Below are 57,166 nucleotides of genomic sequence, written 5' to 3'. Positions count from 1 at the left end.
GGTCCCCACCGCGGCGAGCTTCTCGCTCTGGCGCACGCGCGCGGCGAGCGCGTTCTCGTCGGTCGTGTCCTGCCCGATCGCGAACAGCACCACCTCGTCGTCGGCCGCGGAAGGGGCGTACGCGAGCTGCCAGCGCAGATCGCGGATCTTGCCGGCGCGCGTGCGCACGATGCTCTCCAGCAGATCGACGCTGGGGCGGCGGCCAGCGGCGACGTCCTCCACGAGCGCGCCGTGATCCGCGCGGATCTCCTCGGGGAGGAGCGCCTCGACGAACGGCACCCCGAGCACGTCCTCGCGCGCGAGCCCCGTGATCCGCTCCGCTTCCCGGTTGAAGAGCCGCACGATCGCGTGCGCGTCGAGGCCCACGACGAGGACGCGGGCCAGCTCGACCGCGCTCTTGTACCGGTGCTCCGTGCGCGCGAGCGTGCGGCCGACCTCCTCGCGGTCCAGGCGCTCGGCGCGCTGCGCGCGCGCGAGGAAGTCGTCGCGGTACGTCTCGAGCATGATGGCGAGCTCGAGATCGAGCACCTTGCTCACCGCCGCCCTGACCGGGATCACCTCCGCGCCGAGCGCGCCCTGGGCGATCTCGTGGAACGCGAGCCGGATGAGCGTCATCGCCGTGAACATGTACCGCTGGGGGAGGCCCACCCGGACGTGGATCCGCCCGATCTTCGCGCTCTCCTCGAAGTACGCGCCGTCGTAGGGCCCCGTGCAGATGCGCGTCATCCAGCGGACGAGCGAGCGCTTGAGCCGCTCCACCTGCTCCTCGCCGGTGAAGACGTCGTGCGCGCCCTCGTGCTCGCGGATGCGATCGTAGAACTCGTCGGCGATGCGGGGGAAGTGCGGCTCCGCGTGCGCGCGGAGCACGGCGAGCCAGCGCTCGTCCTGCTCGCTGAAGCGGACGTACCGCTTGATCTCGTCGAAGAGCGTCTCCTGCGCGGGCACGGTGACCGTGTTTATCACGGCCCCGCCCCCGCCGAGGCGGACCAGGATCTCGCGCGCTCGAGCAGCGCCGCGAGCGCCGCCTCGTCCTCGCCGCCGCGCGCGACGAGCTCCGGCGCGAGCGGCGCCTCGTAGTCGGCGCCCGCGCCCGGGAGCGCGCCGATCTCCCCGGCGCCTGCCGCGTGGTAGAGCCCCTTCGGGTCGCGCTCCCTGCAGGTCGCCGGCGCGACGTCCACGTAGACCTCGATGAGCCGCGGCGCGAGCGCGCGGGCGCGCTCCCGGTAGGCGCGGCGGTGCGCCGTCGCCGCGACGATCACGATCGGCCCCTGGCGCGCGAGCAGCGCCGCGAGGCGCGCGAGCGTCTCGTAGAAATCGTCGCGAGCGCGCGGGTCGTAGCCGGGCCGCGGGACCAGGGCGTCGCGCACCTCGTCCCCGTCGAGGAGGCAGCTCGCCCGCCCCTCGCCGAGCAGCGCCCGGTGCGCCCGCGCGGCCAGCGTCGATTTACCCGACGACGGGAGCCCCGTGATCCAGACGACCCCGCCGCTCACGCGAAGAGCCTCTCGGCGTCGTCCGGATCGAAGCGCGGCGCGTCGAGGGCGCGCTCCACGAAGGAGAGCAGCGCGTCCCTCGCCCGCGCCGTGACCGCGGGGTACCACCCGGGGTTGGCCAGCACGAGCGCGCGCCACGCGAGGAACGGCGCCGCCACGTCGAGCAGCCCCGCGGCGCCGCCCGAGCCGAGGTAGACCTCCCAGAGCCGCCGCCACAGCGCGCGGAAGCCGCCCTCCCACGCACCAGGCGCGTCCAGCGCGAAGAAGACGTAATTGATGGCGAGGCAGGTGACGTCGTCCGCGGGATCGCCCTGGGACCCGCGGCTCGTGTCGAGCAGCGTGAGCCGCGACGCCTCGTCGAACACGATGTTGAACGGGTGGAAATCGCCGTGCGTGCGGGCCAGCCGATGATCCCGGCCGCGGAGCTTCCATCGCCACGCCACGCAGCGCCGCTCGATGGCCTGGAGCCGCTCGGGCGGCGCGCCGGGCACGTCGTCCGGATAGCCGTCGATGATGCCGAAGATGCCTTCACCGTGGCCCACGAGATCGCGCGCCGCGCGGCGGTAGCTGCCCGGCTGCGCGCCCTTCGCGCCGTGGAGGGCGATGAGGTACCTGGCGAGCGCCTCGCAGCGCGCGAAATCCTCGGGGCCCGCGCGCCGCTCCCTCGCGATCCGGCGCAGATCCGCGGCGTAGACGTCTCCCTCCGCGTACGTGGTCAGGAGATAGAACTCGCCCGCGTCCCGCAGGGACAGGAAGTGACCGTCGCGCGTCAGCGAGCCGACGTCCACGACCTCGACGTGCGCCGGGATCGACCCGAAGGTGTCGAAGGCGAGCAGCGCCTCCGCCGCGCGATCCGCCCGCCTGTCGTGGCCGAACGCGTCCGCCGTCGACGTGTGCAGGACCAGCTTCTGCCTGGAGCCATCGGGCCTCGCCACCGTGATCCGGCGGGGTACGCCGTAGCCGGCGGCCTTCTCGGTCTGGTCGTGGCCCGAGGGGTTGTCGGGTCCGAGGAGGGTGATCTCCTCGACGCGCGCCTCAGGAAACGCTGCATCGATGAGCTCGCGGACCGGGCGTACGGGATCGGATTCAGGCAGGACCGACGGGGCGCTCATGGTCTCCTCGGATGTGGCGACGTGCTCGAGTGAGCATGCGCGCAGCAAGAAGCAGGCCGCATAGCTGACGAGCCTGCTCCAGATGCACCTCGGGGAGCGGGTCGGATCCTGGAGCGCGCGGGGCCTTCGGCGGGCTGATGAGCGCGGGCACGCACCGGGACCGGGCCGGGCGCTCGCAGGACCTGCGCTGCCGCGCGAGGCGTGCGCGGGGCCGCGCGACGTCGCGCGGCGTCAGGCGGGGCGGGATCAGCGGGTCGGGATCCCGGGCGGCGTGGGACCGATCTGGTAAGGCCGCATCATCTCGTTGTCTTCGTGCTCGAGGATGTGGCAGTGCCACACGAACCGGCCGGGGCTCTCGAACACCATCTTGATGCGCGTGATCTCGAACGGCAGCGCGACGACGGTGTCCTTGCGGCCCTCCTCCCCGGCCTCCGGCGGGCGCGGGGCGCCGTCGAACGGCTGGCGATCGACGATCGCGAAGTGGACCTCGTGGACGTGGATCGGGTGCGCGTCCACGGTGAAGTTGTAGATCTCCCACACCTCGGTCGATCCCAGGGCCGGGTTCTCGGTGATGGGATCGTGCCAGAAGAGCGGCCTCGCCGCGCGGGAGCCCGGAGGAGGCTCCAGCGTGCCCAGCGCGGCCACGCTCAGGCCGGCGTCGGGCCGGAGCGCGGAGCTCAGGTCGCTCAGGGACACCTGGCGCACGAGCGCCGCATCTCCGAGGGGGGCGAGCCGCGGCAGCGCGAGCCGGTGCGGTGGCGTGCTCGAGTCCGCGCCGGTCGCCGGCACGACGCGGAGCTGCATCACCTGCCCTGTCGTCGCCGGATCGGCGGCGGCCTGCGGGCCGCCGGTGAACGGCGCGTCCGGACCGAGGTTGAGGAGGACGGGCTCGGCGCCGGCGCGGACGCCGCTGAAATCCACGATCACGTCCGCGCGCTCGGCCGGAGCGAGCAGGAGGGTCCCGCGCTCCACGGGGGAAGGGAGGAATCCGCCGTCCGAGCCGATCTGCCAGAACGGGAGGCCGTTATCCATCTTCAGGATCAAGAACCGCGAGGCGCTGCCGTTCAGGATGCGGAAGCGGTACCGCCGCTGCTCGACCTCCAGATAGGGCCATGCCTGGCCGTTGACGACGAGGACGTCGCCGAAGAACTCCGGGACCCAGATCGGCGAGATATCGCCCTTCGGGATGTAGATGTCCGCGAGCTCGGGGGCGAGCCCGCGCGACGCTGGATAGAAGAGCGACCCGTCGTCGTTGAAGGAGCGGTCCTGGATCAAGAGCGGGATCTCGTACACCCTCGCTCCTGGGCGGTCTCCCGGTCGCGGGGCTGGTCCGGGCAGGACGCCCTGCGGCAGATCGTCCGGCCCGCCGCGGATCAGGTAGAAGCCGGCCGGCCCCGCGTAGACGTTGAGCCGGGTGATGCCGAGCGTGTGGTCGTGGTACCAGAGCGTCGCGGCCCGCTGGTCGTTCGGGTACTGGAACACGGCCGCGCCCGGCTCCCACAGGCCCCCGAGCGGCGACGTGCGCTGGTAGTAGTCGTAGAAGGTGCCCGTCGCCGCGTACCCCTCGGGGATGTCGGTCGCCGCGGGGAGATACCAGGCCTCGGGATAACCGTCGTTCTCTTGCCCCATCCTGGCCATCCCGTGGAGGTGCGTGACGATCGGCACCGGGCCCCGGTACGGTCCTGGCGGGCAATCGCCAGGGAACGCGGGCCGGCTGTCGCGGCCCTGCGCCCCGCCGGGCGGGTTGGCCCAGTGCAGGGTCGGGTCGACAGGGAGCAAATGAGGGAGGAAGCGGCCGGTCTCAGGGTCCCTGAGATCGTTGATCCACTTCACCCGCACCGGCCTGCGGTACCTCGCCTCGACGGTGAACGCCGGATAGGCGAACGTCTCCGGGTGATGGACGGAGCCGTAGCTCCAGACGGTCGTCGGGGGCAAACCCAGCTCGGGTGGAAGGATGTGCTGCTCGATCTGCCGGACGGCGATCTCGTAGGCGTCGCTGCCCGCGCTGCCCGCGCCGAGCCCCGTGGCCAGGGGCATGACCTCCGGGATGAGCAACGGGCGCGTGTACCTGGGGATGGCGGCGCCGGAGAGGGTCGGGGCCGAGCCCGGGACGTCCGGACACATGGACACGGCCGCCCTCATCACGCCACCTCGCCGGAGCGCCGTGACCCCGTCGCGGTCGGACCGTGCTTCCGTGGCTCTCGTCGCTTCATGGAGGACATCGCGTCTCCTTGCCTCGCGCGGCGCTGCGAGGGCGCAGCATCATGACCAGCGCACGGCTCCGGTCCACGCAGGAAGCACCGGATTCGAGGAGCCCCTGGATCACGGACGATCGCCATGATCGCAAGGCCCCCGGCGACGCGCCGCGTTCCGCCGTTCGGAGCGGGGTTGCCTCGGACGATGCGCCGCCCACGGACCGCGGGTGAGAGGGGATGTTGCGTGCCGGTGGCTCTCCGGGCGAAGAGCCTCATCGAGGATCGCGGCCGTCGAGACGGGCGCAGAGGGGGAGGGGCGGACCTGACCCGGCGGCTGGTCGCCTCGCGGCGGCCGGGGCGCTCGCCGGGCCCTGGATGTCCAGCTAGGGGCCTACTTGGCCGGCCACTGGTCCTTGGGGAGGTCCTTGTAGACGTCCTCGACCTTGTGGAAGCCGTCCGCGATCACCGTCGCGGCGAGGTTGTCCTTGTCCACGGCGACCGGCGTGATGAGCACGCTCTGGACGTCCTTCTTGCCGTTGTTGACCGTCTGCGTCTTCTCGCCGACGGGCTCCTTCTTCGCCAGCTTGACGGCGAGCTCGGCGGCCTTCTCGGCGAGCAGCTTGAGCGGCTTGTAGACGGTCATGCTCTGGGTGCCGGCCGCGATCCGCTGGCAGGCGGCGAGCTCGGCGTCCTGGCCCGAGACGCCGACCTTGCCGGCGAGCTTCTGCTCGCCGAGGGCCTGGACGGCCGCGCCCGCGAGCCCGTCGTTCGACGCGACGACCGCCGTGACGTTGTTGTTGTTCTTGGTGAGGGCGTTCTCGGTGATCTTGAGCCCCTCGACCGGCTGCCAGTCCTTGGCCCACTGGTCCGCCACCGTCTTGATGTCGCCCTTGTCGATGAGCGGCTTCAGGATGTTCATCTGCCCTTCGCGGAAGAGCTTCGCGTTGTTGTCGGTCGGGGAGCCGCCGATGAGGATGTAGTTCCCCTTCGGGAACTTCTTCACGAGGGCCTCGGCCTGGAGCTCGCCCACCTTGACGTTGTCGAAGGACACGTAGAGGTCCACGTCGGAGTCGAGGATCAGCCGGTCGTACGCGATGACGGGCACGCCCTGCTTGTGCGCCGACTCGACGATGGTGGCCGTCGTCTTGGCGTTGTGGGGCACGACAACGAGCACGTCGACGCCCTGCGTGAGCAGGTTCTCCGCCTGCGAGTTCTGGAGGGCGTCGTCGCTGTTCGCGGACTGCACGAGCACCTGGGCGCCGAGCGTCTCGGCCTTCGCCTTGAACAGGTCGCGGTCGCGCTGCCACCGCTCCTCCTTGAGGGTGTCCATGGAGAAGCCGATCGTGATCTTGTCTTTCTTCTTCTCCGGGCCCTTGGCTTCCGCACCCTTGGCGGCTGCTGTTGCCTCGGGCTTGTTCGCGCTCGCGCCGCCTTCATCCGGCTTCGAGCAGCCGGCCGAGAACGCGAGCGAGAACAACGCCATGAGAAAGGTGGAGCGACGAATCAAGGTGACCTCCGCGTGAGATGAATGGGATAGGGGCTCTGTTATGGCCGCCGGCGCTACTGCGTCGAGTTGAGCTGGTCGGCGTAGCTCATGATAAGATTCAAGGTTTCCGTGTCGTCATCGTACACCGAGTACCACCCCTGGAGCTCATGGGGCGGATCGCCGATGTAGTCGTTGCCGAGGAGCCAGTAGTCGTTGCCGTCGTCCGACGGCCTCCCGATCCCGGCCCAGGCCCAGAAGTTGACGCCGGCGAGCTCCGGGTTCTCGACGACGGCGTCGAACATGGAAGCGTAATACTCGTTCCGCTTGGCGACGGGCGACGAGACCGGCTCGGACTTGTCGTCCCGGGCGAGCCCGAACTCCTCCACGACGATCGGCTTGCCGAGCGCCCTCGCGTGCGCGAGCTGCGCGTCGATGTACCCGTTGCTCTTGGTGATGGCGGCCAGGAGCCCCTTGTCGGCGGCGCTGTCCATCGGCAGCGACGGGTCGTACCACTCCCAGTTCTCGGGCCACACGTGGAAGGTGAGGTAATCGACGCCGGGCACGTCGTGGAACGCCCTGTAATCGCTGTTGGCGTAGTCGCCCCAGTTATAGGACAGGTCGCCCTCCGAGCCGATGGAGACGAGGTGGTTCGGGTCGATGTCCTTGATGAACTTCGCGTTCCTCTCGACCCAGAGCTTGAAGAGCGGGCCCCAGCCCTTGAACGATCGCGGCTCGTTCCCGAGCTGCCACGCCATGATCCCCGGATGGTCCTTGAGCTTCTCGATCAGGACCTTGGCCCGGCTGAAGTAGAACTCCTGGGCCTTCTCGTTGCAGAAGAACAGCGACGAGAGATCCATCTGGTCGGGCCACGGGTTCGTGTTCGGATCGAGCGTGCCCGAGTGAGGGATGGCCCACTCGCCGATGGCCACGGCCTGGCAGTCCTGGCCTGTGCCCTGCTGGAACCGGATCGAGCCGGTGAACGGCACGTGGTGGTCCGCCGCGAGCAGGGCAGCGCCCGTCGTGGGGTGCGTCAGGCCGACCTGGTACGCGCTGAAGTCCTCTCCGCAGGAGAGGGTCGGCTGCTCGTGAGCCCACTTCATGTACTGGGGCATACCGCCGGACCAGTGCCAGAAGTCGTTCAGCGTCATCACCGCCTTCATCCCGCGGCTGTGCATCTCGTCGAGCACCGTCACGAGGTTGTCGGCGAACGCCTCGAGCTGCGCATCGGCGCACGGCTTGTCGGATGATGCCGGAAAGATCCGTTGCGGGCCGTACTTCTGATCGTTCTGCTGCGCCGCGGGGATGTCGCCCTCGCTGAGCGCCATGATCCTGAGGTTCAGGGCGCCGTGGGCCTCGAGGATGTCGAGCTCGGTGCGCAGGCGCTCGCGGCTGATGTAGGGAGCCGACCAGAAGTTCGTGCCCATATACCTGTACGGTTTCCCGTCGAGCGTGAGCTTACTACCTTCGGCGCGGACGTAGCACTTTTCCGGTTGCTGGGCGCAGTCGAGCGCCTGGCCGCCGCCGGTTCCGTCCCCGCCGCCGCCGGTGGCGTCGCTTCCGCCGGTCGCGCCGCTTCCGCCGCCGCCGGTGGCGTCGCTTCCGCCGGTGGCGTCGCTTCCGCCGGTCGCGCCGCTCCCGCCGCCGCCGGTGTTGCCGGACCCGCCCGTGCCGCCGGAGGGCGCGGGGTCCGCCGGGTCGGAGGAGGAGCACGCGGCGAGGGAGAGCAAACCCAAAGCGAGCAAGACGGTCTTCTTCATGGTCGGTTCCTCATGGGGTTCGAGTGTCGTTCCTCACGGATCGCTGAGCCCTGCCGCCCGGAGCGCGCGTCCGGTTCGCAGGGATCTGCCGAGCTGCTGCGCCACCGTCGCGGGGTGGCATCGCCGGCGGCGGCGGCGAGCTCCCCCTGATCCGCGACGATACAAATCTCCGCTCCCGGTGGTCGCTCACGCGCCGGCGTGGCTCGTGGCAGACCACTTAAACGGTTCAGCGTCAACAGGGAAGAGGCCGGCTGGCGTGGCGCCTCTCGCGTGGTGCGTCTCCGGGCGCGCCGGCGGGGTTCCAGGCTAGACTGGGCGGACGCGAGCCGATCCGCCGCGCGGCGGCTCCATCTCCATGGAGGACGGCAGATGTCGCCGAGCTTGATCCTGTTCGCGGTGCCGGCCTTCTTCGCGCTCATCGGCGTCGAGCTCTGGCTCTGTCGCCGCCGCGGGCGCCGCGACTACCGCTTCTCCGACGCGCTCGCCAACCTCTCGTGCGGGGTCGGGCAGCAGGTCATCGTCTCCGTCGTGAGCGGCGGAGTCCTCGTCTATCTCTTCCTCTTCGAGCGCGCCGCGCTCGCGCGGCTGCCGGAGGGCGCGTTGTGGAGCTGGGCGGCCTGCTTCGTCGCTGTCGACTTCTGCTACTACTGGGCGCACCGCGCGAGCCATCGGGTGAACTTCATGTGGGCCGCGCACGCGGTCCACCACCAGAGCGAGGACTACAACCTCTCGGTCGCGCTGCGCCAGAGCTGGCTCCAGCGGGCCTTGTACTGGCCGTTCTTCTGGCCGCTCGCCGTGCTCGGCTTCCCCACGGGGATGGTCGTCACGACGTATACGCTGAACGTCCTCTATCAGTTCTGGATTCACACGCGGCTCGTCGGCCGCCTCGGTCCGCTGGAGTGGGTGCTGAACACGCCATCTCATCACCGCGTGCACCACGGCGTCGACGCCGCGTATCTCGACAGGAACCACGGCGGCGTGCTCATCGTCTGGGATCGGCTGTTCGGCACCTTCCGCGCCGAGGGGGCGCCCCCTCGGTATGGCGTCGTCCAGCCGCTGGCCAGCTTCAGCGCGCTGCGCGCCAACGTCGACCCGTGGCGGAGGCTCGCGCGCATGGCGGCGGCGGAGCCGCGCCTCTCCGGCAAGCTGCTTGTCTGGTTCCGGCCGCCGGAGTGGCGGTCCACCGCGACTTCGCCCGACGAGGGCCCGCTGCGCACCGACCCGGATTACGTCCTTCACGACGTGGCGCGCCCCCGCCGGGCGCGCGCGCTCGCCGCGGCGCTCTTCCTCGCGGCGCTGCTCGGCGCGATCGCGTTCCTCTACGCGTCGCCGAACATGGCCGCGGGCCCGCTGTGGGCGGGGGCGGCCGTCCTCCTCGCGGCGCTCGCTGCGGTCGGAGCGCTGCTCGACGGGCCGACCCTGCCGGCGCCGGCGCAGGGCGCGGCGGCCGCGAGCTCTCCGAAGGAACTGCCGATCTCGCCGGCGTGAGCCGCCCGTGTATCTCCGTCGTGAAGAGCGATAGACGCTAGACCCCTCGTCGTTCCGTGGAGCCCCCCTCGTCGATCCACGCGCGCGCCAGCTCGAGCGTGCGTGCGTTCTCCTCGACGCGCTGGAGGAACTGCTCGCGCCGCGCAGCATCGTCGAGCTGGGCGGCGGCATCGAGGAGCCTCGTCCGGGCGTGCGCGATGGCGGCCCGGGCCGCCGGGAGGTCGCCCGCCGCGAACAGCGCCTCGGCGTAGACCAGGCGGGCGAACGCCTCGCCCTCCTCGACCATGCCCAGCCGGTCGAGCAACGCGACCGCCGCGCGCGCCTCGGCGAGCGCCTCGGGGGTCTCGCCGCGCGCGAGCAGGACGGCCGAGAGCGTCGCCCGCGCCAGCACGACGAGCGGACCTATCCTCTCCAGCTGCGCCACGGCGCGCCGGGCCTCGGCCTCGGCGCCGGCGAGATCGCCCGCGCGCATCAGGCACCCGGCGAGGTAGGTGCGCGACGCGCCCGCGAGCCGGCGATCCCCCTGCGCCTCCAGGAACGCGATGGCCTTCATCAGGGCCTCGCGCGCCTCGTCCATCGCGCCCAGGCGGCAGAGGGGCGCGCCGAGGGTGCTCCACGCGACCGCCATGCAGCCGTCGAGGCCCATGCGCTCGGCGTCCGCGAGCGCGCCGCGCAGGATGGTCTCCGCCTCGGCGTACGCGCCGAGCTGGTGCTCCTGGAAGCCGAGATCGAGCCGGCAGAAGCACGCCAGGCGCAGGTTCCCCGCGCGCTCGTGGGAGGCGACCGAGCGCGCGAGCAGCGCCCGGCCCGAGCCGTGCCGGCCCGCGTACAGCTCGCGCCAGGCGCGCTCGCGGAGGACGACCCCGCTCACGGCCGGGTCGTCGCAGAAGCGCTCGGCCGCGGTGTCGATGAGCGCCTGGAGCGGCGTGGCGTGCGCGTAGAGGCCGCTGATCGTCAGGTAGAGCGCCGTCCCCGCGGACGCCGCCAGGAGCGGGCCCGTCGCGCCCTCTCCCGTCCAGGCGTCCGCGAGATCGCCGCTGAGGCTGGCGAGGCGGTCGTGCTGCCCCAGCCGGGCCAGCACGACCGCGGCCTCGCGCACGGCGGCGAACCAGGGCGCGCTGCGCCGGGGCAGCTCCTCCACCGCCATGGTCGCCCAGCGCGCGGCCTCGACGAGCTCGCCGCGCCAGTGGTGCGCCTCGGCCCGGTGCAGGAGGACCTCGCCGCGCGCCTCGCCGCTGATGCCGAGCTCGATGGCGCGCCCGGTCCACGAGAGCACCACGACGAGGTCGTTCGCGGCGAGCGCCTGCGCCGCGGCCTGATGATAAAACGCGGCGGCGCGCAGCGGCTCGCCGCCCCGATCGAAGTGCTCCGCGATCACCGCGGCCGAGGGCTCGGCCGCGCGCTGGAGCCACTCGCCGGCGAGCCGGTGGCCGAGCGCGCGATCCTGGTCGGTGAGCATCCCGTACGCCGCCTCGCGCACGAGCGCGTGGCGGAAGACGAGCTCCCGCTCTCCCTCGAACCTCGCCTCGTCGCGCGCGCCGATCCATTCCAGCCGCTCGAGGCGATCGAGGTGATCCGCGAGCCCGGAGAGGCCGCCGGGACCGCCGAGCAGCGCCTCCACCGCGCCCCGCCAGAACACCCGCCCGAAGATGCTCGCCGCGCGCAGCACCTGCCGCGCCGCGCTGTCGAGGCGCTCCAGCCGGGATTGCACCATCGCCAGCACGGTCTCCGGGAGCGCGCCCTGGCTCCCCTCGGACGTCGCCCGGATGAGCTCCTCCAGGTAAAACGCGTTGCCGTCGGCCTGCGCCACGAGCTGCGCCACGGTCTCGGCGCTCACCCCGTCGCCGAGGACGTGCCGCACGAGCCGCGCGCCCGCCCTGGAGCTCAGCTCCTTGAGCCGGAGCTCCTGGAGATCCCTGTGGGCCCAGAGCCCTGGGAACAGCGTGTACACCTCGGGGCGCGCCAGGGCGAGCACCAGGAGGGGCTGGTCCACGAGCCGGCGCAGGGCGTCGTTGATGAACTGGACGGTGGGCAGGTCGCCCCAGTGCAGGTCCTCCAGCACGAGGAGGAGCGGCTGCGCGGCGCACGCGGCCGAGGCGAAATCGAGCCAGGCCCTGCGCATCTGATCGCCCATCAGCGGGGCGTCCTTGCGGGCGGCGCGGAGGGGCGCGCTGTCCTCGTCGGGGAACGGCGCGCCCAGGAGCTCGCCGAGGAACTCCGCCACGCGCCGCGCGTCGGCCGCGCGGACGCGCTCGGTCACCCGCGCGAGCAGCTTCTCCCGGCGCGCCTCGATCGGCTCTCGGTCGCGGATCCCGCACGCGCCCTGGAGGGCCTGCCGCAGCATCCCGAACGGGGCGCCCTTGCGGAGCGGGTCGCCGCGGCCGATCCAGACCGCGACAGGCTCGTCGCGCTGCCGGACGCGGCGGATGATCTCGTAGGCGAGGCGCGACTTGCCGAGCCCCGCCGGCGCGGTGACGAGCACGGCGCGCGCCCGCGACTCCTCGATGCACCCGGCGAGGAGGGCCTCGAGGGTGGCCACCTCCCAGTCGCGCCCGACGCAGGCCGTGGGCTTGCCGAGGAGCAGGCGCGCGCCGCGGGCGAGCGGCTCCTCTCCCCGGAGCCACAGGCCCGCCTCGGTCTCGACGACCTCGAAGCGGGCGTCGAGGAGCGCGGCGGTCACCTCGTCGATGGCGATGGGCGTCCCGCGTCCTGCCGCCGGCGCGCCCGGGAGCGCCGCCGTGGGCTGCGCCAGCATCCGGACGGCGCGGTCGATCACGTCGCCGACGGGCCGGCCGCCCGTGACCTCCACGCGGCCGGTCGTGAGGACCACCGGCCGGTCCCCGCCGGCGGCGCGGAGCAGGAGCGCGCAGCGGGCCGCCTGCGCGGCCTGATCCGTCGCCACGCCCGCTCCCAGGAGGATCACCAGGATCGACCCGTCCGCCAGGAGCTCCAGGCACGCGCCGAGCGCCTCGATCTCCCGGCGCAGCTCCGGCGACACGACGGCGACCACCGTCTCGGAGTCGGCCTGCCCCGGGGAAGCGGCGAGCCGCGGCCCGGGTCCCATCAGCGCCACCGAGAGCACCCGCCGCTCCTTGTGGGTCAGCGAGGACTGGCGGCGCAGGTTCGAAGGCGGCGGCTCCGACGGCGCGCGCGACAGCGGGGAGACGCCCATGGCCTCGAGCGCCGCGGCGATCTCCGCGCCGTCGCGGGGGCGGTCGTCCGGGTTCTTGGCGAGCATCCGGGCGCAGAGCGCGTCGAGGGCGGGGGGGACGCCGGGGCAGAGGGAGCTTACCCGCGGCACCTCGTCGAGGAGGATCTTCGCGAGGACGGCCATCAGGTGAGCCCCGCAGAAGGCCGGCTGGCCGGTGAGGCACTCGAACAGCACGCAGCCGAGCGCGAAGACGTCGGCGCGCGTGTCGACGTCCTGCCCGCTCCGGGCCTGCTCTGGCGCCATGTACGCCGGGGTCCCAACGAAGGCGCCCGTCCGCGTGAGCCGCGTGGCGTCGGGGATCCCTGCGATGCCGAAGTCGAGCAGCTTCACGCGCGCGGCGTCGCCGTTCACCAGGAACAGGTTGCTCGGCTTGAGATCGCGGTGAACGACGCCGCGCGCGTGGACCGCCGCGAGCGCGGCGGCGGCGCCCACCATGAGCGCGATCGCCTCGTCCACGGTGAGCACCCGGCGCTGGAGCCGCTGCTCGAGATCCTCGCCATCGAGCCACTCCATGGCGAGCCACGGCGCGCCCGAGGCGCCGAGCCCGTGCGCGACGTAGCGCACGATACCTGGGCAGGAGAGCTCTGCGAGCACCCTGGACTCGCGAGAGAGGCGCGATTCGTCGCCGGATTTCTGGTCGTCGAGGCACACCTTGACGGCAACGACCTCGCCCGAGCGCCGATCGACCGCCTGGAAGACCGCCCCCATGCCGCCGGCGCACGCCCGGCCCACGATCTCGAAGCGGCCTCCGAGCACTTCCCCTGGTTGCATCCCCTCGAGTATCGGCGTCCTGGGCCGTGAAAGTCCACGGCGAGCGCCGGGGCTGGCCGTCGAGGTCGACGTGCGGGGAGGCGCGGAGCGTCGCCCCCGTGTCCGTGGCCAGCCGCACCGCCGTCCGTCCAGCAGGGGCGAGGAGCCATGGGGCGATTTCTTGTGACGGATTCTGAGTCCTGTCTCCCCTCGAGGCCTGTCTCTGTTCCCCGAGACCGGTGTTCTGATCCTCCGTAAGCAGCTCAGATCAAGTGACGACTTCTCTGACATGGGAGGACGACGTGTGACGTGTGCCGGCGCGCCGCGCGGCGCTTGGCTCTGCAGCATCGCCCGCCGGGGGCGAAGCCGGGCCGACGTGGACGAGCGTCCGCAGGCTTTGGAGTATGTATAAGGAGGCCCCCTTCGATGGGTGCGTGAGCTGTTGATTGGGTGGTGTTTTCCAGGGGGAGCGGAACCCATGGTTCCAAAGAATGCTCTCCCACCCCGGGGCAGGCCTCCGCTGACCGTCGGCTGGCCGCCATGACGACGATGACAGCCGGTCACAAGGCTGCTCCGTCGCTGCCGGCGATGCGCCGCCCCGTCGGGGGCACGGTGCACGGTGCGTGCCAGCAAGCCGCGCTTCAGGGGCCAGCGCGGCCAGCGCCAGACATGGAGCACGAGGGAGGCAGCGACAATCCCAAGCTATTCAAAAAATTCGAACATCAACTTGCCACCGAACCCCGACTTGCTATATCTTACATGAAGTATGATGCGCCTAGCTCTCGCATATTCTTCATCTTTGTAGGAGAGCAACCGCGTTCAAGGCGCGCATCTTCTGTCTCTGTGTCACCTGCTTGGCTGGTAAAAAGCCACGAAGAATCTTCTGCTCAAGGCCGCTGTACATCCTAGCTAAATTGGCTCTCGACGAACCGTCGAGATGGTGCGAGCCAGTTGGTTCGCTGGACGGGTTGGTATTGTCATTGTCACGGGTTGGCGATTCGTCCTCGGCGACGGGCGCCATCACATGGCCTTGATCGAACGGAGCGCGACGATTCCATGCCTCGTCGAGCTCTGGTCCGCTGTGCTCGTGTGATTCGAGCTCGAGGTTCCGAATCGGCACCCGACGGCGGAGGTCCATCCGGCATAGGGTCGATGTCCTGAAGTGAGAGGGAGCAGTCCATCGTGAACAAGAACATTCTGTCTGGCGCTGCCTTGGCAGCAGCCATGTTCGTTGGTATTGCCGCAGGGGCTCCCAGCACCACCTATGGTGCGACCGCCTCCGTTGGCGCCCCCGCTATCGACGTATCTGAGCTCACGATCTCGAAGGTGCAGTGGGCGTACCTGATGCGCCGTTACACGGCGGAGGCGCTGACGAACGCCTATCTCTCGAGGATCGCGCAGTACGAGTCGTCTTACAACGCGTTCACCTCGTTCAACCCGAACGCCGTCGCGCAGGCGCGCGAGATCGACAGGAAGCGCAGGAACGGCGTGGCCCTCGGCCCCCTGGCCGGGATCCCCGTTGTCATCAAGGAGTCGATGGATCACGTCGGCTTGCCGTCGACGGCGGGCTGGGCTCCGCTCAGCTCGCAGGTCGCCGGCGGTGTCGATCTGCTCCCCATCAAGAACTCCGTCGTCGTCGATCGGTTGATCGCCGCCGGGGCCATCATCCTCGGGAAGACGAACATCCCGGCCTTCAGCGACGACGGCACCCGAGCGAACAGCAGCTGGGCGGGGCCCACCTACAACGCCGTGGACCCGACCCTGGTGCCCGGGGCGAGCAGCAGCGGCACAGCCACGGCGGTGGCCGGCAACTTCGCCGTGCTTGGCCTCGCGGAGGAGACGGGGGGATCCATCCAGAACCCTGCGGCCGCGCAGAGCCTCGTCGGCATCAAGCCGACGTTCGCCCTCGTCCCCACGGCCGGCGTCGTGCCCCTGGCCGGCAGCACGAGGGACGTGGTGGGCCCCATCGCGCGGACTGTCCGCGACGCCGCCATGGTGATGGATATCCTCGCGGGCTACTCCCCGGAGGACCCCAAGACGAGCCTGTCCAATGGACACCTGCCCGTGGGGGGCTACACGAGCCAGCTGAGCAAGACCGCCCTCTGCGGAAAGCGAATCGGCCTGTACGGCTCAGGGTGGCGCAACGGCGGCCTGTCTCCCGAGACGCAAGCGCTGTACGAGCAAACGATCGAGGAGCTGGAGGACGAAGGCGCGATCGTCGTCGAAGATCCCTTCGCCGGGAGCGGCTTCGCCGCTCTGGCCTTGCCCAATGAGCCCTATGACATGCGAGGGACCGAGTCTGTGGCCTACGACTTCCAGCGCTACCTCAAGGGGGTCAAGATCGGCGGGACCGTCGTCGGCTCGATCGACGGACTGGCGGCCTTCACGGGGATATCTCCGTTCGATCCCGTCGGAGGGCCGCTGTCCTGGTACGTCGACGAGCTCCCCGTGCTGGCCGCCTCGCTGCTCTTCCCCGAGGACGCGCCCGATCTGTCGGGCTTCTGGGCGCTGCGGGACCAGTACGTGAACGTCTTCAATTCCGTGATGGCGACGCACGATCTGGACGGCCTCGCGTTTCCGCAGACCTATGACACGGTGCCGGAGCTGGCTGGCTCGGACACCTATCCCGCGACGACGGAGTCCGCGATCAACATCGCGGGCTTGCCCGGGGTGGTCGTGCCCGCTGGTCAATACAGCGACGGAGCTCCCTTCAGCCTGATCTTCGTCGGCCCTCACTGGAGCGAGGCTGAGCTGCTGGGGTTCGCCTACGATTACGAGCAGGCGACTCAGCACAGGATCGAAGCTCAGCTGACCTCGTGGTGAGCTCGCGCCTCGCACCCCCGGCGCTGCCGGGGGTGCGACGGACGAGCGCGCGCGCGGTCGCTCATCCCTCATCGTGGTGACGATGCCCCCCAGGGACGCCAGGGGTCTGGCGGCACAACCGGAGGACGGTGCCAGGGCGTCCAGGCGCACGCTGGCACACCCGCGGCACAGGTTGCGTGTTGCACCGTCGTTTGGCCGTGGTTTTCGTCTGCCATGAGGTTGGCGCTGGTCGTGCAATGGTGGACGCCATGACGACGAAGAACGCTTCCATGCTGTGGATCCTGGCGCCCCTCCTGCTGGCCGCCTGTGACGTGAGCTTCATCGAGGGCGCGATGGACGACGGCGGGGCGAACGACCCCGCCGATCCGTCGGGCGAGAGCGGTTCGAACGACCCCGCCAATCCGCCGGTCGAGAGCGGCCCGATCGACACTGCGGGCAGCGGCAGCTCCGGGGGCGACGGTGAGCCAGGTGATGCGTTGCCGGCTGTCGCCTTGACGCGGGCTCAGATGGAGGTGCTCTGGGACCGGTACTGGGAGAGCCAGGGTGACGTCGGAGGCAGCAGCGGGTCGGGCGGCGGCGGCCCGGCGCTCGATCCCAATGACCTCTTCCTTCGTGCATCGGATCTCGGTGTCTCGTGCGGCTCCCCGACCACGCATCTCACCTGCGGCGGGCACTGGGCGCTGAGCATCGTGCTGCCCAGCGCCTACCAGCAGGTCGGCGTCTACGATCTCGAGGATCCAGCGCTCGTCAGCTATAGCCACATGAGCGAGACGGGCGAGCCCTACTCTCCGCAGCCGGACGACTGCCCGTGGGGTGGTGGGTCGTTTGGACCGGGCACGCTCGAGATCCTCTCCATCGACGAGGCCGAGGTGCGCTTCCGTCTCAGGGTGGGCTCGCTCTGGGAAACCGATCCCAGCGGCGAGTACACAGCTCCGCGCTGCCCCTGAGGCGCAGGCGTCCTGGGGGGCGGGCTCGGCGGTGGCCGCTTCGCTGAGCTCGTCGTCGGTGCTCGGAGCACATGGGAGCTGGCAGGCTCGAGCGCTCGAGTGACCGGGGTGCGCTGGCCCAGGAGCACGTCGCGGCCACCGGTGACATCTATTACGCCGCGGCGGCGCCGGCGGGCGTAGCCAGCCACGCGCGCGGAGGGCCGAAGACGCCGAGAAGGGCCTGGTTCCGGAGCGGATTACCGCGGCTCTCGCGACACGGTGTCGATCCGCCTGTCGAGGGACTGCCATCCTGGCAAGCCGCCGCCCTGGCGAGGGGGGTGAAAGCTCGGATCTCCGCTGCTCTCTCCGGGCACGGAACGTGAAGCGCGCGGTCGCATGGCCATCGAGACGACTCCCATCGATCGCGAGGACCGCCTCGCTGGCGTCCTCCTGGGGACGGCGGTCGGCGACGCGCTCGGCCTGCCCAGAGAGGGCCTGTCGCGCCGCCGCGCCGCGCGCCTCTTCGGCGCGTCGCCGATCGAGCACCGCTTCGTGCTCGGCCGCGGGATGATCAGCGACGACGCCGAGCACGCGTGCATGACGGCCCAGGCGCTCCTGGCCGCGCCGGGGGACGCGGCGCGGTTCGCGCGCGCGCTCGCGTGGCAGCTCCGCGGCTGGCTCGCCTCGCTGCCGGCGGGCGTCGGTTACGCCACCTTGCGGGCGATCCTCAAGCTGTGGCTCGGGTTCTCTCCGGAGCGGAGCGGCGTCTTCTCCGCGGGCAACGGCGCCGCGATGCGCGCGCCGATCCTGGGCGCGGCCCTCGCGCTCACGCCTTCGCGCATCGATTCCATGGTGCGCGCGTCCACGCGACTCACGCACACCGATCCGCGCGCAGAGGAGGGCGCGCGGATCATCGCCCTCGCGGCCGCGTATGCCGCGGTGCGCGCGCCCGAGCAGGTGAACCCGGCCGAGCTGCTCGCGCTGCTCCGCGAGCGCGTCGCGGACGAGGAGCTCCGCCGCAGGCTCGACCGCGCGGCGGAGCTGCTCGGCCGGCGCGCCTCGGCGGAGGACTTCGCTGCGGCGATAGGCCTCCATCAGGGCGTGAGCGGCTTCATCGTGGACACCGTTCCAGCGGCCCTGTTCTGCTGGCTCGCGCACCCGGGCGATTTCCGCCGCGCGGTGGAGGACGTGATCCTGCTCGGCGGCGACGCCGACAGCACGGGCGCGATCGTCGGCGGCCTCGCGGGCGCGACGCTGGGGGCGCGCGGGATCCCTGGCGCGTGGCTCGACGGGATCGCCGATTTCCCGCGGTCGATCGCGTGGATGCGGCGGCTCGGCGCGCGGCTCGCGCGGGTGTTCCGGGGCGAACACGGGGAGGGCGCCGCGGCGGGGGAGGAGCGAACCGCCCGAGCGGAAGGGCCTCTCGGCCTCTTCTGGCCGGTATTGCCGTTGCGCAACCTGGTCGTCCTGGTGCTGGCGCTGGGGCACGGATTCCGGAGGATGCTGCCGCCTTATTGAAGCGGGAGGAAGGTCGTGCCGGTATTGCACGCTCGACGAGCCTTCGCCGAGATGCGCCGCTGAGCTGGTGCTCTGGCGTACCGAAGCTGCGCCGGGAAGCGCGCTCTCTGCGATGCTTCTGGCTATAGTCGGCGGGTGACGACGCGTCGCAAGCAGGCCAAGTCGCCGCCCGTGCCCCCGGATGGGGCGGGCACCGCCGGTGGAGCACGGCTCGTCCTCGAGAACGTCCGCTGCTTCGTGCGCAGCGAGGTGCCGCTCGGGGCGCGGGTCACGGTCATCATCGGGCAGAACGGCTCTGGCAAGACGAGCATCGTCGAGGCGCTCGCCTCGCTCGCGCCCGGCGACGGCGAGGGGCTCGACAAGTTTCCGCTGCGCCACGGCGGGTCGGCCGGGTCGATCGCGCTCTACGGTGCTGGCCCCGAGCCGATCGCGCGCTGGACCGATGGTGCAGGGCGCTCCGTGCGTGCGCGGCTCCCGCGTGGGCACCACATCTTCGCCTATGGTCAGTACCGCGCTCTGCGTCCTCCGGCCAGGCCGCGTTCGGCGATCGGTCCCACGCTTCTCGGTTCGGGGTGGAAGCAGGCGCTGGACCGGGCACCTCCCATTCACTTGGAGGACGCGCTGCGCCGGCCGGCCACGCGCACGCTGCTCGACTTCGACGAGTACCTCTTCCGTGATCTAGCGGCTTACGTTGTACTCCTGGAAGAGCGGGGTGACTACGATCCTGCTGCGCGGGTGGTCTGGAAGCGGCTCCACGAGTGGCTCGTGGGGCTCGACAGACGCATCGAAGATGTAGAGATCGTCGAACAGGAAGGGCGCCGGGTGGCGGCATTCCGTCGCTCGGGCGTCTCGCTCTCGATCATCGAGCTCTCCGACGGATACCGCGCCATGCTCTCCGTCGTGCTGGATCTCGCGATCCGCTATGCGCAGACGTTCTCTGCGCTCGACGATCCGCTCGCTGGCGAGGCCTTGGTGGCCATCGACGAGGTCGATCTCAACCTCCACCCTCGCTGGCAGCGGCGGATCATCGACCGGCTCACGAGCTTGTTTCCGGGCACGCGCTTTGTGCTGACCACGCACTCGCCCGCGGTGGTGCAGGCCGCCATCGACGACAAGGAGCGCGCGACCGCGGTCCTCGTGCTGGATGAGAAGCCGGGCCAGGGCACGACGGTGCGGCAGTTGACCGAGGGGGACCTGGAGAGGCTCGACGGCGCCGAGGTCGATTCGGTGATGGTCGACGGCGCCGTCTTCGATGTGCCCTCGCGCCTCTCACCGACGTACGAGTCGCTGGAAGTGGAGGCTGCCGAGCTCCGGCAGAAGATCGAAGACGGCACGGCGACGGCTCGCGACCGGCAAAGATTGCTGAAGGTGCTGGACGAGCTACAAGGCGTGCTCGCGCGCGAGGAGGAGCGGGAAGGCAAGGGCCCGCTGCTGTCCGAGATCGCGCGGACGCAGATCGCGCTGCTCAGGGTGCTGGATTCACAGCTCACCGGGAAGGGAGGGGGACGGCGTGATCCGGCTCCGGCGAAAGGGCGTCGCAGCGCCCGCTGACTGGCAAGAGACCGTGGACGCGGCGTTCCCGGATGCGGCGTCGTTCTGGAGCAAGGCGAGGGCCTTCGAGAAGCTCGCCGAGCACGGTGCGAAGCGGAGGGAGGGGTTCGCCCGCTACGCGCCGGAGGTGTTGCCGGCCGACGAGGACGGGAAGCCGGATTTCCCGCCGGTCTGGCGCATCGATGCGCGGGTCCGACAGGCGATCGCCGGGATGTCGCACGGCTTCTGCGCGTACTGCCAGTCTCCCGTCAGCTCGACGCATCCTGGGAAGGGAGGAGAGGACAGGCCGCCAGGGCAGATCGAGCACTTCCGGCCTAAAGCGCGCTTTCCTGCGCAGGCTTACGCGTGGGACAACTACTTCCTGGGGTGCATGGGGTGCAACGGCGCAAAGCACGATAAGTGGCCGGCTGGAGGGTATGTTCGGCCGGACGAGGGCAAGCCGGGCCGCCGCTTCGTCTTCGCGGAGAACGGCGAGATCAAGGCTCGTGAAGGCGATGAACAGGCGAGGTTCACGGTCGAGGACTTCGGTCTGGATCGCCACTGGCTCACGCAGCACCGGGGCCACGCGATCCTGAGCCATCTCGACTTTGTGCGGAAGCTGGTGGGACGTCCTGGCATTCGGCTCCAGGACATGTTGATCACGCGGCCGGTTGCGTTTTCCGAGGCGATCAACCAGAACGTGCGGCGCGCTTGGGCGAACGGGCGACAGAAGAAGAAGCCCTCGCGTGCGCGGCCTCGGCGCGCGTGATGAGCGTCTCGATTCTGTTTTCCTCCCGGGGATCTTTCCCGATTTCATTCCATATCTTTAGCATCCGAATGGCGCTTGGATCAGCCGAGGCGATGGCGTCGAGAAAGATGGAGTACGCCGTCTCTGAGGCATTGATTAGATGTACCACGAAAACAGCGGCACACTCGGCGAGGGTGTAGGGCCGATTTTCCATTTTAGCGAAGCTGGCAAACGGATGCTTCGTCTGACTTGGGTCTTTTAGGAATTTGAGGATTGCCCTTGTCGCGGGCTCATAGCGGATGAATGCAAGCACCCTGATGATCGAAGCCTTTTCTTCCGTGCTCGCCTTGTCGAGCGAGCGGAGGAGCACAGGTCCAGCCACTTCGCCGAGAAGGTAAAGCGTCCGGAACTCCTTTGGGCTTGCCGGCGGAACCAGCCGTGCGACGCGTTTCTCGATCTCCTTCCGGAGCGCCTGCCTGACCTCGATGGCGGTCTCTGCACATTGGGCCGCGAGCATCGTCCCTTCAGCCACGCCCTCGCCGTCTTTGTCGAGCAGCCCGCGGATGATCCGGTCCGCGTGCGCCCCCGGGAACCCGGCGGAAAGGACGATGACCTCGTGCCACCACTTGTTCTTGTAATTGCGCAGCAGCTGGTCGTAGGCGTGCGCATTCACCAGCTCCATCGCGGCGAGGTACTCCTGGAACGTCAGGTGCGAGAATGCGAACGACCCCGGTGCCCGCTCCACGAGCACGCCGTTTCGGTCGCGGATGTCGGCCACGATCGCCTCCGCCTCCTCCTCTGGGCGGCCGAGATCCGGCAGGTGCGCCGCGAGCCTCTTGACGACCTCCTCCGCGGGCAGCTCCGCCACGCGCGCTCTGTGCATCGAGAGCGCGAGCCGGGCGAGCAGGGCACGCTTCGCGTGGGCGTCGAGCTTGCCGATGGCGGCGCCGTCCGCGAACTTGGCCCGGTCCCATTCATAGAGCAGCACGTTGGTGATCGCCTCGTACAGGGCGACCCGTCGCTCCGGGATCCGCTGACCCAGGAAGCGGTGGACGACGCAGATGACGGAGCAGAGGAGGGGAGTCTGCGCGAGCTTCTCGATCGCCCGGCTCGCTCGCACCCGCTCTTTCAGGTCGTCCGCGGCGGCGCGCGCGTCGATCTCGGCCTGTCCGCGCGGCTTGTTGAGGCTCAGCTCGGCGGCCAGGCACCAGCGATCGATGAATACGGCGACCTCGTCGCGCGTCATCGGCACGAGCCGCGCGCGCGCAAAGCCCCTGGGCGCGGCCTCGTCCTTCCCGGGCGTGGCGGCGGGCCTCGTCGTGACGACGACCGGGATCCCCGGATAGGCATCCAGCATCGCCGTGAGGGCCGGGAGCACCTTCCCCGCCACGTGCGTCCGGGCTTCATCCAGGCCATCGACGAGGAGCAGCGCACGGCCGCGCTGCAGTGCTGCTTCCACGAACCAGGTCTCGGCGCCGGCAGCGCGAGCGATCTCCTGCGGGGTCGCCGCGGCTTCTTGAAGTGCCCGCACCGGCACGACGAACGGAATCGATGCCCGATCGCGTCCTTGGGTCGAGGTGGTCAGCTCGCCCCGAGCGGCGCGCGTGGCCAGGTAGGCGAGGAGCGTCGACTTGCCGCTCCCCGGCTCACCGACGATCAGAAGCCGTGGGTGGCTCACGAGCGCGTCCGTGGCGAGCACCCGTGGCCGTTCGAGGGCGTGCAGCATGGCGCTCGCTGCCTCCGCTTCGGCGGCCGTCGCTCCGCCCTTGGGTCTCTTGCCCGCCGCTTTCCTGGGTTTCGTCGCGCGCGGCTCCTCGGACGGCTCCTCGACGTGCAGCGGCACATAGGCGATCTCGAGATCCTGCCGGACGCGCGCGCTGAGCTGGAGTCCGCGGATCTCGATCTGCCCGTACCTCGCCTCGATCTCTCGCCGGTAGGCCCGCTCCGCGGCAGCGAAGCGCGCCTCTTCGTCGCCCCTGGCAGCCGCCTCGAGCACCGCGCGCTCTTCAGCGCACCGGATCTCGAACGCGTCTGCATCCGGAAAGGCATCCTCGAAGCCCTTTTGCCCCCACCGCTCCACCAGCGCGCGCAGCTCGCGGCGCAGCCCTTCCGGAACGGGATAAGGCCCTCGCGCCTCGAGCGCATCGAGCAGCCGCCGCCTTGCCCGCTCACGCCGGTTCTTGCGGACCATCTCGGGCAGGTCGCCGCTCGCCCGAGGGGGCTCCGGCGCGTCGGCGAAGACCGTGTCGAGCACCGCTTCCCTGGACTCCGTCGCCGTGTGTTCCATCTTGGAGCGGCGCTTCGCCCCGACGGTCTTGCCTCGCCCCGCCCGGGTCTTCGCCTCTCGTACGGCCGTCGTCACGAGCCGGCATCCTAGAGATCGCCCACCTCACCGTCCAGCCGCCGAGCGCCGCGCTCCTTCCGGCCCGCGCCTCCCAGGCTACGCCACGCGTCTGGAACGGCTTCCTCACGCCTCTGCCCATGGCATGCTGCCTCTCCCGGGCCGTCCCATGCGCTTCGTTACCTACACCCCGCCTCCCCCGCTCGGCCGCTTCGTCCGCCTGCTCTGGTACTACGCCGCCCCCGAGCTGCCGGACCTGCTCGAGCGCGTGCTCCCCAGCGGCGCCATGAGCCTCCTCATCAACCTCGCCGAGGACGAGCTGCGCTGGTACGACAGCGCTGCCGACGGCGGCGCCGCCCGTTGCCACCGCCTCTCCGGCATCGCCGTGTGCGGCGCCCACGCCGAGCACTTCGCGATCGACACGGCGGAGCAGCGCGCGATCGTGGGCGCGGAGCTCTCCCCGGGCGGCGCGGCCCCGTTCTTCGGCCCGGACGCCGCGGCGCTCGGCGGCGCCCACGTCTCGCTCGACGCGCTGTGGGGGCGCGAGGCCGCCCTCGTCCGCGAGCGCGTGCTCGAGGCGAAGACCCCCGAGGAGAGGCTCCGCGCGCTCGAGTCCGCCCTCGCGTCGCGGCTCCTCCGCCCGCGCGCGTCGCTCGAGCGCGATCCCTCGGTCGACTTCGCGCTCGCCGCGTTCGCGGACCCGTCCCGCGCGTGGACCGTGGCTGACGTGACAGGGCAGCTCGGGATGAGCTCGAAGCGGTTCATCCGGAGCTTCACCGAGCGGGTCGGCCTCACCCCGAAGCGTTATTGCCGTGTGCAGCGCTTCCAGCAGGCGGTCTCCGCGATCGAGCGCGGCGAGCGCGTCTCCTGGGCGGGCGTCGCGGCCGCGTGTGGCTATTACGACCAGGCGCACTTCATCCACGACTTCCGCGCGTTCGCCGGCCTCACGCCCACCGAGTACGTGACCAGGCGCCGCGAGCGGAACCATGTCCCGCTCGACGGCTGACCACCGGCGATGGCTGAGCCGGCGCTGTCGGCTCGAACGGATCGGCAGGCCGGCATGTTTTTACAATACCCGCTCCGGCCGCGTGGGCATCCTTCGCTCATGACCCAGAGACCCCACCCGATCGCCCCGCCCCCGTACCACGCCGTCGTGCCGCACCTCGTCGTCGCCGGCGCGCCCGACGCCATCGCGTTCTACAAGAAGGTGTTCGGCGCGACCGAGAAGCTGCGCCTCGCCGACCCGAAGCTCGGCGGCGCCATCGTCTGCGCCGAGCTCGTGATCGGCGACTCCATCGTCAGCATCGCCGACGAGGCCCCCCAGTGGAACGCGCGCGGCCCGAAGGCGCTCGGCGGCTCACCGATCGTCCTCACGCTGAACGTGGAGGACCCCGACGCGGTCGCCGCGCGCGCCGTCGAGGCGGGGGCCAAGATCATCTACCCGATCGCGGACCAGTTCTACGGCCGGCGAGAGGGCAGGATCGAGGACCCGTTCGGGCACCAGTGGATCCTGTCGGCCGTCATCGAGGACGTCTCGGTCGAGGAGATGCAGGTGCGCATGGCGAGGTGGTGGGAGGAGCAGGGCCCGAGCGGCGCCTGACCCGCGCCGCGACGGCCGCGCCGCCGCCCCGCCGCGCCGCCGCCCGCGACGCGGCGGCGCGGCCGCAGGCTCACCGGGCCCATCGCTTCCGGGCGCGGAGCGCGGACGCGGCGGCCCTCGCCGGCTCCGGCTCGTGCGGCAGATCGTGCGGGGTGGCGCCGCACGTCACGCAGGCCTCCAGCCTCGTGGATCTCGGCGCGTGCGACGACTCCGGCGCCATCCCGGCGTCGGGCCAGCCGCACGACACGAGCTCGCTCCCGGCGTCCGTCGGCGTGAGCGAGTCCGCCATCGAGTGGACCGAGCGCTTCATCTCGGTGAGGCGCGCCAGCTGAAGGACGAGCGCCGTGAGCCGGGCCGGATTGAACGGCTTGAGCAGGACGTGGTGATACACGGCCTCCTTCGAGCGCGTGTACTCCTCGGCGCCGGTGATGAGGAGACAGCTCGTGTACACGGGCATGTTCGCCACCCTCCGGAGCAGCTCGTCCCCTTTCATCCCAGGCATCACCACGTCGGAGCAGACCAGGTGAAACTCCCTGATTTCGAGCAATGCGAGCGCCTGCTCAGCCGACGTACATTCCACGACGTCGACGTCCCCGGAGAGGACTGCAGAAATGGACCTCAGGGCCCTTTCGTCGTCGTCGACGACGAGGACGCAATACTTTCGTCGGGAAGACGAGATCGTGGCGTCCCTGTGCTGACCCTGCGAAGAGGTGCGATGGGCTCTTACGATCGATGACACAGTGCTGCCTCCCTGCGACGATCGCGGGCCCGCATCTCCTGCCGCTGTGCCGCGGAAGTGCGCGAGCGCGCTTGCGTGGTGTCGATGGCCTGCACGGCGGCACCCCCCGGCGCCGACGGCCTCTTCCATCGAGGTGTACACGACGATGTTTCTTCGAGTCAACCGCGCAACATGCTCTCTCGACAGGCCAGCACGAAGATCCCGAGTTCCGTTCGACCTGCTTGGATGGTGTCGTGCAGGCACTTGGGACGTCGAGGTGCAACGCGAACGGCCCAGTTCAGTGCGGCTGCGGGCGCGCGCCTCGGGTCACGATCGCGATGCACGGCGGAAACAACTGCAACTTGTTCGAACCTTCACATGGCTGTTGTGTGAGCTTCGGTACTTGCGATGCCCTTCTTCTCTTCTGCGCACGGCCGGCACTTACGAGCTGATCGGGGCTTCCCTGTTCCTGTCGGGACTTCCCCTGTCCCAGCTGCCATGTTCGTGTGGATCTGGCGATTTCGTGCTTTGCAGCTTGCGTCGGTCCGTGCGAGCGCCCGCGTCGGGCCGCCGGGCGAACTGCGGCAGCGACGGGCAGGTGCCTCCAACGCTACTGTTGAGCCCGCCGAGCGCGGGCTCGTGAGACGGCTCCTGCGCGAGGAGGGTGAGGGCCGCGGCGATTAACGCTGTGCTGGCGCCTTCCCGCTCCTTGGCCCAGGGGAGCGCCGACTACGACCCTTTCTCCCGCGCCCTCCACGCGCGGCCGCGAACACCGCGGCGGCGCGTGGCTCCGGGACGCGCGGGTCTTCGCGCTTTGCGCGGCCATCGCCGGCGAGATCGTCTCCGCGCGGGCGACGCGCGCCTCGCGGTCGAGCGTGCCCCCGCACGCGGTCGAGCGTGCCCCCGCACGCGGTCGAGCGTGCCCCCGCGGACAGCGCCCTGGCGCCGGCGCCGAGCGCCCGCGTGGCTGGCGGCGCGGCGCTCGGAGGGCCCAGCCTCCACGGGATCTCGCGCCGCCGGCCGTCGCGCTCCGTCGCGCCGCCGCGGCCGCGCCGTGATCCCGCCACGCAGCCCGATCCCGTGCGCGCTCTCGCGCACCTCTGGCCCGCGTGAGGGTAGACTCGGCGCAATGTTCTGGTTCGATGCCGTCCTGCTCGGGGTCCTCGAGGGTCTGACCGAGTTCCTTCCCGTCTCGTCCACCGGTCATCTCATCCTGCTCGGCGCGTGGCTCGGTCACCAGAGCGAGGCGGCGAAGACCCTCGATATCGTGATCCAGCTCGGCGCGGTGCTCGCCGTCGTCGTCTATTTCCGCGAGCGCCTCTCGACCACCATGCGCGGCATGGTCCGGCGGGATCCGGACAGCCTCCGCCTCGCGCTCGCCCTCGCGTTCGCGTTTCTCCCGGCCGCCGTGGTCGGCCTGCTCTTCCACAAGGCCATCAAGGCGCACCTGTTCGGCCCGGGGCCCGTCGCGGCCGCGCTCATCGTCGGCGGCTTCCTCATGATCGGCGTCGAGTCGGTCCGCCGCCGCCGGCCGGATCAGGGCGCTCCGCGCGTCGAGGACGTCACGCTCCAGCGCGCGCTCGCGATCGGCTTCGCGCAGTGCTTCTCGCTCTGGCCCGGCGCGTCGCGCTCGATGACCACCATCGTCGGCGGCCAGCTCTCCGGCCTCAGCACCGCCGCGGCCGCCGAGTTCTCGTTCCTCCTCGCCATCCCCACGCTCGGCGCCGCGACCGTCTTCGATCTCGTCAAGAACGGCCGCGCCTTGCTCGACGCCCCCGGCGGGATCGTGGCGCTCGTGGTCGGGCTCGCCGTCTCGTTCGCCGTCGCCCTGCTCGTGATCGCGGTCTTCCTGCGTTACCTGAAGCGTTATGGCCTCGCGCCGTTCGGCTGGTACCGCGTCGCGCTCGGCGCCGTCGTCCTCTGGCTCTGGATCGCGAGCCGCTCCGCCCCCGCCGAGGCCGGCGCCGCTTCGGCCTCACCCGTGCCGCGGGGGGACGTCGCGGCCGCAGTAGACGGCCTCGCCCGTACCGGCGATCGCCCGAGCCGCCCGTGAGCGCACAGCCAGCTGGCGCGGCGAGGCGAGCAGGAGGCCGCGTGGAGCTGGCGCGCCCGCGCGAGGCGCGCGGTGGCGACGCGCGGTGGCCTCGACCACGGACGGTCCGCTTGCGAACGACGGCGCATCGGGCTAGGATGCTTCTCCTCACGAACGTCCCTGGCCCTCGATACGACGCTTTCCTGTTTCCCTCTCGTGAGGGAGCCTGCAGCTCGCTCGGACGACTGGACGACGCACCGTGTGACCGCGCGGGAGTTCCGCGCGGCACGTCTCCGTTCGATCCGTACGGCTTCGTCGGATGGCAGGCCGAGAGCGCCGCAGTGGCGCACCAGAAAGCCGTAAAAAAAGCAGGATGGCATGGGAAATCGTCTCTACGTAGGAAACCTTTCGTTCAGCACCACCCGCGAGACCCTCGAGTCCGCGTTCGCAGCAGCCGGCGAGGTCCGTGAGATCGCGATGCCGACCGACCGCGAGACGGGGCAGCCGCGCGGCTTCGCGTTCGTGACCATGGGCTCGGCCCAGGCCGCGAACAGCGCGATCTCGCAGCTGAACGGCGCGGTCCTCGATGGCCGCGCGCTCAAGGTCAACGAAGCGCAGGAGCGCCCGGCGCGCGGCTTCGGTGGCGGCGGCGGTGGCGGCTTCGGCGGCGGCGGTGGTGGTGGCGGCTTCGGTGGCGGCGGTGGCGGCTTCGGTGGCGGCGGCTACGGCGGCGGTGGCGGTGGCGGTGGCCGCGGCGGTCGCGGCGGCTCCGGCGGCCGCGGCGGTCGCGGCGACCGGTACTGATCACGGGCGCGGCGCGGCGCCGCTCGTGCGCCGCGCCTGCGCCTTCAGGACGCACCGCGAGGTGCTGAAGAACGCGCCGCCCGGAGGCGCTGAAAGGCCTGGCTCCCTATGCAGCAGAAACAGGCAGCAATGAAGCGGCAAAAAGAACGCGCTCGGCAGGAGAAGCAGCGCGAGAAAGACGCGAACCGTCTCGCGCGCCGCAAGGAAAAGGGCCCCGGCGACGGCGGGGCACCGGGGGAGGATCCGGACATCGCAGGGATCGTCCCGGGGCCACAGCCTCCCATCACCGAGTGAGCGCGAGCCGAGGCGCGGACAGCGCCCCGGCCGCCGCTCGCGGCGTACGCCGTCCCGGGCGATAAGCGCCCGCCCTACGCCTCGGGGCCACGGTACGTGGCCGTGGCGACGTAGCGGAGGACCCGGGAGCAGCACTCGGCACCACAGCTCCCTCGACAGGCGCATTCCCCCTCGAACCGCGCCGTGCGCGAAGCGAGGCCGCTCAGGATCTCCTGCGTCACGTCGTAGCCGCCGTTGTCGCAGGAAGAGTACGAGCACGGCATTTCGAACAGCGCATGCGCATGCTCGACAACGACGCGACGGATGTACTGCGTGTCATTCGTGGACGAATTGGGCCGGCTCTCTCGAATTTCCAGGTTCAGGCTCGTGAGCTGCGGCACCTTTTGAAGGAGCTTGCCGGCCGCATGCTCCCGCTTCTCGCGGAGCAGCATGCGCTCCTCCCGCTCGATATTCCGGCGACGATTCGCTGAGTACATCGATCACCTCTGTCCTGCCGGGCAGGAATATATCAATCCCCCTGGCCCCTATTGAGTATAGCGCAGGCGACCGGTCGGCGCATGCACAATCTGGGCTCTCCACGCTGTCGGCGCTCTGCATTCGCGGCTTCAACCACGGAGAAAGAGCGTGACGGAAGACCGCCTGGATCAGGATCTGGCAATCCGGGAGCTCGTCGAGCGAGCGGGAGCGTACGCGCACGACCAGCGCATGCGCACGACTGGAGAGAGGACCTTCGTGAGATGCAATGAGCACCTGCCGCCGTATCTCCGGGCGCGCGGTTCCATCGCCGGAAAGAGGCCTTAGGTTGCTCCCGATATGCACGAAGAAGCCCTGCGCGACCCGCCGCGGTCGCCTTCAGAGGAGGCTCCACTCCAGCAGGAGCAGCGGCTCGCGCGCGCCGCGGCGCTCGCGGCGTGCGCGCCTGTGCCCGCCCGCTACGGCAACGCCCTCGCCGGGACCGCCGGGTGGACGGACCCGACCCTGGTGAAGAGCCATCGATTCTACCCGAAGGGCGTGTCGAGCCCGGCACAACGGCTGAAGTTCTACGCCTCCCAGTTCCCCGTGGTCGAGGTCAACTCGAGCTATTACGCCCTCCCGGGTCCGGGGATGGTGGCGCAGTGGGTCGAGCGGACTCCGCCTGATTTCGTGTTCAACATGAAGGCGTTCGCGCCGCTCACCCAGCACCCCGTGGAGCCCGCCCGCCTCCCCCCGGACGTCCAGGGCGCGCTGCCAGCCTCGCTCTTCGACCGGCGGCGCCTCTACCCGGCAGACCTGCCGGCCGAGGTCAGAGACGCGCTCTGGGAGCGCTTCCGGCTGGCGCTCGATCCGCTGCGCCAGGCGGGAAAGCTGGGGTATGTGCTCTTCCAGTTCCCTCCGTGGTTCACGGCGACGCGCGGCAACGTGCGTGTGATCGAGGATTGCCGGAGGCGCATGGACGGGCTCCCGTTCGCCGTCGAGCTCCGGCACGGGTCATGGGGCATGCCCGGACGCATCGAGCGCGTCGCGGACCTCCTCCGAGACCTCGGCGCATTCTACGTCATCGTCGATGAGCCGCAGGGCAAGGACAACAGCATGCCTCCCACCGCCCTCGTCGCCGATCCTCGCCTCGCCGTGGTGCGCTTCCACGGCCGGCGCGAGGAGACCTGGGACGCGCCCGTCGGCGTGAACGAGAAGTTCAGGTACGTCTACGACCCTGTGGAGCTCGCTCCCTGGGCGGAGACCGTCGCGCGGCTCTCCCAGGAGGCAGAGCAGGTCCATGCGATCTTCAACAACTGCGTGTCCGACCATGCCGTGGTCGGCGCCAGGGGGCTCATGGCCCTGCTCGCCCGCAGGGCAGCCGCGCTGGCAGACGAGACCGCTCCGGCCCCGGCAGGCTCGGCCGTCCACTGAGCCTCGCTGTCGCGGTCGCTGCGTCCCTGTCGCGGGCGCTGCCTCCGTGTGCCGCTGCGGCCTCCGTGTACCGCCATGGACACCGCACCTCTGGCGGGCGCACGCCGGCCGCACGGCGTTGCCTGCGGCCCGTCACGGCGCCGCTGCGGCCTGCGAATCACGGTAGTCTCGGCCCTGATGATGCAGTCCAGAGCGGCGGGCGCTCCCCGCCTCGCAGCGCCACCGCGCAGGTCGCGGCGCGCGGCCGCGCTCCTCGCTGCGCTCGCGCTCGCCCGCTGCGGCGGCGCGCCGCCCCGACCCGCGCCGCAAGAGCGCGGCGCGCCCGCGGCGGCGCGCCCCCCGCCGCCCGCGCCCGTGCCCGCCCGCTGGGTCGACGCGAGCGGGGCGACCGCGATCGGGCCCCGGGTCGCCGGCGGCACGCTCGCGCTCGTCGGCGGCCAGCGCGTCCTCGTCGGGGCCGACGGCGCGGCACGGCCGGAGAGCGCGGCGTGCCCCGAGCCCCTGATCGAGCTCGTGCTGGTTCCGTCCGCGACCGGCCCGCGGCTCGTCGGGCGCGGAGTCCACGGTGTCTACCGGTTCGATGACCCGCTCGGCGCGCCCGCGGTCCTCGCCCGGTCCGAGGCGGACCTCCAGCGCATCGGCGGCGGGCCCGCCGTCGTCGCCGTCTGGGACGCCATCGCCGACTCCCCGATCTTCCTCGACATCGAGACGGGACAGCCGCGCACGCTGCCGGGCTTGCCCGCCCTTCCGCTGCGCGCCCTCGCGTTCCGCGACGCGCGGCACGGCACCGGGCTCTTCGAGGCGGCAGGGCTCGCGGTCACGGCCGACGGCGGCGCGTCGTGGCGCCCCGTCGCGCCGGCGCCGGGCGGCGACGGAGAGGGCGCCGACCCCGCCGCGCTGCTCCGCGTCGCCGACGTCCGTCTGCGCGACGGCGAGCTGGTCGCCGTGACGCAGGGCGGGGCCTCGTCGTCGGGGCAGCGCGAGGCGCGGATCCTGGTCGCCGAGGCGCGGCTCGGGCCCGCGCCCGCGCGCGCGCCCGCCGACGACGCGCCCGAGCCCGGCCCAGGCGCGCCCCTGCTCCGGTGGATCCGCGCGACGGGGCGCCACCCGCTCGAGGCGGCGATCTCGAGCGGCGCGGTGTGGACGTCCGCCGCGATCACGGCGAGCCACGGCGTCCTCGCCCGCGTGGATCTCACCACCGGCGCGCTCCACGAGGTCGCCCCCTTCGGACGCGGCGACTGGCTGAACGTCTGCGGCGTCGGCCGCGCGGGGCGAGCGGCGTGGGTGGCCTGCGCGCTCGGCGAGGGCGGGACGGACGGCCGCCATGATCCGTTCGGCGTGCTCCAGGTCAAGCCCGACCGCCCTCTCCGCAGCGAGCCCCCCGTCCTCGTGCGGAGCGGCGAGGCCGAGCTCCGCGTGTCCCCGAGCGGCGGCGCCCTGCTGCTCGCGCCGTGCGACGCGGAGGACGAGGGCAGCGTGTGCGTGCGGCAGCCGAGCGGCCGGTGGAGCACGGTCCGCCCGGGCACGGACGTCCGCTGGCGCGGCGCCGGCGCGCTCGCCGACGGCCGGATCGCGATCCTGCGCGGGCTCTGGGACAGCGACGTCGCGCCCCGCGACGAGCCCGCGCCGCGCGGCGACGGCCGCGAGGGGGCCTCGTCCGGCGCCCATGTCGCGGTGATCGACGCTGGCGGCAGGGAGGCTCCGCTGCTCCCGCTCGGCTGGCTGCGGGGCGACGACGTCAACGTGATCAGCCCGATCGAGGAGGGGCAGGACGGCGCGCTGTCGTTCGTTGTGGCCGACGAGGCCGGAGAGCTCACCGCCGTTGTCCTTTCCCCCGGCGGCGAGGCCTCGCGGGCTCGCCTCGCCGGGGCCGCGCACGCCGTGGTCCACGCCGGCCGCGGGATCGCCGTCGGGGAAGGGAAGGTGCTCGCGTCGGATGACGCCGGCCGCACGTGGTCGCCCATCGAGGTCCCACCCCAGGCAGCGGCGGAGATCGCCCAGAGTGGCGACCTGCTCGCCGAGCCCGGGATGCTGGCCGTGAACGAGGCCGGCCTGAGGATCTCGACCCACCTCCGCGTCGGCTGGGGGCCGCCGCTGCCCGCGCAGGGAGCGCCGTCCGGCGGTCCCGCGCTCGGGGCCGCGCCGCTCCTGCCGCTCCGCCCGCCGCCGGCCCCTGCGCTGCCGGAGCGCGCGCTCGCCTGCACGACACAGCCGGGGCCGCCGCTCTCGCCGGCGGGCGTGCCGCCGCCGCGCAGCACCCAGGAGGCGCTCGCGCTGCTCGCCCGCGACGTGAAGCCCGGACCGGACGGCCAGCGGCGCGTCTCGTCGGTGAGCGACAGGCGCTGGGGCCAGCTCTCCACCGTCGCCGCGCTCGAGGTGCGCTCGCCCGACGGCGCCGCTGCCAGAGGCGCCGGCGCCGATCCCCAGGCGCGCGGCGCCTCCGCTGCGCCGCGGGCGACGTGGACGCTGCGCTGGCTCGACCCGACCGAGCTCCAGGCCAGGGTCCGCTCGTGGACGGGCCCGGCGCCCGAGGGCGTCGGCCGGGACGCGATCCTCGCGCGTTTCGCGGCGTCCGGCGGCCGGATCCTGTTCGGCGTGCGCGCCTCGGGCCGCGACGTGCTGATCCAGGTGAGGCCGGGCCGCGGCGCCGAGGTCGCCGAGGTGCCGCTGGAGCTGATGCCCGAGGCGCAGGTCGCCTTCAGCGAGGCGCCGGATGGCCCCGTCGCGTGGCTCCGCGGGGCGTCGCTCGTCGCGTGGTCCTCCGGCGAGGCCCCGCGGCCGATCGCCTCGCTCGCGAACCTCGGCGAGCCCGCGCTGGGGCAGCCGACGAGCGCCGGCGTGCCGCTCTTGCTCAGCTTCCACGGCCTGACGCTCGGCCGGACGGTGCCGATCCCGCCTGCCGCGACGACGGCGCAAGGTGCGACAGCGAAGGCCCCGCCGCTCTTGCCGCTCGACGGCTGGGAGATCGTCCCGAATGTCCGCACCGAGCTCACCCGCATGCCGGCGTGCGCCGCGCGCCCGCCCGGCGCGCGCTTCCTGCTCGATCGCTCGAGCGCGTTCGCGACGATCGATGGCCGCCGCGCGCCCGCGAGCACGGCTGTCTATGACGTACGAGTGTCAGGTCGTGACGTTTGCGTGGCGAAGATCGCCGCGCTGATGGATCTGGAGCGGCGGACCGACGGCCAGCCCAGCGCTGGCCCGCTCGCGTTCGTTCGCGCCGATCTCGCGGCCCGGCGCGCCGAAGGCGGCGATCGCGGGATCGGCCAAGGCGCCGCGAAGCTCGGCGGAATCGGCGGAACGGAGGGCACGGCAGCGGGCAGAGCAGCGGGCGGACCCGCGGACAGACCCGCGCGCCGCCTCGCGTGCTCGCTGCCCGTCCGGCCCTGAGCTTGCCCCTCTCGCGGGGAGCTTCGCGCTCGACGGCCCACCCCCCGCGCGGGTATATGTTCGCGCCCTATGTCCTCTCCGAAGCACCCTCGTTCCTCGCACCGCCAGCTCGGCGACGGCGTCGAAGATCAGCTCGTCCCGCTCGCCGCGCTCGACCCGCTGAAGATTGACTCGTTCGACGATCTGCTCCGCGCGATGAGCAGGACCGCGTTCAGCGGCCGCGCGCTCGGCGAGGCGTGCGACGTGCTCGAGGCGATGGTGCGCGACGAGGACTGCCTCGTCGTGGCGACGTTCTCCGGCGCGATGACGGTCGCCAAGATGGGCGTCGTCATCGTCAGGATGATCGAGGCCGGCATGATCGACTGCATCATCAGCACGGGGGCGCTCATGGCGCACGGGCTGAGCGAGGCGGTCGGCCTGACCCATTACAAGGCGAACCCGGGCATCTCCGACGAGACGTACTTCGAGAAGGGGTACAACCGCGTCTACGACACGCTCGAGATGGAGAAGAACCTCAACGCGATCGAGGTCTTCGTCCGGAAGGAGCTCGACAAGCTGGACCCCGGCTCTCCCTGGTCGAGCGAGATCATCTGCCGCCAGCTCGGCAAGGCGCTGGCGGACATGGGCGACTCGCCGGGCGTGCTCCGGAGCGCGTACCTCCGCGACGTGCCCGTCTATGTGCCGGCCTTCACCGACAGCGAGATGGGCCTCGACGTGGCGACGTGGATGCTGCGCAAGGTGAAGGCGCAGCACGGCGACAAGCCGGGCTTCGACGTGTGGCGCGAGGCCGTGCCGCCGCCGTACAACCCGTTCCTCGATCTGCTGAGCTACGCCCGCCTCGTCCGCAAGAAGAAGCGCCTCGGCATCTTCACCATCGGCGGCGGCGTGCCGCGCAACTGGGCCCAGCAGGTCGCGCCGTTCTACGACATCGTCGGCGATCGCCTGGACATCGAGGTCGATCACCCGCGGTTCCAGTACGGCGTCCGCATCTGCCCCGAGCCCGTTCACTGGGGCGGCCTGTCCGGCTGCACGTACTCCGAGGGCGTGAGCTGGGGGAAGTTCACCCCGCCGCAGGAGGGCGGGCGCTTCGCCGAGGTGTACGCGGACGCCACGGTCGCGTGGCCGCTCCTCGTGCGCGCGCTGCTCGAGCGGCTCGGCAAGATGCCGAAATGAAATAAAGTAGGGCGAGGAGGTCACTGTGCTCGCCCCCAAGCGCCGCTCGCCGCGCACCCACTGGGTGCTCCTCTCCCTGGCCGCCGCCGGCGGCGCGCTCGTGTCCGCTGGCTGCCCCTCGCCCGAGGAGCGCGCCTGCGACCTCATCTGCGACTGCTCCGGCTGCAGCGAGGCGAGGTACCTCGAGTGCGTCGACAAGGCGGAGACCGCGCGGGCGGCCGCGGTGAAGGCGAGCTGCACCGGCTCCTTCGACGCCTACGTGACGTGCGTCGAGGAGGAGCTCGAATGCAAGGACGAGAAGTACCTGTTCGACAGCTGCGACGGCCAGCGAGATAGCCTCCGTGGCTGCGGCATCTCCATCTTCCGCACCGTCTGCGAGGACGCCAACGACGTCTTCATGGCGTGCGGGCTGGGATTCCCGTTCTCGACCAACCCCGACGACTGCGTCGGGTCGATCGTGTGCAACGCCCGCTGCATCCTCGGCATGTCCTGCGATGGGCTGAACGGGATCAATTTCGAGGAGTCGCAGCGCTTCAACGAGTGCACGACCACCTGCTTCAGCACGCCCCAGGGCCCGCGATGAAGCTGTCCTGGTAGCCTGGGTCCTCCACCGCGAGCGCGGCCGCGGTGGCCGAGAGCGGGCGGATCGTGTCGAGCATGACCGCGAGCTCGCTCGTCTCGCGCGCCCCGAGGCTCGCCTCGTACGCGCCCGGGTGCGGCCCGTGCGGGACGCCGGCCGGATGGTGCGAGATGCTGCCGGGGCCGACGCCGCGGCGCGAGGTGAAGTTGCCGCGGCAGTAGAACAGGAGCTCGTCGCAATCGACCGACGCGTGGGGGTACGGGCAGGGGATCGCCTCCGGATGGAAGTCGGTCGGGCGCGGCACGAAGCTGCAGACGAGGGCGCCCCGCGCAGCGAACGTCCCGTGCCAGTCCGGAGGCAGGTGGACGAGCCCGACGCGCGCCTGAAAGCGCTGGATCGGGAACGCGAACGGGTACACCGCCCCGTCCCAGCCGACGACGTCGAGCGGCGAGCGCTCGAGGGCGAAGCCGTGGAAGGCGCCGCCGCGCTTCACGACGAGCGCGCGGATGCCCTCGTCGAGGGGGCCGACGAACGTGGGCCGCCGGAAATCACGGTGCGAGTACGGCGCGTCCATGCGCAGCTGGCCGACCTCGTTGCGCCACTTGTACGGGAGGTGGATGTCCGCGGCCTCGATCGAGAGCCACCGCTGGGGCGCGGCGTCCGGGAGGAAGCGGTAGAAGAGCCCCTTCGGGATGACGACGTAGTCGTCCTGCTCGAAGCGGAGATCGCCGAGCATCGTGCGCACGACGCCGCCCCCGTGGAAGATGAAGAACAGCTCGTCGGCGTCCGCGTTCGCGAAGTACACAGGATCGGCCGCGTCCGGCTGGACGAGCCCGATCACCACGTCGTCGTTGAAGAGCAGCGGCACGCGGCAGTCGACGGCGGGCCCGCCCCGCCGCGGCAGGTCCTGCGACCGGTAGTGCCGCTTCGCCAGCGGGCGCGCCGGCGCGGCGACCGGCAGCGTGAAGCCGTGCGCGGCCTCCGCGAGCCGGTGCTCGTGCGGCCGGCGCTCGTGGTAGGCGATCGTGTAGGGACCGTCGAAGCCCGCCCGCGTCAGGCACTCCTCGTAGCGGAGATCCCCCGCCTCGCTCCGGAGGGCGATGTGGTGCTTGGGCGGGACGATCCCGGCGACGACGCGATCGAGCATCAGCCGTGCCCCGCCTTCTGCTGCCGCTCGATGCTCTCGAACAGCGCCCGGAAGTTGCCGGCGCCGAAGCCGCGATCCCCCTTGCGCTGGATGAGCTCGAAGAAGAACGGCCCGGCGTCGGGATCGCGGTGCGTGCCCGACGACTCCTTAAGGAAGATCTGGAGGAGGTACGATCTCGCGCCGTCGCCGTCGACGAGCACCTCGAGCTCGCGCAGCGCCGCCACGTCCTCGTCGATCTGCCCGATGCCGAGCCGCTGCAGGCGCTCGGGCAGCATGTCGTAGTAGGCGGCCGGGGTCGGCATGAACTCCACGCCCCGACCGCGCATCGCGCGCACGGCGGCGAGGATATCCTCCACGGCGAGCGCCACGTGCTGCACGCCGTCGCCGCGGTGCTCCTCGTTGAAGACGTTGATCTGCGAGCTCTTGAAGTGCGGCCGGTAGGGCTCGTTGTTCGCGAACTTCACGCCCGAGGCCGGGTCCCACATCACGGCCGAGCGCAGGCCCGAGCCGTGGCCCGTGTCCTTCGCGACGTCGTTCGTGTGGAACGCGATCTGCCAGAACGGCTCGAGCCCGAGCACGTGCTCCATCCAGAGCAGGGCGGGCGCCATCGTCTGGAAGTTCGAGGTGACATGATCGAACCGGGTGATCCCGAAGCGGTTCTCGCCGCCGCGCGGCGCGTCGTAGGCCACGCAGCCGGGGAACAGCGCGGGGTAGCCGCGCCGCTCCACGAAGCGGAAGGTGGTGTCGCCGAACGGCGTCGTGATCGAGAACGAGGCGAAGGTGCCGCCTGCCTCCGTCACCCGGTGGATCTCGTCGATCGGCGTGCCCCCGCGGCCGTCGAGCAGCCGGAAGGCGCGGTCGATGTCCTCCACCTCGAAGATGACCGTGCCCACCCCGTCGGGGTGCTTGCGTAGGTAGCGCCACGCCCGCCCGCCCTCGCCGATCGGCTGCGAGCAGACGACGACGCACTCGCCGGCCTGGAAGACGACCGAGCGCTGCGCCGCCGCCGCGGTGAGCTCCGGCGAGCTCGCGGCGATCTCCTGGAAATCGAGCTTCTCCGTGTAGAACCTGCGGCTCCGCTCCAGGTCGCGCACGTAGTAGTGCAGCGCCTCCACCCGCTTGATGCCGATCGACTCCACCTTGGCCATCCGGGTCCTCCGTCGTGAGGGGGTAACGCAGGGGCGAGCTAGGCGACCGCGTCGACCTGGCGGTCGGCGTGAGCGGCCTGGAACGCGGGCAGCTCCATGCACGCGGCCTCGATGCGCGTGAGGGTCGAGAGCGGCGCGAGGTCGACCTCGTAGCGCCGCGCGTTGTAGAGCTGGGGCACGAGGAACACGTCCGCCACGGTGACCTCGTCGCCGACGCAGAAGCGCCCGGAGAGCTCGCTCGCCGCCGCCTGGAACGCGGCGAGGCCCGAGGCGATGAAGCGCCGGCCGAAGGCCCTCTCGTCGCCGCCGAGCTCGTCCTTCACGTACTTCAGCGTGGCGGTGTTCTGCATCGGCTGCGTGCCGGAGTTGATCATCTCCACGAGCTGCCGCGCCTTGGCCCGCAGGTACGGATCCGCGGGCAGGAGCGGCGGCGCGGGGAAGAGGTCCTCGAGCAGCTCGACGATGGCCACCGACTGGGACACACGCCGGACGGCGCCGCCCTGCTCGAACTCGAGCAGGGGCACCTGCGCCATCGGGTTCTTGGCCCGGTACTCGTCACGGAGCTGCTCGCCGCCGTCCCGGACGAGGCTCACCGGCCGGTACGCGTGCTCGATGCCCTTGTGGGCCAGCGCGATGCGCACGCGCCAGCTGCACGAGCTGCGCCAGTAGCCGTAGAGCGCGAGCCCCTTCACGGCGGCGCTCATCTGGCCACCACCCGCTGCGCGATGCGCCCGAACAGGCTCTCTCCCGCGCGATTCAGCATCTCGATCATGATCGTGTCTCCTGGCTTCATGAACGGCGTCCTGGCCGCCCCGTCCGAGAGGATCTCGAGCATGCGCCGCTCGGCGAGGCAAGACACGCCGCGCGCCGGGTCCTCGTTGGAGACCGTGCCGCTGCCGAGGAGCGTCCCCGCCGTGAAGCTGCGGGTCCTGGCGATGTGCTCGATGAGCTCGAAGAACGAGAAGTGCATCTCCGGGCCGGCCTCGGGATCGCCGATGAGCGCGCCGTTGTAGGTCGAGCGGAGCCGCAGGTGGACGCGCCCGTCGCGGAGCGCGTCGCCGAGCTCGTCGGGCGTGATCGCGAACGGCGAGAACGCTGTGGCGGGCTTGGAGCAGAAGAACCCGAACCCCTTCGCGAGCTCGGCGGGCACGAGGTTGCGCAGCGTCACGTCGTTGGCCAGCAGGAAGAGGCGGATGTGCCGGTGGGCCTCTTCACGGCGCGTTCCCTGCGGGGTGTCGCCGAGGACGGCGCAGACCTCGGCCTCGAAATCGAGGCCCCAGGCCTCGTCGCGCAGGACGATGTCGTCGGTCGGGCCGAGGAGGACGCCGGAGCCGCCCTGGTACACGAGCGGATCGGTCGTCAGCGTCTCGGGGGGCTCGGCGCCGCGCGCCTTGCGCACGAGCATGATGTGGTGGATGTACGCCGAGCCGTCGATCCACTCGTAGGCGCGCGGAAGCGGCGCAGCGAGCTCTTCCGCGACCAGCGGCGTCACGGCCGCCTCGCCGAACTCGACGTCGGCCGCGATGCGCCGGAGCGCCGGCTCGGCGCGCTCCCAGTCGTCGAGCGCGGCCTGGAGCGTGGGGAAGGCCTCGCCTGCAGGCGCGTAGGCGAGGCCGTCGCGGCGGACGACGACGAGCGTGCCGTCGCGGCCGGGGCCGCGGAGAGAGGCGAGCTTCATGCGGGTGCGAGCTCCTCGTGGTCCTACGGTGGTCCCATCGTCTCTGCTTGACAAGCACGAGCCCGCTCACGCCTGCTACGGGATGCGCCCGCACGCGCGCTGCGCAGCGAGCGAGCGAGCGGCTGAACGGATCTGCATGACCACCGGACTGGACGTTTTCTCGACTCTCCACGACCTTGTGCGGCGAGCCATGGAGGGCCTCCCGGGCGCGCGGCGCGGGAGCCTGCTGATACGCACCGGCCGGCGCCTCTCGTACAGGGCGCTCGTCGGGCTCGACGGCCTCCTGCCGGGCCGGGTGAACATGCCGTCCGACGGCGGGGCGCTCAGCGCGTCGGCTCCGTTCGGCCCCGCCGCGGCGCCCGAGGCGGCGCACGGCCCGTGCCTCGTCCCCGCGACCGCGTGGTACCGGGCGCACCTGCCCGAGCTCGCGGAAGCGCCTGGCTGGCTGTCCGACGGCGTCCACGTCCACGTCATCGCGGTGCCCATGTTCGGCGCGCCGGGCGCCTACCTCGCCCTGGAGCAGCCGGACGCGGCGCCGCTCTCGGGCCCGCGCCGCGCGCTCGTGGAGTCGGTCGCGGCGAGCGTGGGCGCCGCGCTCGAGCGGCGCGGCCTCTTCGAGGAGAAGGCGCAGAGCGCCCAGGAGCTGCGCCTGCTCGAGGACGTGCTGAGCTCCGTCGCCGAGTCGGTCGATCCCCTCGAGCTCATCGAGACGCTCGCGGACGGGATCCGGAGCGTTCAGACCGGCCCGCGCTGGAGCGCGATCGACCTCGCCGTCCTGGAGGATGCCGGGGGCGAGGGGCGCGTCGCCGACGGGTGGCGCGGATCGTACGACGCGAGCCGCGCGCCAGGCCAGCCGATGATCCGCGTCTACAAGGCTCCCCGCCGGCCGCTGACCGCGTACTGGAACAACCTGCGGGACGGCGCGCTGGCGGCGGGGCGCGATCTCCGGGTCGGGGTCGAGTTCAGGAGCGTCATGTCCGCCGGCGCCGCGGCTCAGGAGGCGCTCCTCGAGGAAGGGATCCGCCGGCGGGTGGGCGGGATCGCGATCGCGCCCATCGACCCCGTGGCGCTCGAGCCGGCCATCGGCCGCGCGATGGCGGCGGGCATCCCGGTCATCACGATCGACACGCCGGCCGCCCCGGGCAGCCGGTCGTTGCTCTACGTCGGGACCGACAACCGGGCCGCCGGGAGGATCGCAGGCGAGGCGATGCTGCGGTTCTTGCCGCAGGGAGGCGAGATCACCATCCAGGCGGAGTCCTTCGCCGTGCCGAACGCCCACGGGCGCATCGAGGGGTTCCGCGAGGCGATCGCCGGCTCGGCGATCCGCGTGGGCTCGCTCTCGGAGAACCAGTTCGACGTGGAGCGCGCGATCGCGCTCGCCGTCGACGTGGTGCGTTCGAACCCCGGCCTCGCCGGTGCCCTCGGGGTGTGCAGCGAGAACGGCCCCAGCCTGGGGCAGGCGTCGATGAAGCTCGGGCGGTCCGGCGATCTCAAGGTGGTCGCCTTCGATCTCGTCACCGCCACGGTCGCGATGCTCCAGGACGGCGTGATCCACGCGGCGGTGGTGCAGCGCGAGTACGACATGGGGTACCGCGGCGTGCAGGCGCTCTACGAGATGGCCACGCGGGGCGTCGCGGAGGCCCTCGCGGACCTGCCGGCGTCGCGCTCCATCGACACGGGGGTCGACCTCGTGACCCTCGAGCGGACGCCCTTCTCGAGCGCCCTCTCGGATCACCTCGCGTCGAGCTCCGCCCGCAGGATCGCGAACCGCAGGCTGGGCGCGGGGCGTCACGAGCGCCCGCTGAATTTCCTGGTGATCGGCATGGCCCAGCGCGAGAGCCTCGTCGACGACGAGCGCGCGCCCGTCGCGGACGACTCGCTGGTGGGCCAGGTGATGCGCTCGTGCAGCTCGCTCGTCGTCGACACCGCGTCGGGCGAGCACCAGCGCTTCGGCGACGTCGCCGAGGCGCGCCGGCGCGGCGCGCGCACGCTGGTCGGCGTGCCGTTGCTCTCGCGGGAGGCGGTCCTCGGGGTCCTCGTCCTGGCCAGCCCGCAGCCGGACGCGTGCTCGACGACCGACCTGGCGCTCATCGAGCGCGTGGCCGCGGTGGCCGCCGTCGTGATCGAGAACGCGCGGCTCCTGTCGCGGATCAAGGAGCGGACGAGGGCGCTCGAGTCGCTGAGCAGCCGCCAGGAGGCGCTCCTCGAGACGATCGCCGCGATGTCGAGCCCGGTGGTGCCGATCGCGCGCGGCGTCCTCGTCATGCCGATCGTGGGCGCGCTGGACACGCACCGCTCCGGCCGCTTCATCGAGGCGATGCTGAAGGAGATCTCCGAGCACCAGGCGCGCGTCGTGATCATCGACGTCACCGGCATGGCGGTGGTCGACGCGAGCGCGGCGAACCACCTCGCGCAGGCGGCGCGCGCCGCCGGGCTGCTCGGGGCCGAGGTGGTGCTCGTCGGGATCGCGCCCGAGGCCGCGCGGCTCATGGTGGAGCAGGGGCTCGATCTCGGGGCGATCGTCACCCGCTCCACGCTGGAGCTCGGGTTCTCGTACGCGCTCGGCAAGACGGGCGGGCGGGTCGTCCACGGGCGCCGCTGAGCCGCGGGCGCGGCCGTCGCGCAGCGGCGCGCCGCGCGATCCTCACCGGTCCCGGTGGAGCGCGACGGCGGCCGCGACCAGCGCGGCGATCGCGGCGACGTCCACGTCCTTGGCAGAGCGGATATGGAGGTTCCTGGCCTGCTTGGCCTCGCCGGTGAGCAGGCCGCTCGGATCCGGCAGCTCGGCGCCGCGCTCGAAGCCGAGGGTCACGCCGAAGCGCTGCGGGGCGAGCCAGCAGATCTTGTGTTGGTCGCCGCCGCCCATCCGGAAGCCGACGAGCCGCCAGCCTGGATAGACGTGCTCGTGGACGTCGGGAATGATGCGCAGGAGCAGCTTGCGCACGCGCAGGGTCAGCTGTTGCGCTGCAGGGGGGTACTCGCTCAGCAGAGCGGCCACGGCCGGATCGTCCGACACAATCAATGACAGTAAGTCGACGTTCACGGAGACGCAACCGGCTGTGCCTCGTCGCGTGACGTCGCGTGACGTCGCGCGACGTCACGCGACGTCACGCGATGTTCCGGCTCGGGCGCGGCTTTCGTCGCGGGCGGTCAGGGGTGGAGTCGCTCGCGGAAGAAGGCGAGGACGCGCGAGAGCGCCTCGCGCGTCGGGTGGCCCTCGCGGTCGACCAGATCGCGCGTCAGGACCGAGTGGGCGGTGCGCGGGATCCCATGGGGGTTGCCTGGGGACGAGTCGATCTCGATCTTCTCGAAGCCGTCGCCGAGCTCGGCCCGGAGGTGGTCGAACCGCTCCTTCGGGCACATCGGATCGTGGGTGAAGCGGAGCCCGAGCACCGGGGTACCGGCGGCGACGCGCTCCTTGACGGCGCAGAGGTCGTCGTCGGAGAGGTGGAGCCCGGCGCGGCGCTCGCGCGAGAGCGGGAAGGGCAGCGACGGCTGGCTCAGCACGGGCGCCGCGATGGCGGGGTCGACCATCAGCGCGAGCGCGAAGTTGCCCGTCAGGCACATGCCGATCGCGCCGACGCCCTTGCCCCCGAGCTCCGCGTGGACGTCGCGGCAGAGCGCGCGCAGCCAGTCGGTGATCGGGCTCGCCTGCCTGGACGCGAGCACGTGGAACTCGCGGCTGATGCAGGCGCGGCCCAGCTGCTCGACGATGTAGAGGGGCGTGTCCAGCTTGCCGGGCGTCCCGAAGAGGTGGGGCACGAAGACGGTGAAGCCGGCGTCCGCCACGCGCTCGGCGAACGCCGCGACCGACGGGGTGATGCCCGGGATCTCGTGCATGACGACGACGCCCGGGCCCGCGCCGCGGCGGTAGACCACCCGCGCCACGCCGTCGTGTGAGAACTGCGTCTCGGTGAAGCCGGGGAGCGACATGACCGCCATCATCGCCCGTCGCACGACGCCGGGGAAGCGGCGGCCGGACGGCTGGCGAGCGGCTCGCCCGGCGAGCGCTCGGCCGCTCGAGCACGCCGTGCTTCGGTCGCTCCGCTCCTCGGATCACTCGGATGCAGGCAGGCCCCTCGGCCGTTCGTCCTTGGCGATCCAGACGGTCTTGACGTTCACGAACTCGCGCAGGCCGTACGAGGAGAGCTCGCGGCCGTAGCCGGACATCTTGATGCCGCCGAACGGCAGCCGGGGGTCGGACACGACCATGCCGTTGATGAACACCTGGCCGGCATCGAGCTCGTTGATGAGCCGCTCGCGCTCGTCGGCGTCGCGGGTCCATGCGCTCGCCCCGAGGCCGAACCGGGTGGAGTTCGCCATGTGGATGGCCTCGTCGAGGTCGGTGACGCGGAAGACCGCCGCGACCGGGCCGAAGAGCTCGTCGTCGGCGGCGGGGGAGGGGCGCTGGACGTCGGTGAGCACGGTCGGCGGGAAGTAGTTGCCAGGCCCCCTCAGCCGCTTGCCTCCGGTGAGGAGGAGCGCGCCCGCGGCCACCGACGCCCGCACCTGCTCCTCGAGCTCGGCGGCGATCTGCGGGGTGGCGAGCGGCCCGACGTCGACCGACGGATCCATCGGATCACCGACCCGCAGGCGCCGCATGGTCGCGACGAAGCGCTGCTCGAACTCGGGCGCGATCGACTCGTGCACGATGAAGCGCTTCGCCGCGATGCAGGACTGGCCGTTGTTGATGATGCGCGCCCGGATCGCGGTCCCCACGGCGGCGTTGAGGTCGGCGCTCGGCAGGACGATGAACGGATCGCTGCCGCCGAGCTCGAGCACCACCTTCTTGAGGTGCTTGCCGGCGTGGGCGCCGACGCTGCGCCCCGCGTTCTCGCTGCCGGTGAGCGTCGCGGCCGCGATGCGCGGGTCGGCGAGGAGGCGCGGCACGACGTCGGTCCCGGCGATCAGCGCCTGGAAGACCCCTTCCGGGAAGCCGGCCCGGCGGAGGATGTCCTCGATCGCGAGCGCGCAGCGGGGGACGTTCGAGGCGTGCTTGAGGAGGCCGACGTTGCCGGCGACGAGCGCCGGCGCGGCGAAGCGGAAGACCTGCCAGAACGGGAAGTTCCACGGCATGATGGCGAGCACCACGCCGAGCGGGTGGAAGGCCACGTAGCTCTTGCCCGCGTCGGTGGCGACCTCTTCGGGGGCGAGCAGGCGCTCGGCGTTGTCGGCGTAGTAGCGGCACGCGGTCGCGCACTTCTGGGCCTCGGAGATGGCGGAGCCGATGGTCTTCCCCATCTCGAGCGTCATGAGCTGCCCGAGCTGCTCCTTCTCGCCGTCCAGGATGTCGGCTGCCCGGCGCAGCTTCTGGGCCCGCTCGGCGACCTGGGTCTGCCGGAAGCTGCGGAACGCGGCGTGCGCGCGCGCCACCTTCTGCTCCAGCGCCGCTGAGGAGAGAGGTTCGAACGTCTCGATCGTCTCTCCGGTCGCTGGATTGATCGTCGCGATGGCGGTGTTCACGGATGTGCCTCCTCTTCGAGCGTCGGGGGCCGCGGCTCGTCGCCAGTCAGCTCGGAGCGCGCCGAGCGGTCCCGGCAGGCGAGCTTGAGCCAGACCCGCCACGTCGTGCAATGGTCAGCGAGGACGAGCCCGCTTCTCTTCCTTCGTTCGCGTCGTTCCTGCGTCTTCCGACGTGGTCCACGCGGTCCACGCCGTCCACGCATGTTCCGGGCGCGTGAGGGGGGAGGGGGGTCGCCATCGCACGTCCTGTTCATTACGCAGAGGGGGATGGTCCGCAGCGGATCCCCTGTCGCAGGCGACGCGGAGCACGCGCTTTCAGCCCGGGCGACGCGCGCCGGCGAGCGCGCGGCGCTCGCTCCTCCGGCCTTCGACGACCCCGCCGGCCAGCTCTCCCGCGCGGGCGAGCTGGAGGTGAGGGTGAGGGCGATGGACGCCCTCCTCTGCGCCGGCGTCCCGTTCATGGTGGCGGGGGCGTATGCCTTCTTCGCGTACACGGGCATTTTCCGGGACACGAAGGATCTCGACGTGATGCTGGACGAGCGGGAGGTGCCGGCGGCGTTCAGGGCGCTGGAGCGGGCCGGCTTCGAGACGGAGCTCATCGATCCGCGGTGGATCGGGAAGGCCTACGCGGGCGACCGCTTCATCGATCTCATCTTCTCGTCGAGCAACGGCCTGGCCGTGGTGGATGGCGGCTGGTTCGAGCACGCGCGTCCGGCCACGATCCTGGGGCACTCCTGCCTGATCGCGCCGGTCGAGGAGATCATCTTCACGAAGGCGTTCGTGGACGAGCGGGAGCGGTACGACGGCGCCGACGTGAACCACCTGATCTACGCGTGTGGGGACGAGATGGACTGGGAGAGGCTCCTCGCCCGGTTCGGTCCCTACTGGGAGGTCCTGTTCGCGCACCTGACGCTGTACCGCTTCGTCTATCCGGGCGCGCGGAGCCGGGTGCCCGGGTGGATCATCGACGAGCTCTGCCGGCGCACGCTGGAGCAGACGCGGTCCGGCGACGCGCCGCTCCGGGTATGCCGGGGCAACCTGATCAGCAGGCAGCAGTACGTGCACGACTACGAGAAGCTCGGGCTCGTCGTGGGGCCCGCTGTGTCCGCGCCCGAGGCGGCGCGGGGGGCGCTGTGCAGGAAGCGCCAGCGGTCTGCGGCGGGGCGGTCTCGCCTCGGCAAGGGGAAGCCGGGCCGTGACGGGGCTCCGGGCGGCGGGGAGGGGCCGGGGGTCGAGGTCGAGGCGGCGCGGGTCCGCAAGCCGGGATCATGAGCGCCACGGTCGCTGGAGGGAACGGGGCGCCGGGCAAGCGCCGCATCGCGGCGTCCTCGGATCTGCACTGCCGGCCGGAGCACGGCGCCAGGATGCGCGAGCTCGTGAAGGCGGTGAACGCGGAGGCGGAGCTGCTCGTGCTGTGCGGCGATCTCACCGATCGCGGCCATCCCGAGGAGGCGAAGGTGCTGGCCGACGCGCTCGCCGGGCTCTCGATGCCGTGCGCCGCCGTGCTCGGCAACCACGATCTCGACCGGGGGGCGGGCGCCGAGGTCACGAAGCTCCTGAGCGACGCGGGCGTCGAGGTGCTCGACGGCGATCACCTGATCTTGCGCGACGACATCGGGGTTGCCGGCGTGAAGGGCTTCATGGGCGGGTTCGGGAGCGCGACGCTCCAGGCGTTCGGCGAGGGCCCGCTCAAGGCGTTCGTGCAGGAGGCCGTGACCGAGGCGCTGAAGCTCGAGGCGGCGCTGTCCCAGCTCGACAGCGAGAAGAAGATCGTGATCATGCATTACACGCCGATCCTCGAGACGACCGTCGGCGAGAACGTGGAGATAAGGCCCTTCCTTGGGACGAGCCGCCTCGCGGCGCCGATCGATCTGTACGGCGCCGACGTGGTCTTCCACGGCCACGCGCACCACGGGGCGCTCGAGGGGCACACGTCGAACGGGACTCCTGTCTACAACGTGGCGATGCCGCTGCTGAGGAAGCTCACCGGCAAGCCGTTCCTGCTGTTCGAGGTGTAACAGGCGAGCGCCGCTCGGCGGTCCTGCGCGGCGCTTCTGTCAGTGGTTCTGCAGGAAGGCCCGTATCGCTCCAAAATAGGCGGACGCGAAGAGGAGGATATCGTTGTGTCCGGCGCCGTCGATGAGGTGCAGGGCTTTCCTCTCGTGGGGGACGGCCGCGTGGTTCTCGCGGGCGTGGTCCGGCGGGAGCAGCCTGTCGCGCGCGCCGTGCAGGACGAGGACCGGGATCTCGACGTTCCTCAGGAGCTCCGGGTTCGAGAAATTGCGGTGCGCCTCGTCGCGCAGATCGCCGAGGTCGATCTCGAAGAGGGCGAGCAGGTGCCGCACGTCGCTGAACCCGCTCTCGAGGAGGAGCGCGCGGTACGCGTCGCCTCGGTGCGCGGCGATCCGTGACGCCGGTGAGCTGCCGAGCGAGCGGCCGAAGAGCACCGGCTTTGGCGGCTGATCGAGGCCTGCGGCGCGGCTCGTCTCGGCGAGCTCGCGCTCGAAGAACTCGGAGACCTTCACAGGATCTTCCCGGAGCGAGCGCAGTGTCGGCTGCCCGCCGCTCCAGCCATAGCCGCGGTAATCGACCATGAAGAGGTTGAGCCCGACGTCATGCCAGCCCTCGGCGATGTCGTCGTAGTCGGGGACGGTCTCGCCATTGCCGTGGAACGCGAGCACGGTCGGATTGCGTGGGTCGGACAGGTGCCAGCGCGCGCCGAGCGTCACCCCAGGGGCGATGGGGATGTCGTAGTCCGTCGCGCCGGCGGGTGGGCTCGTGTTCACCTGCCTGGGATAGAAAACGTCGGCGGCGCGAGGGTTCGCGTCGAGCGCGCGAAGGAGCTCGTCGAGCTGGCTGTCGGGGTCGTTCGTCGGCATGGCTCACCGTTCTGCCGAGGTCGGCGGAGGTCGTGGACGCGCAGGATACGTTGTGCCGGAGCAGGTGGGTACCTGGGATGGATGCCTGCGAGGGTGGTGGCCCGGTCGGAGCCGGGGTGCGCGGCGCGATGGTGGCCTACGCGGTCGTGATGACGCCTTGCACGGCGGGCTCGTAGTATTCGGCGCCGCCGGTGCGCACAACGAGGTTCGGGAGGATCTCCGCCACGCCGGCGCCGTGCGTATGGCCGCAGAGCACTTCGATCCGCCGCTCCGGGTACCGCACGGCGGCCTCGCGGATCACCTCGCCTGTGGCCTTGCAGGTGAAATGGGGGAGCCAGTCGTCGTTGGAGATCTGACCTTCGTGCCAGCAGGCCTCCTTGAACGGGGGGACGTGGGTGGCGACGATGACGCGCCGGTACCGCTCGAGGGCCACGGGCAGGACGCGGCGCAGGTACTCCGCGGCCTCGTCGCCGAGGCGGTGCAAGGCCTCTCTCCGGCGGCGCCGGTCGAGGGAGGTGAGCTCCTGGATGAGCACGTAATCGTTGAGCGTGACGGGCGATCTCTCGTAATCGCCGAGGCGGGCGTCGGCCCAGCCGTCGTGGCCGACGAGGGCGGTGTCCGGGCCGAGCTCGACGTGGGGGATCGACGGGAGCCACCTGAGCCAGGGGGAGGTGGCCGAGAGCTCGGCGGCCATCGTGCGCACGGCGGCGATGCTCCCGCGGTAGAAATCGTGGTTGCCGAGGACGAAGTAGAGCGGGCGCTCGATGGCCTGGGCGACGGTCTCGAGGAGGGGGCGGAGGCTCGTGGCTTCGGCGATATCGCCGGTGAAGAGGACGGCATCGGAGGCGGTGGCGGCGAGGGTGGAGCAGAAGGCGGCGAGGTCCTCGCGGGAGAGGAAGTTGAGGTGGACGTCGGTCGCCCAGGCGAGGCGGAGCGGGGTCGGCGCGGCCATGAGGGCAGGATAGGCCGGCAGGGGAGGGGGAGCCAGCGACGTGGCGCGATCTCCCATCCCGGTTCCACGTTTCGGCCAATGGCGCCCCGCCGCGAGGGCTGTGCGTCGCTGCCGATCCTGTGCATTCATGGCTCATGGCGATAGCCCGCCTGTCCCGTCCGCCTCCAGCGAGTCCGCGAGCGCGCAGCGCGCGAGTCCTGCTTTCTTGGCCTCTTCGCGCAGCATCGCGCCCTGCTCTGCGGCCCCTTTCACGCTGAGCATCGTGCGGAGCTCGATTCCATCGGGGCTCTCCACGTGCTCTCCGATCCACGCCGACCGCATCTGCCCGACGCTGATCGGATCCGCCTCCGGGTCGACGCCCCGGTGCGCCGCCCTCCGGCTACTCGCCCGTGCCCCCGTCCACCGCCGGGACGAGCTCGATATCGACGTTCTGGGGCAGGAAGCTCTCGCACTCGTCGTTCATGACGGGCGCGAGCGTCTGCTCGAAGTCGTCGTAGCCTGTCCCCGAGATCTTCACCCACGTCACCCCGGCCGTCCACAGCTCGCAGACGAGCGTCTCCAGCGCTTCGGGAGGGGGCTGCGCGCGATCGACGGCGCACACCAGGTTGGCCTCGTCGAGCGTCTTCCAGGTGGTCGGATCGCTCAGGACGAAGATCGGCTCGTCCGCGGCGCTCCACGCGATGTGAACGGTGGTGTCCGGCGGGACGGTGGCGCCTCTCGCGCGCACGGTGATCGTGAACAGCGCCTGTCTTGGCCCCATCGGACAGCCGCTGGCGTCGCCCGTACTCGAGCCGACGGACCCGCCGCCCCCGGCGCCTTTACAGGCGCCCACCACGGAAGCGCTCGCGATCGCCGCCGCGGCGATCGCCGCGAGGATCGTGAGCGATACGATTCGATCGGGAGCGAAAGCAGGGCGTGGTGCCACAAGGGCGACAGGGTAGGGGCGACATGCCAGCAAATCCAGCGTGAGCAGGTTTTTGCGCAGGTGGAGCGCCCTTCTCCGTGCGCCCTGCCCTCGCAGGCGGTCGCGGCGTTCAGGCCTGGGCCTTGAGCTCCGCGATGTCCTTGAGGAGGGCCTGCTCGTGCCCGTCGGGCTTCACCTTCAGGTAGGTCTTTCGCAGCACGCCCGACGGATCGATGACGAATGTCGTCCGGTCCCAGTACAGGGTGCCTTTCCACTCGCTCTGCCCGACGCCCGCGGCCTTGAGCAGCTCGTGGCGCGTGTCGGCGAGCAGATCGATGGTGAAGGAGAACTTGTCGCAGAAGCTCTTGTGCGACGTGACGTCGTCCTCGCTGACGCCGACCACGGCGATGTTGGCGTCGTCGAAATCGGCCTTGGAGGCCGTGAACGACTTGCCCTGGATCGTGCATCCCGGCGTGTCGTCCTTCGGATAGACGTAGAGGACGAGCCATTTGCCCGCGAAATCCTCGAGCTTCACGGCCTTGCCGTCCTGGTTCGGCAGGGCGAAGCGCGGAAACGGCTTTCCAATCTCGACGCTCATCTTCTCTTTGCCTTTGCTGTGGGCCGGAGGAGAGTTCCTCCTGGCCAGTGACGGGTCATGGGATGGGACGGATGGGACAGCGCGGCGGCGTGGACGTCACGTCGCTGGCCTTCCCTCGCAGGATCTAGCGCGGAATGAGCCCCCGGAACCAGGCCGTCACCGAGGACGAGGACTCGTCCTGGTGGAGCGAGTCCGGGCCTTCCAGCTCGTCGGCGAGCCCCCCGAGCGGCCCGTCGCTGCGTGGCGGCGGCGAGCTCGGGTGCTCGGCCCCGTGCGTCAGGATCGCGGCGCCCTCCAGGGTGGGCAGCAGGCTCAGGCCGCTGCCGCCGGCGGTCGGCTCCTTCGTGAGCGACTTGAACTCGAGGAGCATCATGTCGATGAGCTCTGCGATCTTCTGCGTCCCGTCGACCGCCCGCGCCGGCCCGCCCTTGGCGCGCTCCACGAGCGAGGCGACGTCGTCCTCGCTCACCGGGCGGCCGTAGCGGTAGAGGAAGCGGGTCAGGTCGCGGCCGAGCTCGCGCGCCGACATGTAACGCGCCGCCGGGTCGCGGGCGAGCGCGCGGCGGATGATCTGCTCTAGCTCGCGCGGCACATCGCTGTTGATCTGCTGGAGCGAGGGGATCACCGCGTCGCGCACCAGCCGCACCGTGATGTAGTCGGAGTCGCCGAGGAACAGCCGGCGCCCGGCGAGCATCTCCCAGAGGATGATCCCGAGCGCGAAGATGTCGACGCGCTGGTCGACGCCCTGCTCGAGCACCGTCTCGGGCGCCAGGTAGCCGAACTTTCCCTTGATGATGCCCGCGTCGCTCTCGGCGAGCTGGCTCGACGCCTTCGCGAGCCCGAAGTCCACGATCTTCACCTCGCCGTAGCGGGTGATGAGCACGTTGGCCGGGGTGATGTCCCGGTGCACGATCTGGAGCGGCTTTCCGTCCCCGGTCGCGAGCTCGTGCGCGTAGGCGAGGCCCTGGCACATCTTCGCGGCCATGAAGGCGGCGACCTCGACGGTCATCGGCCGGCCGACCTTCTTCTGGTGATCGAGGAGGGCCCTCAGGTCGGCGCCGTCCACGTACTCCATGACGATGAAGTAGGTGCCGTCGCCGACGCCGATGTCGAACACCGACACGACGTTCGAGTGCGAGAGGTGCGCCGAGAGGCGCGCCTCATCGAGGAACATCGCGATGAACTGCTCTTTCTTGCTGAGCTGCGGCAGGACGCGCTTGATCGCGACCTGCTTCTTGAACCCTTCGATCCCCGCGCTCTCGGCGACGAAGACCTCCGCCATGCCTCCGGAGGCGAGGCGCTTGATGACCCGGTACCGCTGCTGCTCGGACATGCCCTGTCTGTCGTCCTCTCGCCCCGTGCCGCCTGGCCCTCCAGTCTAGCGGCTCGGGGCCCGCCGCGGATCAAATCCCAAAGGCGGCACGCGCCCTCGAGTCATCGAAAGGTGGCGAGCGCCGCGACCGCCGCGAAGGAGAGCCCGACGAGCGCGGCGAGGGCGAACGCCGACAGCAGCGGCTCCGCCCGCACGGCGGCGAGCAGCCGGTCGCGATCCTCCCTGGACAGCGGCGCGCCATGGGTGCCGTCCTTGCCTTCGCCGCCCGAGGCGGCGGCGACGTGCGCCTCCAGGCGGCGCCGCGCGGTCCTGGATCGCAGCGCGAGCAGCAGCACCTGCGCCACCGCGGAGGCGGCGAGGACCCCGAGGCCAGCGCGCCGCGCATGCGAGGCGCGGGCCCGCTCGCGCGCCTCGGCCGCCGGCATCCCGTCCGCGAGCAGCTCCACGCGCCGCGGCGAGGCGGACGCCGCCGCGGCCGTGATCGGCCAGGCCACCGTGCCTGCGCCCTGCTCGTAGGGGTCGCTCGCGACCACGGCCCAGTCCGCCTCCCCGGGCGCGGCGCTGTCCGGGAGCGTCACCCTCCCCGAGAAGAAGCCCGCCCCGTCCGCCGCGAGCGGGACGATCGTCCCGAGCGCACGGCCGCGCGCACCTCCGATCGAGACGTAGGCGCGTGGCCTCGGCGTCGGGGAGATCAACCGGAGCTCGGGCCGTTCGCGATCGAGACCGCCCGGATCGAGCCAGATGGCTCCCGGGATCACGGGCAGCTTCCCTTCCCAGGTGCCGCTCGCGATCCGTGTCCCTGGCGGTGCGCTCCCCGGGTGGGTCGCGCGGAGCGTGAGCTCGACCGTGTGCGCCAGCGGCTTGAGCGTGAGCTCCGCGGCGTCGCGCGCATCGGCCGTGATCTGCGCCGGATCGCTGCCGTGCCCCTCGATCTCTGCCCCGACGGCGCTCGCCTCGAGGCGAGCCCCTGCCGCGGGCGTTCCGTCCTGCGTCTCGATCGCGACGCGAACCCGCTCCGGGAACGGAGCTGCCAGGGCTCCCCGCGCCGCCGTGACCTGCAGGCGGAGCTCCCCGTGCGCCGCGCCTGGCAGCGCGGTCGCGTGCGCCGCGCCTGGCAGCGCGGTCGCGTGCGCCGCGCCTGGCAGCGCGGTCGCGTGCGCCCCTGGGAGCGGAGGCAGCAGCGGGAGCTGCCGCTCCAGGAGCGTGTCGCCGCCCAGCGCGATCCGCACGGTCACCGGCTCCCGCAGCCCCGCTGGCGCGCGCAGCTGCGCCTCGCCGATGCCGTCCCTGTCGAGCGAGCCGGTCCATCGTTCGAGCGGCGACCCTGCGGACGTGGCGCTCACCTCGATCTGCGGGATGGCCGCCGGATCGTCGGCGCCGTGGAGGCGGCGCACCCCTTCGACGCGGAGCGCCAGCGCCTCGCTTCCGGCGACGGGCGCTCCCCACACCCGCACGCCGGTGGCCATGCGTGGCGAGCCGGGCCCCAGGATCGCGAGGGCTGCGAGCCCGATGCCCAGCGCGGGCAGGACGTACGTCGCTGCGTTGGGCATCGAGAGCATCACTGTCCCAGCATACCTCTCCGTCCTTGCCGCGCGGGGCGCGGGCGGGGCGGGGCGCGGCTCCGGTCTGGCTGCTCGCGCGGAGCGCTGGCCTGGGCTGAGCCCCTTTGCGTCCGGGCGTCTCCTCCGATAGGAAGCCGCCGATGGCCGACAGACCGGTGAAGCGCAAGCGCAAGGGTTCGGGGACCACGGGGCAGGGCGGTGAGGTCGTGTTGCGGCAGCGGACCGATCCGCGGAGCGAGCGACGCTTCGAGCCGAAGGCGTCGCTCGAGCTCGGCCTCACGATGCTCGGCATGTCCGTCGCGGCGCTGCTGGCCGGGGCGGGTGTTTACGGCCAGTGGTTCCGGGGTGAGGACGCGGGCGCGCACCCGGCAGCCACGTACCTGCTCCTCGGCGCCTTGATCCTCGGGGCTGCGGTCGGGCTCTTCGGTCAGTGGTCGATGAAGGCGCTTCGTGTGGGTGATGCCGGGGTGGGGCTGGAGAGCGGACCTGGCGAGATCGAGCGCATCGGCTGGCACGATGTCACGGGCCTGTTGCTCACGGAGACCGCGCTCACGGTCCAGGGCAGCGGCACGGCGATCGCCATCCCGCTGCGAGCGCACCTCCCGGCGGCCGCGCGCGTGCTGGCCGAGGCGAGGGCGCGTATCCCCGCGCGTGCGGCGGACATCAAGGAAGGCGCGCTGCCTCCGCCCGACGATGCCGCCGGCGAGGTGCGCCCGCTGGAGCCGCCGCAGGTCGCCGGCCTCCGCTGCAAGGCGACCGACAAGCTGATCGCCTTCGAGGCCGACGCTCGTCTCTGCGGCCGTTGCGGCGAGCACTACCACAAGGAAGGCGTCCCCCCTCGCTGCACCACCTGCGAAGCGCCCCTTCGCTGAGCGGTCGCCCGCTTCGGATACGGGCCCATCTCGGCGTCTTCGGTGCTCAGCGCACTGGAGTGCGCCTCCGCGCCGAAGACGCCGAGCTGAACCCGTCTCCTGTGCGGGCGACCGCTCAGCGCCTGCGCTGCGGCGCGAGCGGTCGCTCCCCTGAGAGGCTCTCTGCGCTACGCCCTCAGATCCCGAACCGCGCCGCGTGCTCCCGGAGGAACGCGATGTAGACGTCCGCCTCCTGGTGCGACGCCACCTCGCCCGCCTCGACCGCCTCTTCCAGCGCGCGCTTGATCTCGCCGATCCGTCGCGACGGCGGCAGCCCGAACGCATGCATGATGACGTCGCCGATGCCGCTCGGCAGCGGCGGCACCACCGCGTCCTCGGCCTGGACCTGGAGCACCCGCTCGGCGAGCTCGCTGATCTGCTTCAGCCCCTTCCGCTTCTTCTCGGGCCGCTTCGTGGTGATGTCCGCCCGCGACAGGTCGAGCACGTCCTTCAGGCAGCCGCCCATCTCCTTGGCGAACCGGCGCACCGCGCTGTCGGTCCACGACGCCTCGTACTGGCTCGCCCGGAGGTGGTGCAGGATCAGGAAGCGGATGCTGTTCTTCAGCGCCTCCTCCTTCGTGAAGAGCGGCAGCCGCCGGTCGATCTTGTCGAACATGCGCGCGCCGACCTCGGCGTGACCGAAGAAATGGACCTCGCCCGTCGGCGAGATGGAGCGCGTCCTCGTCTTGCCGATGTCGTGGAGCAGGGCCGCCCAGCGGACCTCGAGCCTCGGGACGGCCTGACGCACCACCTGCTTCGTGTGCTTCCAGACGTCCTTGTGGCGCCACTCCCCGTCGCCGAAGCCCACCATCGCCTCGACCTCGGGCAGCATCGCGGCGAGGGCGCCCGACTCGAGCAGGGCGTCGAGCCCGGCCTCGGCGTCGTCGCTCATCATGACCCGATCGAGCAGCTTGCGGACATCGGGCAGGTAGGCGGCGGCCGCGGCCTTGAAGTCGGCGGGCCGCCCGGAGATCACCCTGGACGAGGCGCGTGGCTCGGCGCCCGCCTCGGGCTGCTCGGCCTCGGCCTTCTCTGCTCGCTGGACGGCCCACTCGAGGGCCTCCATCGCCCGCTTCGGGCTCGCTTCCTGGGTGAGAATCTCCTGCACGCTGGCCTTCCACACTTTCGAGGTTACGGGGTCGCCCACGGGGCGCCGGCTGGCGCGGCCCGAACGGGGGTTCGCCGGTTTAGAGCCAGCCGCACCTTCGCGCAATGGTTCGTCGCGTCCGTCGCGTTCGTTGCGTTGGTCGCGTTCGTCGCTCGACACGCCGCCGGATGACGTGCGTCCGCAGGCGATGGATGCGTCAGGTGCGGAGGAGCCGCCCCACGTGGTCCTGCTCCCAGGCGAGGGAGCGCTCGTAGTCGCGGAAGAGCCGCTCGCGGGCGAGGAACTGGGGCGGATGGAGCATCCGGCGCCCGTTGCCGTGGCTCGCCGGCATCACGTGGTGGAGCATCTCGTGGTAGATGACGTAACAGATGAAGTAGCGGGGGACCCAGGGCCGGTCGAGCACCGGGTGGATGCGGATCAGCCGCTCGACCGCCGAGTAGCTCCCGAGCTTGATGGTGCGCCGCGGCTTCCGCGCCTTGGTCCGCTTGCCCCAGGTGATCAGCGCGTCGACCCCGCCGCCGAAGTACCCGTGGTTCAGCTTCTGGAACAGGATCAGCAGGTCGTGCGTCCGCCCCTGCGTCGAGAGCGGCGTGCTCACCGGCCGGCTCGCCCGGATGCGGTGGCCGTTCTCGTCGATGTACTGGCCGACCACGAGCGAGGCGGCCCGGTCCTGCGTCACGACGTACCGGACGAGCGCCTCCTGGACGACCGCCGGCGCATCCAGGAACATGTGGTGGACGCGCGCCTGCAGGATGCCCTCCCGGAACGAGGAGGAGATCATCTGCCGGTAGTTGTCGGTCACCGAGAGGAGGACCGGCCGCTTCTGGGCCAGCTCCAGCCGCCGGATGAGCGCCTGGCGCGCCCCCTCGTGCACGTAGATGTGCGGCTGGCCCGGCGGCAGATCGATGTCGATCGGATGATGACGGGGGTCCGGCACCCGGACGACCGCCCGGGCGACACGCGGCAGCAGGGAAGTACGCGCCGCGCCCTTCCCACCGCTGCGCGACAGACGGCCTGGAGGGGGTTGAGCGAAGGGGAAGGCCATCTGTCCCGCCATCTCAATCCTCCTTATTTGGGCGTATTCTCGGGTGGGATCCTTGTCAAGCGAGCGGCCGAGAACATCGAAATCATTCGGATTTGTGACTACGTAAGCGGGTGGCCGGACCCTCCGGAGGGAGAGGGAGGGCGCCCCGGCCGCCGCTCGCCGGTGATCTGGATTTCCTCTGTAAATTCATGTGCTTGTAGTGAAGGCCACGCGCGCCTGCGCCGATCGGGCCGCCTTCCGCCTCGGACGCGCGTCTTCTGCTCCTGCTCTCTCTCGCCATGACACGGCGCGTGTGCAGCGCTTCGCTCATCGCGGGACGAGCGCCCGGGGATCGAGGATCTGCGTCATGCGCCAGCGGCCCTGCGCGCGCTGGGAAGGCTCCGGCTCGAGGGCGACGACCAGGGCAGTGCAGAAGCCGGCGGGGAGCAGCGCTGTCGCGCCCCGGCCGGGCGTGTCGACGAGCGTACGGACGAGGTGCTCCACGTTCGGCTGGTGCCCGACGAGCAGCGCGTCGGCGCCGCCTCGGGCGAGCGCGGCGACCAGCGAGCTCGGGAGCCCGGCGTCGAGCGCGAGCTCGTCCCGGAGCTC

Annotated in this window: 46 protein-coding genes (2 of these 46 cut by a window edge); 19 read left to right on the top strand and 27 right to left on the bottom strand. The window is 71.4% G+C overall.

What is annotated here, in order from left to right; translation table 11 throughout:
• From WMF11_RS33825 to WMF11_RS33800, 6 genes are all read right to left on the bottom strand, one after another.
• A protein-coding gene (locus WMF11_RS33825) for a protoglobin domain-containing protein (protein WP_437903362.1) crosses the window boundary here: on the bottom strand, positions 1-945 show its 5' portion. Its footprint begins 657 nt before the window's first position; 945 of the gene's 1,602 nt are visible here — the first part of the coding sequence; the start codon lies at positions 943-945; the stop codon falls past the left edge of the window.
• Positions 946-959: 14 nt separating this feature from the next.
• Positions 960-1,490: an adenylyl-sulfate kinase gene (locus WMF11_RS33820; RefSeq protein ID WP_437740382.1), complete on the bottom strand. Its 531-nt coding sequence runs from the start codon at positions 1,488-1,490 to the stop codon at positions 960-962.
• Positions 1,487-2,602: an aminoglycoside phosphotransferase family protein gene (locus tag WMF11_RS33815; protein WP_437973662.1), complete on the bottom strand. Its 1,116-nt coding sequence runs from the start codon at positions 2,600-2,602 to the stop codon at positions 1,487-1,489. Before WMF11_RS33815 ends, WMF11_RS33820 begins: the two co-directional genes overlap by 4 nt.
• Before the next feature lie 246 nt (positions 2,603-2,848).
• Positions 2,849-4,726, bottom strand: a complete 1,878-nt coding sequence (locus tag WMF11_RS33810) for a multicopper oxidase family protein (RefSeq protein WP_437979364.1) — start codon at positions 4,724-4,726, stop codon at positions 2,849-2,851.
• Positions 4,727-5,188: 462 nt separating this feature from the next.
• Positions 5,189-6,280: a D-xylose ABC transporter substrate-binding protein gene (xylF, locus tag WMF11_RS33805; RefSeq protein WP_437911049.1), complete on the bottom strand. Its 1,092-nt coding sequence runs from the start codon at positions 6,278-6,280 to the stop codon at positions 5,189-5,191.
• A gap of 77 nt (positions 6,281-6,357) precedes the next feature.
• Complete coding sequence (locus WMF11_RS33800) at positions 6,358-7,707, bottom strand: glycoside hydrolase 5 family protein (protein WP_437973661.1); 1,350 nt, start codon at positions 7,705-7,707, stop codon at positions 6,358-6,360.
• 702 nt (positions 7,708-8,409) lie between these two features.
• Here WMF11_RS33800 and WMF11_RS33795 point away from each other — a divergent pair.
• Positions 8,410-9,528, top strand: coding sequence for a sterol desaturase family protein (locus WMF11_RS33795; RefSeq protein WP_437973660.1), 1,119 nt, complete (start codon positions 8,410-8,412; stop codon positions 9,526-9,528).
• A gap of 37 nt (positions 9,529-9,565) precedes the next feature.
• Here the strand turns inward: WMF11_RS33795 and WMF11_RS33790 are convergent, their stop codons facing one another.
• A complete protein-coding gene (locus tag WMF11_RS33790) occupies positions 9,566-13,510 on the bottom strand; it encodes a protein kinase domain-containing protein (RefSeq protein ID WP_437973659.1) in 3,945 nt (1,314 codons plus the stop codon).
• 1,203 nt (positions 13,511-14,713) lie between these two features.
• On the opposite strand from WMF11_RS33790, the gene WMF11_RS33785 reads away from it, so the two are divergent.
• From WMF11_RS33785 to WMF11_RS33765, 5 genes are all read left to right on the top strand, one after another.
• Positions 14,714-16,312, top strand: a complete 1,599-nt coding sequence (locus WMF11_RS33785) for an amidase (RefSeq protein WP_437973658.1) — start codon at positions 14,714-14,716, stop codon at positions 16,310-16,312.
• A gap of 248 nt (positions 16,313-16,560) precedes the next feature.
• Positions 16,561-17,259, top strand: coding sequence for a hypothetical protein (locus tag WMF11_RS33780; protein WP_437973657.1), 699 nt, complete (start codon positions 16,561-16,563; stop codon positions 17,257-17,259).
• A gap of 375 nt (positions 17,260-17,634) precedes the next feature.
• Positions 17,635-18,756 (top strand): ADP-ribosylglycohydrolase family protein, encoded by a 1,122-nt coding sequence (locus tag WMF11_RS33775; protein ID WP_437973656.1) that lies wholly within the window; start codon positions 17,635-17,637, stop codon positions 18,754-18,756.
• A gap of 135 nt (positions 18,757-18,891) precedes the next feature.
• Positions 18,892-20,307, top strand: coding sequence for an AAA family ATPase (locus WMF11_RS33770; RefSeq protein ID WP_437973655.1), 1,416 nt, complete (start codon positions 18,892-18,894; stop codon positions 20,305-20,307).
• Positions 20,267-21,055, top strand: coding sequence for a hypothetical protein (locus WMF11_RS33765; protein ID WP_437973654.1), 789 nt, complete (start codon positions 20,267-20,269; stop codon positions 21,053-21,055). Before WMF11_RS33770 ends, WMF11_RS33765 begins: the two co-directional genes overlap by 41 nt.
• Here WMF11_RS33765 and WMF11_RS33760 read toward each other — a convergent pair.
• Entirely contained in the window at positions 20,976-23,396 is a 2,421-nt protein-coding gene (locus WMF11_RS33760) for an NACHT domain-containing protein (RefSeq protein WP_437973653.1), read from the bottom strand. The genes WMF11_RS33765 and WMF11_RS33760 overlap by 80 nt on opposite strands.
• Before the next feature lie 148 nt (positions 23,397-23,544).
• Between WMF11_RS33760 and WMF11_RS33755 the strand changes: the two genes are divergently transcribed.
• Complete coding sequence (locus tag WMF11_RS33755) at positions 23,545-24,381, top strand: helix-turn-helix domain-containing protein (RefSeq protein ID WP_437973652.1); 837 nt, start codon at positions 23,545-23,547, stop codon at positions 24,379-24,381.
• Between the two features lie 99 nt (positions 24,382-24,480).
• On the top strand, positions 24,481-24,975 hold the full coding sequence (locus WMF11_RS33750; RefSeq protein ID WP_437973651.1) for a VOC family protein: 495 nt from the start codon (positions 24,481-24,483) through the stop codon (positions 24,973-24,975).
• Positions 24,976-25,045: 70 nt separating this feature from the next.
• On the opposite strand, the gene WMF11_RS33745 is transcribed toward WMF11_RS33750, so the two are convergent.
• A complete protein-coding gene (locus WMF11_RS33745) occupies positions 25,046-25,588 on the bottom strand; it encodes a response regulator (protein WP_437911047.1) in 543 nt (180 codons plus the stop codon).
• A gap of 1,234 nt (positions 25,589-26,822) precedes the next feature.
• On the opposite strand from WMF11_RS33745, the gene WMF11_RS33740 reads away from it, so the two are divergent.
• The 3 genes from WMF11_RS33740 to WMF11_RS33730 all read left to right on the top strand — a co-directional run bounded on the left by WMF11_RS33740 (position 26,823) and on the right by WMF11_RS33730 (position 28,823).
• The gene (locus tag WMF11_RS33740; RefSeq protein WP_437973650.1) at positions 26,823-27,746 is read left to right on the top strand and encodes an undecaprenyl-diphosphate phosphatase; all 924 of its coding nucleotides are present in this window, start codon (positions 26,823-26,825) and stop codon (positions 27,744-27,746) included.
• Positions 27,747-28,103: 357 nt separating this feature from the next.
• The gene (locus tag WMF11_RS33735) at positions 28,104-28,529 is read left to right on the top strand and encodes an RNA recognition motif domain-containing protein (protein WP_437973649.1); all 426 of its coding nucleotides are present in this window, start codon (positions 28,104-28,106) and stop codon (positions 28,527-28,529) included.
• Between the two features lie 108 nt (positions 28,530-28,637).
• A complete protein-coding gene (locus WMF11_RS33730) occupies positions 28,638-28,823 on the top strand; it encodes a hypothetical protein (RefSeq protein ID WP_437293905.1) in 186 nt (61 codons plus the stop codon).
• Between the two features lie 74 nt (positions 28,824-28,897).
• Here WMF11_RS33730 and WMF11_RS33725 read toward each other — a convergent pair whose 3' ends face one another.
• The gene (locus WMF11_RS33725) at positions 28,898-29,299 is read right to left on the bottom strand and encodes a hypothetical protein (protein ID WP_437543124.1); all 402 of its coding nucleotides are present in this window, start codon (positions 29,297-29,299) and stop codon (positions 28,898-28,900) included.
• Between the two features lie 337 nt (positions 29,300-29,636).
• On the opposite strand from WMF11_RS33725, the gene WMF11_RS33720 reads away from it, so the two are divergent.
• The 4 genes from WMF11_RS33720 to WMF11_RS33705 all read left to right on the top strand — a co-directional run bounded on the left by WMF11_RS33720 (position 29,637) and on the right by WMF11_RS33705 (position 35,853).
• The gene (locus WMF11_RS33720) at positions 29,637-30,710 is read left to right on the top strand and encodes a DUF72 domain-containing protein (RefSeq protein ID WP_437973648.1); all 1,074 of its coding nucleotides are present in this window, start codon (positions 29,637-29,639) and stop codon (positions 30,708-30,710) included.
• 177 nt (positions 30,711-30,887) lie between these two features.
• The gene (locus WMF11_RS33715) at positions 30,888-34,097 is read left to right on the top strand and encodes a hypothetical protein (protein WP_437973647.1); all 3,210 of its coding nucleotides are present in this window, start codon (positions 30,888-30,890) and stop codon (positions 34,095-34,097) included.
• A 69-nt stretch (positions 34,098-34,166) separates the two neighbouring features.
• Positions 34,167-35,270, top strand: coding sequence for a deoxyhypusine synthase family protein (locus WMF11_RS33710; protein WP_437523066.1), 1,104 nt, complete (start codon positions 34,167-34,169; stop codon positions 35,268-35,270).
• A gap of 25 nt (positions 35,271-35,295) precedes the next feature.
• Positions 35,296-35,853, top strand: a complete 558-nt coding sequence (locus WMF11_RS33705) for a hypothetical protein (protein WP_437973646.1) — start codon at positions 35,296-35,298, stop codon at positions 35,851-35,853.
• On the opposite strand, the gene WMF11_RS33700 is transcribed toward WMF11_RS33705, so the two are convergent.
• From WMF11_RS33700 to WMF11_RS33685, 4 genes are read right to left on the bottom strand one after another with little or no spacing between them, the layout of a single operon-like run.
• Positions 35,828-36,997: a homogentisate 1,2-dioxygenase gene (locus tag WMF11_RS33700; RefSeq protein WP_437973645.1), complete on the bottom strand. Its 1,170-nt coding sequence runs from the start codon at positions 36,995-36,997 to the stop codon at positions 35,828-35,830. The genes WMF11_RS33705 and WMF11_RS33700 overlap by 26 nt on opposite strands.
• Positions 36,997-38,145: a 4-hydroxyphenylpyruvate dioxygenase family protein gene (locus WMF11_RS33695; protein WP_437903343.1), complete on the bottom strand. Its 1,149-nt coding sequence runs from the start codon at positions 38,143-38,145 to the stop codon at positions 36,997-36,999. The genes WMF11_RS33700 and WMF11_RS33695 overlap by 1 nt, the downstream gene beginning before the upstream one ends.
• Before the next feature lie 38 nt (positions 38,146-38,183).
• Complete coding sequence (gene maiA, locus WMF11_RS33690; RefSeq protein WP_437973644.1) at positions 38,184-38,849, bottom strand: maleylacetoacetate isomerase; 666 nt, start codon at positions 38,847-38,849, stop codon at positions 38,184-38,186.
• Entirely contained in the window at positions 38,846-39,823 is a 978-nt protein-coding gene (locus tag WMF11_RS33685; protein ID WP_437973643.1) for a fumarylacetoacetate hydrolase family protein, read from the bottom strand. The genes maiA and WMF11_RS33685 overlap by 4 nt, the downstream gene beginning before the upstream one ends.
• A 136-nt stretch (positions 39,824-39,959) precedes the next feature.
• Here WMF11_RS33685 and WMF11_RS33680 point away from each other — a divergent pair, with 136 nt between their 5' ends.
• Positions 39,960-42,425, top strand: coding sequence for a substrate-binding domain-containing protein (locus tag WMF11_RS33680; protein WP_437973642.1), 2,466 nt, complete (start codon positions 39,960-39,962; stop codon positions 42,423-42,425).
• A 42-nt stretch (positions 42,426-42,467) separates the two neighbouring features.
• Here WMF11_RS33680 and WMF11_RS33675 read toward each other — a convergent pair whose 3' ends face one another.
• From WMF11_RS33675 to WMF11_RS33665, 3 genes are all read right to left on the bottom strand, one after another.
• Positions 42,468-42,821 carry a DUF1801 domain-containing protein gene (locus WMF11_RS33675; RefSeq protein ID WP_437543104.1) on the bottom strand — a complete coding sequence of 118 codons (354 nt, stop codon included), beginning with the start codon at positions 42,819-42,821 and terminating at the stop codon, positions 42,468-42,470.
• A gap of 152 nt (positions 42,822-42,973) precedes the next feature.
• Positions 42,974-43,756 (bottom strand): dienelactone hydrolase family protein, encoded by a 783-nt coding sequence (locus WMF11_RS33670; RefSeq protein WP_437973641.1) that lies wholly within the window; start codon positions 43,754-43,756, stop codon positions 42,974-42,976.
• A gap of 123 nt (positions 43,757-43,879) precedes the next feature.
• Positions 43,880-45,286 (bottom strand): NAD-dependent succinate-semialdehyde dehydrogenase, encoded by a 1,407-nt coding sequence (locus WMF11_RS33665; RefSeq protein ID WP_437973640.1) that lies wholly within the window; start codon positions 45,284-45,286, stop codon positions 43,880-43,882.
• A 267-nt stretch (positions 45,287-45,553) separates the two neighbouring features.
• Between WMF11_RS33665 and WMF11_RS33660 the strand changes: the two genes are divergently transcribed.
• The gene (locus tag WMF11_RS33660) at positions 45,554-46,558 is read left to right on the top strand and encodes a hypothetical protein (protein WP_437973639.1); all 1,005 of its coding nucleotides are present in this window, start codon (positions 45,554-45,556) and stop codon (positions 46,556-46,558) included.
• Positions 46,555-47,304 carry a metallophosphoesterase family protein gene (locus WMF11_RS33655; RefSeq protein ID WP_437973638.1) on the top strand — a complete coding sequence of 250 codons (750 nt, stop codon included), beginning with the start codon at positions 46,555-46,557 and terminating at the stop codon, positions 47,302-47,304. The genes WMF11_RS33660 and WMF11_RS33655 overlap by 4 nt, the downstream gene beginning before the upstream one ends.
• Positions 47,305-47,343: 39 nt before the next feature.
• Here the strand turns inward: WMF11_RS33655 and WMF11_RS33650 are convergent, their stop codons facing one another.
• The 7 genes from WMF11_RS33650 to WMF11_RS33620 all read right to left on the bottom strand — a co-directional run bounded on the left by WMF11_RS33650 (position 47,344) and on the right by WMF11_RS33620 (position 53,511).
• Positions 47,344-48,165, bottom strand: a complete 822-nt coding sequence (locus WMF11_RS33650) for an alpha/beta hydrolase (RefSeq protein ID WP_437973637.1) — start codon at positions 48,163-48,165, stop codon at positions 47,344-47,346.
• A gap of 136 nt (positions 48,166-48,301) precedes the next feature.
• On the bottom strand, positions 48,302-49,117 hold the full coding sequence (locus tag WMF11_RS33645) for a metallophosphoesterase family protein (RefSeq protein WP_437543064.1): 816 nt from the start codon (positions 49,115-49,117) through the stop codon (positions 48,302-48,304).
• A gap of 132 nt (positions 49,118-49,249) precedes the next feature.
• On the bottom strand, positions 49,250-49,411 hold the full coding sequence (locus WMF11_RS33640; protein WP_437973636.1) for a hypothetical protein: 162 nt from the start codon (positions 49,409-49,411) through the stop codon (positions 49,250-49,252).
• Between the two features lie 85 nt (positions 49,412-49,496).
• Positions 49,497-49,877: a hypothetical protein gene (locus tag WMF11_RS33635; protein WP_437740348.1), complete on the bottom strand. Its 381-nt coding sequence runs from the start codon at positions 49,875-49,877 to the stop codon at positions 49,497-49,499.
• Positions 49,878-50,151: 274 nt separating this feature from the next.
• Positions 50,152-50,619: a peroxiredoxin gene (locus WMF11_RS33630; protein WP_437973635.1), complete on the bottom strand. Its 468-nt coding sequence runs from the start codon at positions 50,617-50,619 to the stop codon at positions 50,152-50,154.
• 124 nt (positions 50,620-50,743) lie between these two features.
• Complete coding sequence (locus tag WMF11_RS33625; protein ID WP_437973634.1) at positions 50,744-51,952, bottom strand: serine/threonine protein kinase; 1,209 nt, start codon at positions 51,950-51,952, stop codon at positions 50,744-50,746.
• Between the two features lie 101 nt (positions 51,953-52,053).
• Entirely contained in the window at positions 52,054-53,511 is a 1,458-nt protein-coding gene (locus WMF11_RS33620; RefSeq protein WP_437973633.1) for a hypothetical protein, read from the bottom strand.
• Positions 53,512-53,654: 143 nt separating this feature from the next.
• Between WMF11_RS33620 and WMF11_RS33615 the strand changes: the two genes are divergently transcribed.
• Positions 53,655-54,386, top strand: coding sequence for a hypothetical protein (locus WMF11_RS33615; RefSeq protein ID WP_437973632.1), 732 nt, complete (start codon positions 53,655-53,657; stop codon positions 54,384-54,386).
• Between the two features lie 175 nt (positions 54,387-54,561).
• On the opposite strand, the gene WMF11_RS33610 is transcribed toward WMF11_RS33615, so the two are convergent.
• The 3 genes from WMF11_RS33610 to WMF11_RS33600 all read right to left on the bottom strand — a co-directional run.
• Positions 54,562-55,533: an HDIG domain-containing metalloprotein gene (locus WMF11_RS33610; protein WP_437543049.1), complete on the bottom strand. Its 972-nt coding sequence runs from the start codon at positions 55,531-55,533 to the stop codon at positions 54,562-54,564.
• A 196-nt stretch (positions 55,534-55,729) separates the two neighbouring features.
• The gene (locus WMF11_RS33605; protein ID WP_437973631.1) at positions 55,730-56,590 is read right to left on the bottom strand and encodes a hypothetical protein; all 861 of its coding nucleotides are present in this window, start codon (positions 56,588-56,590) and stop codon (positions 55,730-55,732) included.
• 294 nt (positions 56,591-56,884) lie between these two features.
• On the bottom strand, positions 56,885-57,166 hold the 3' portion of the coding sequence (locus tag WMF11_RS33600; protein WP_437973630.1) for a SixA phosphatase family protein. It continues 228 nt past the right edge of the window; the window shows 282 of its 510 coding nt (coding positions 229-510); its start codon lies off the right edge, out of view; its stop codon occupies positions 56,885-56,887.

It is taken from the genome of Sorangium sp. So ce295, from assembly GCF_051527405.1.
Lineage (GTDB): Bacteria > Myxococcota_A > Polyangia > Polyangiales > Polyangiaceae > Sorangium > Sorangium cellulosum_B.
The sequence above is the reverse complement of the archived record's forward strand: the minus strand, read 5'-3'. Positions and strand labels throughout refer to the sequence as shown.

Bases quoted from the DNA above. Each gene is read 5' to 3' on its own strand.
- WMF11_RS33645 (WP_437543064.1), bottom strand. From the start codon at position 49,117: ATGGCCGCGCCGACCCCGCTCCGCCTCGCCTGGGCGACCGACGTCCAC.
- WMF11_RS33620 (WP_437973633.1), bottom strand. From the start codon at position 53,511: ATGCTCTCGATGCCCAACGCAGCGACGTACGTCCTGCCCGCGCTGGGC.
- WMF11_RS33810 (WP_437979364.1), bottom strand. From the start codon at position 4,726: ATGTGTCCGGACGTCCCGGGCTCGGCCCCGACCCTCTCCGGCGCCGCC.
- WMF11_RS33735 (WP_437973649.1), top strand. From the start codon at position 28,104: ATGGGAAATCGTCTCTACGTAGGAAACCTTTCGTTCAGCACCACCCGC.
- WMF11_RS33670 (WP_437973641.1), bottom strand. From the start codon at position 43,756: ATGTCGCTCCCCGGCTTCACCGAGACGCAGTTCTCACACGACGGCGTG.
- WMF11_RS33710 (WP_437523066.1), top strand. From the start codon at position 34,167: ATGTCCTCTCCGAAGCACCCTCGTTCCTCGCACCGCCAGCTCGGCGAC.
- WMF11_RS33650 (WP_437973637.1), bottom strand. From the start codon at position 48,165: ATGCCGACGAACGACCCCGACAGCCAGCTCGACGAGCTCCTTCGCGCG.
- WMF11_RS33715 (WP_437973647.1), top strand. From the start codon at position 30,888: ATGATGCAGTCCAGAGCGGCGGGCGCTCCCCGCCTCGCAGCGCCACCG.
- WMF11_RS33695 (WP_437903343.1), bottom strand. From the start codon at position 38,145: ATGGCCAAGGTGGAGTCGATCGGCATCAAGCGGGTGGAGGCGCTGCAC.
- WMF11_RS33800 (WP_437973661.1), bottom strand. From the start codon at position 7,707: ATGGGCACGAACTTCTGGTCGGCTCCCTACATCAGCCGCGAGCGCCTG.
- WMF11_RS33815 (WP_437973662.1), bottom strand. From the start codon at position 2,602: ATGAGCGCCCCGTCGGTCCTGCCTGAATCCGATCCCGTACGCCCGGTC.
- WMF11_RS33625 (WP_437973634.1), bottom strand. From the start codon at position 51,952: ATGTCCGAGCAGCAGCGGTACCGGGTCATCAAGCGCCTCGCCTCCGGA.
- WMF11_RS33700 (WP_437973645.1), bottom strand. From the start codon at position 36,997: ATGCTCGATCGCGTCGTCGCCGGGATCGTCCCGCCCAAGCACCACATC.
- WMF11_RS33755 (WP_437973652.1), top strand. From the start codon at position 23,545: ATGCGCTTCGTTACCTACACCCCGCCTCCCCCGCTCGGCCGCTTCGTC.
- WMF11_RS33630 (WP_437973635.1), bottom strand. From the start codon at position 50,619: ATGAGCGTCGAGATTGGAAAGCCGTTTCCGCGCTTCGCCCTGCCGAAC.
- xylF (WP_437911049.1), bottom strand. From the start codon at position 6,280: ATGGCGTTGTTCTCGCTCGCGTTCTCGGCCGGCTGCTCGAAGCCGGAT.
- WMF11_RS33780 (WP_437973657.1), top strand. From the start codon at position 16,561: ATGACGACGAAGAACGCTTCCATGCTGTGGATCCTGGCGCCCCTCCTG.
- WMF11_RS33790 (WP_437973659.1), bottom strand. From the start codon at position 13,510: ATGCAACCAGGGGAAGTGCTCGGAGGCCGCTTCGAGATCGTGGGCCGG.
- WMF11_RS33785 (WP_437973658.1), top strand. From the start codon at position 14,714: ATGTTCGTTGGTATTGCCGCAGGGGCTCCCAGCACCACCTATGGTGCG.
- WMF11_RS33750 (WP_437973651.1), top strand. From the start codon at position 24,481: ATGACCCAGAGACCCCACCCGATCGCCCCGCCCCCGTACCACGCCGTC.
- WMF11_RS33685 (WP_437973643.1), bottom strand. From the start codon at position 39,823: ATGAAGCTCGCCTCTCTCCGCGGCCCCGGCCGCGACGGCACGCTCGTC.
- WMF11_RS33605 (WP_437973631.1), bottom strand. From the start codon at position 56,590: ATGGCGGGACAGATGGCCTTCCCCTTCGCTCAACCCCCTCCAGGCCGT.
- WMF11_RS33730 (WP_437293905.1), top strand. From the start codon at position 28,638: ATGCAGCAGAAACAGGCAGCAATGAAGCGGCAAAAAGAACGCGCTCGG.
- WMF11_RS33740 (WP_437973650.1), top strand. From the start codon at position 26,823: ATGTTCTGGTTCGATGCCGTCCTGCTCGGGGTCCTCGAGGGTCTGACC.
- WMF11_RS33775 (WP_437973656.1), top strand. From the start codon at position 17,635: ATGGCCATCGAGACGACTCCCATCGATCGCGAGGACCGCCTCGCTGGC.
- WMF11_RS33720 (WP_437973648.1), top strand. From the start codon at position 29,637: ATGCACGAAGAAGCCCTGCGCGACCCGCCGCGGTCGCCTTCAGAGGAG.
- WMF11_RS33795 (WP_437973660.1), top strand. From the start codon at position 8,410: ATGTCGCCGAGCTTGATCCTGTTCGCGGTGCCGGCCTTCTTCGCGCTC.
- WMF11_RS33615 (WP_437973632.1), top strand. From the start codon at position 53,655: ATGGCCGACAGACCGGTGAAGCGCAAGCGCAAGGGTTCGGGGACCACG.
- WMF11_RS33635 (WP_437740348.1), bottom strand. From the start codon at position 49,877: ATGGGGCCAAGACAGGCGCTGTTCACGATCACCGTGCGCGCGAGAGGC.
- WMF11_RS33655 (WP_437973638.1), top strand. From the start codon at position 46,555: ATGAGCGCCACGGTCGCTGGAGGGAACGGGGCGCCGGGCAAGCGCCGC.
- WMF11_RS33680 (WP_437973642.1), top strand. From the start codon at position 39,960: ATGACCACCGGACTGGACGTTTTCTCGACTCTCCACGACCTTGTGCGG.
- WMF11_RS33725 (WP_437543124.1), bottom strand. From the start codon at position 29,299: ATGTACTCAGCGAATCGTCGCCGGAATATCGAGCGGGAGGAGCGCATG.
- WMF11_RS33660 (WP_437973639.1), top strand. From the start codon at position 45,554: ATGGTCCGCAGCGGATCCCCTGTCGCAGGCGACGCGGAGCACGCGCTT.
- maiA (WP_437973644.1), bottom strand. From the start codon at position 38,849: ATGAGCGCCGCCGTGAAGGGGCTCGCGCTCTACGGCTACTGGCGCAGC.